The organism is Zunongwangia sp. L-65, from assembly GCF_056859415.1.
Map to the genome: position 1 here is coordinate 57,672 of NZ_JBSXOK010000071.1, position 57,671 is coordinate 115,342.

Annotated in this window: 28 protein-coding genes, 1 pseudogene and 1 CRISPR repeat array (2 of these 30 cut by a window edge); of the genes and pseudogenes, 19 read left to right on the forward strand and 10 right to left on the reverse strand. The window is 37.1% G+C overall.

Annotation, left to right across the window (positions count from 1 at the left end; all coding sequences use genetic code 11):
• The 9 genes from AC13DP_RS15545 to AC13DP_RS15585 all read left to right on the forward strand — a co-directional run.
• A protein-coding gene (locus tag AC13DP_RS15545) for a FecR family protein (RefSeq protein WP_228249267.1) crosses the window boundary here: on the forward strand, nt 1-367 show its end. The gene continues 788 nt to the left of window position 1, outside the view; 367 of the gene's 1,155 nt are visible here — the last part of the coding sequence; its start codon lies beyond the left edge, outside the window; the stop codon is at nt 365-367.
• Between the two features lie 206 nt (nt 368-573).
• Nucleotides 574-4,119 (forward strand): SusC/RagA family TonB-linked outer membrane protein, encoded by a 3,546-nt coding sequence (locus AC13DP_RS15550; RefSeq protein ID WP_347407469.1) that lies wholly within the window; start codon nt 574-576, stop codon nt 4,117-4,119.
• Between the two features lie 12 nt (nt 4,120-4,131).
• Nucleotides 4,132-5,613, forward strand: a complete 1,482-nt coding sequence (locus AC13DP_RS15555) for a RagB/SusD family nutrient uptake outer membrane protein (RefSeq protein WP_281681994.1) — start codon at nt 4,132-4,134, stop codon at nt 5,611-5,613.
• 55 nt (nt 5,614-5,668) lie between these two features.
• The gene (locus tag AC13DP_RS15560) at nt 5,669-6,646 is read left to right on the forward strand and encodes a hypothetical protein (RefSeq protein WP_228249270.1); all 978 of its coding nucleotides are present in this window, start codon (nt 5,669-5,671) and stop codon (nt 6,644-6,646) included.
• 576 nt (nt 6,647-7,222) lie between these two features.
• Nucleotides 7,223-9,613, forward strand: coding sequence for a zinc-dependent metalloprotease (locus AC13DP_RS15565; protein WP_347407468.1), 2,391 nt, complete (start codon nt 7,223-7,225; stop codon nt 9,611-9,613).
• A gap of 26 nt (nt 9,614-9,639) precedes the next feature.
• Nucleotides 9,640-11,964: a DUF5117 and DUF5118 domain-containing protein gene (locus AC13DP_RS15570; RefSeq protein ID WP_483068074.1), complete on the forward strand. Its 2,325-nt coding sequence runs from the start codon at nt 9,640-9,642 to the stop codon at nt 11,962-11,964.
• Between the two features lie 10 nt (nt 11,965-11,974).
• Nucleotides 11,975-15,169 (forward strand): DPP IV N-terminal domain-containing protein, encoded by a 3,195-nt coding sequence (locus tag AC13DP_RS15575; RefSeq protein ID WP_347407466.1) that lies wholly within the window; start codon nt 11,975-11,977, stop codon nt 15,167-15,169.
• Nucleotides 15,170-15,373: 204 nt separating this feature from the next.
• Nucleotides 15,374-15,820: a protein-disulfide reductase DsbD domain-containing protein gene (locus AC13DP_RS15580; RefSeq protein ID WP_281681989.1), complete on the forward strand. Its 447-nt coding sequence runs from the start codon at nt 15,374-15,376 to the stop codon at nt 15,818-15,820.
• Nucleotides 15,821-15,825: 5 nt separating this feature from the next.
• A complete protein-coding gene (locus AC13DP_RS15585; RefSeq protein ID WP_281681988.1) occupies nt 15,826-17,802 on the forward strand; it encodes a protein-disulfide reductase DsbD family protein in 1,977 nt (658 codons plus the stop codon).
• Nucleotides 17,803-18,145: 343 nt separating this feature from the next.
• Nucleotides 18,146-20,332: a CRISPR direct-repeat array (repeat unit 47 nt; unit sequence GTTGTGAATTGCTTTCAGAATTGTACTTTTAGTGCAGGATTCACAGG).
• A 115-nt stretch (nt 20,333-20,447) separates the two neighbouring features.
• Here AC13DP_RS15585 and cas2 read toward each other — a convergent pair.
• From cas2 to AC13DP_RS15610, 5 genes and pseudogenes are all read right to left on the reverse strand, one after another.
• Nucleotides 20,448-20,795 (reverse strand): CRISPR-associated endonuclease Cas2, encoded by a 348-nt coding sequence (gene cas2 / locus AC13DP_RS15590; RefSeq protein ID WP_228249276.1) that lies wholly within the window; start codon nt 20,793-20,795, stop codon nt 20,448-20,450.
• Nucleotides 20,796-21,030: 235 nt separating this feature from the next.
• The gene (locus tag AC13DP_RS15595) at nt 21,031-21,330 is read right to left on the reverse strand and encodes a GIY-YIG nuclease family protein (RefSeq protein WP_228249277.1); all 300 of its coding nucleotides are present in this window, start codon (nt 21,328-21,330) and stop codon (nt 21,031-21,033) included.
• Between the two features lie 405 nt (nt 21,331-21,735).
• A complete protein-coding gene (gene cas1 / locus AC13DP_RS15600; RefSeq protein WP_150315901.1) occupies nt 21,736-22,632 on the reverse strand; it encodes a type II CRISPR-associated endonuclease Cas1 in 897 nt (298 codons plus the stop codon).
• 6 nt (nt 22,633-22,638) lie between these two features.
• Nucleotides 22,639-26,803 (reverse strand): annotated as a pseudogene (cas9, locus tag AC13DP_RS15605) (type II CRISPR RNA-guided endonuclease Cas9).
• A 301-nt stretch (nt 26,804-27,104) separates the two neighbouring features.
• Nucleotides 27,105-27,344, reverse strand: coding sequence for a helix-turn-helix domain-containing protein (locus AC13DP_RS15610; RefSeq protein ID WP_013073783.1), 240 nt, complete (start codon nt 27,342-27,344; stop codon nt 27,105-27,107).
• A gap of 433 nt (nt 27,345-27,777) precedes the next feature.
• On the opposite strand from AC13DP_RS15610, the gene AC13DP_RS15615 reads away from it, so the two are divergent.
• The 9 genes from AC13DP_RS15615 (at nt 27,778) to AC13DP_RS15655 (ending at nt 41,719) form a co-directional block, all read left to right on the forward strand.
• Nucleotides 27,778-28,557, forward strand: coding sequence for an RNA polymerase sigma factor (locus AC13DP_RS15615; protein ID WP_483068075.1), 780 nt, complete (start codon nt 27,778-27,780; stop codon nt 28,555-28,557).
• Between the two features lie 2 nt (nt 28,558-28,559).
• Complete coding sequence (locus AC13DP_RS15620; protein WP_483068076.1) at nt 28,560-29,660, forward strand: nuclease/transposase family protein; 1,101 nt, start codon at nt 28,560-28,562, stop codon at nt 29,658-29,660.
• Between the two features lie 552 nt (nt 29,661-30,212).
• Nucleotides 30,213-30,989 (forward strand): LytR/AlgR family response regulator transcription factor, encoded by a 777-nt coding sequence (locus tag AC13DP_RS15625; RefSeq protein WP_347407737.1) that lies wholly within the window; start codon nt 30,213-30,215, stop codon nt 30,987-30,989.
• Between the two features lies 1 nt (nt 30,990).
• A complete protein-coding gene (locus AC13DP_RS15630) occupies nt 30,991-32,592 on the forward strand; it encodes a sensor histidine kinase (protein ID WP_347407738.1) in 1,602 nt (533 codons plus the stop codon).
• 95 nt (nt 32,593-32,687) lie between these two features.
• Nucleotides 32,688-35,252: a zinc-dependent metalloprotease gene (locus AC13DP_RS15635; RefSeq protein ID WP_347407739.1), complete on the forward strand. Its 2,565-nt coding sequence runs from the start codon at nt 32,688-32,690 to the stop codon at nt 35,250-35,252.
• Between the two features lie 3 nt (nt 35,253-35,255).
• Complete coding sequence (locus AC13DP_RS15640) at nt 35,256-38,549, forward strand: SusC/RagA family TonB-linked outer membrane protein (RefSeq protein WP_347407740.1); 3,294 nt, start codon at nt 35,256-35,258, stop codon at nt 38,547-38,549.
• Between the two features lie 21 nt (nt 38,550-38,570).
• Complete coding sequence (locus AC13DP_RS15645) at nt 38,571-39,887, forward strand: RagB/SusD family nutrient uptake outer membrane protein (RefSeq protein ID WP_347407741.1); 1,317 nt, start codon at nt 38,571-38,573, stop codon at nt 39,885-39,887.
• A 91-nt stretch (nt 39,888-39,978) separates the two neighbouring features.
• Nucleotides 39,979-40,995: a hypothetical protein gene (locus AC13DP_RS15650; RefSeq protein WP_483068077.1), complete on the forward strand. Its 1,017-nt coding sequence runs from the start codon at nt 39,979-39,981 to the stop codon at nt 40,993-40,995.
• A 70-nt stretch (nt 40,996-41,065) separates the two neighbouring features.
• Nucleotides 41,066-41,719 carry a hypothetical protein gene (locus tag AC13DP_RS15655; protein WP_483068078.1) on the forward strand — a complete coding sequence of 218 codons (654 nt, stop codon included), beginning with the start codon at nt 41,066-41,068 and terminating at the stop codon, nt 41,717-41,719.
• 91 nt (nt 41,720-41,810) lie between these two features.
• Here AC13DP_RS15655 and AC13DP_RS15660 read toward each other — a convergent pair whose 3' ends face one another.
• The 5 genes from AC13DP_RS15660 to AC13DP_RS15680 all read right to left on the reverse strand — a co-directional run bounded on the left by AC13DP_RS15660 (nt 41,811) and on the right by AC13DP_RS15680 (nt 54,341).
• The gene (locus AC13DP_RS15660) at nt 41,811-42,656 is read right to left on the reverse strand and encodes a 3-keto-disaccharide hydrolase (protein WP_228252019.1); all 846 of its coding nucleotides are present in this window, start codon (nt 42,654-42,656) and stop codon (nt 41,811-41,813) included.
• Nucleotides 42,657-42,683: 27 nt separating this feature from the next.
• On the reverse strand, nt 42,684-44,159 hold the full coding sequence (locus tag AC13DP_RS15665) for a Gfo/Idh/MocA family protein (RefSeq protein WP_013074017.1): 1,476 nt from the start codon (nt 44,157-44,159) through the stop codon (nt 42,684-42,686).
• A 160-nt stretch (nt 44,160-44,319) separates the two neighbouring features.
• Nucleotides 44,320-46,167 (reverse strand): RagB/SusD family nutrient uptake outer membrane protein, encoded by a 1,848-nt coding sequence (locus AC13DP_RS15670; RefSeq protein WP_347407745.1) that lies wholly within the window; start codon nt 46,165-46,167, stop codon nt 44,320-44,322.
• 15 nt (nt 46,168-46,182) lie between these two features.
• Nucleotides 46,183-49,218 (reverse strand): SusC/RagA family TonB-linked outer membrane protein, encoded by a 3,036-nt coding sequence (locus tag AC13DP_RS15675; protein ID WP_272957158.1) that lies wholly within the window; start codon nt 49,216-49,218, stop codon nt 46,183-46,185.
• Nucleotides 49,219-50,264: 1,046 nt separating this feature from the next.
• Nucleotides 50,265-54,341 (reverse strand): hybrid sensor histidine kinase/response regulator transcription factor, encoded by a 4,077-nt coding sequence (locus AC13DP_RS15680; RefSeq protein ID WP_347407746.1) that lies wholly within the window; start codon nt 54,339-54,341, stop codon nt 50,265-50,267.
• 545 nt (nt 54,342-54,886) lie between these two features.
• On the opposite strand from AC13DP_RS15680, the gene AC13DP_RS15685 reads away from it, so the two are divergent.
• A protein-coding gene (locus tag AC13DP_RS15685; protein ID WP_347407747.1) for a SusC/RagA family TonB-linked outer membrane protein crosses the window boundary here: on the forward strand, nt 54,887-57,671 show its 5' portion. Its footprint extends 374 nt past the window's final position; the window shows 2,785 of its 3,159 coding nt (coding positions 1-2,785); its start codon is at nt 54,887-54,889; its stop codon lies beyond the right edge, outside the window.

Genomic DNA, 57,671 nt, shown 5'->3' on the forward strand with positions numbered 1-57,671 from the left:
CACGCTGGTGGAAGGAAAAGTTCAGATCAATACACCAAGGGAACAGCAAATTCTTCTGCCAGAACAGCAAGCGATACTCGATGATGATACCTACACACTATCAATTCATAAGGTGAATTTGAGAGAAGAAACGGGTTGGGTAAATGGCGAATTTATTGTTAGGCGAAAAAATCTTAAACAAATTATGGAGGTGCTGAGCCGCTGGTACGATATGGATGTGATTTTTGAGAGAAGCGAGCTGGAAGAGGTCAAATTTATAGGTAGAATTCAGAAGGATCAGGAGATCACCAAAATACTAAATAGGATTAAAAGCTTCGGTATTATAAAAAACTACGAAATCAATGAAAAGCAGTTACGCTTAAGGTAGAAAAAATCAATTTTAAAAATACTCAATTTATAAAAGAAAAAGGGAGCGAAGTTCAAATTTTCGCAGGTTCAAACTTCGTCCCTTCTAATTTGATCAGTTAAAGCAATTACTAACTAATACCATTCAAATTTATGAAAATTAAGTTGTTTAATGTCTGTAGCCCTAAAATAGTTTTCAGGGTAAGGAAGCAATTCTTGTTGATAATCATGAGGACATTCTTACTTTTATTTTTTACCACGGCTTTAGGATTTAATGCAGACATGGGTTATTCACAGGCTCAAGTAAACATTGAATCATCCGGTGAAATTACAGTAGACGAGGTCTTTCAGTTAATCACAGAGCAAACCAGTTACAATTTTCTTTATCCAGATGGACTTTTCGCGGGTTTGCCAAAAGTAAAGCTGGTTAAGGGGGTAATAAAAATAAATAAACTTATTGCGCAGAGTATACCAGGATCCAGGTTTAATGTAGTCTTGTCAGATGGTAATAACATCATTATTGAAGAAAGTAGATCGGTAAACCAAATAGCCGTTTCCGGGACAGTTACCGATGCCAATGGGATCCCTATCCCTGATGTTTATATCCGAATTAAGGGGACTTCTGTAGGTGTAGTGACAAATTTTGACGGCGAGTATGAAATTGTGGTTATGTCTACCAATAACGTTTTGATATTTAATTCCTTGGGCTTTAAAAAGAAAGAAGTTCTGGTAGGCGACAGGCTGGTTCTTGATGTCGTGCTTGATCTCGATGTAACAGAGCTGGATGCAGTAGAAGTAGTATCTACAGGTTATCAAAATATTCAAGAGCAACGAGTTGCTGGTGCGGTGACCAGTATATCTAACAAAGAATTACATATAAACGGGGTTAGTACTGTTGAGCAAATGCTGCAAGGAAAGGTAGCAGGTTTAAATGTTACCAACCTTACAGGAGAGGTAGGTGTTCGTCAAAAATCAAGAGTTCGGGGTACTTCTACTTTTTTAGGAAATCAGGAACCTATTTGGGTTGTTGACGGAATTGTTCAGGAAGATCCGCTACCTTTTAATACACAAACTTTTGATAATAACGGAGGGATTACTCAAGATAATTTTGATTTTATTAGAAATTATGTAGGAAATTCCATTGCCTGGTTGAACCCAAATGATATTCAGGATATTACGGTATTAAAAGATGCTTCGGCAACAGCTATCTACGGAGTGAGAGCGGCAAACGGTGTTATTGTGATCAGAACAAAGCAGGGAAGAGAAGGACCTTTATCTGTCACCTATTCCACAAATTTTAATTTTGGGGAAAAAGTTACCTATGACAAGTTGGAGTTGATGAACTCCAGAGAACGGGTAGCTGTTTCTAGGGAAATTTTTGAGAGAGGCTTAATTGCCACCCGTACCAATAATGATGTCGGTTTTGCAGGAGCATTAAACAACTATTTATTTGGGGAGATATCCTATGATGAATTTAATGGCAGGGTAGCAAAAATGGAAAGTGCAAATACTGATTGGTTTGATATTCTTTATCGTAATCCTTTTAGTCAATCACATCATATAGGTTTTAGTGGGGGTAGCAGTAAAGTAAGGTTTTACTCATCAATAGGCTACGCTGATAATCAAGGAACTGCCATAGGTAATGAAAGCAAGTCATTAAATGCCTCGGTAGGTATTAATAGTCAATTAAATGAGAAATTATCAATTAGTTTCCGTTTAAGCGGCAGCAAGGCGGAAACGGATGGTTTTTATTTGGTTAGCCCTTATGATTATGCAACCAAAATAAACCGTGTAATTCCTGCATACGATGAGGATGGTAGCTTGTTTTATTACAAAGATGAATCCAATGGGTATCTATACAATTATATAAATGAACGAAATGAATCGGCCAACTCCAATACCGTTCAATCGCTCAATTCTAATGTAAATGTTGTCTATACTATTTTACCTGAGTTGAACCTGAATGTGCTAGGCAGTTATAATATTTCCTCAACAATGGGAAATTCTTATGCCACGGAAACCACAAATTTAATAACCGCAATCAGAGGCTATGAGTATGCAACTTTAAGCTCTAGAGATCCATTATATGCGAGGTCTAAATTGCCTATAGGGGGAGTTCTTAATACAGATAATAACCAATCTGCTAACTGGAACTTGCGCGCTAATTTGAATTATAATAAGATTTTTAATAATGTTCATTATTTTTCAACTTTGCTAGGGGTTGAATCCCAGAGCCTAAAATATGATGGATTTAATTCAACCACATATGGTTATTTGCATAGTAGGGGAAGATCATTTGCATTGGTGCCTCCTACCATTACTTCTGGTACAACCGTCCTTGCAAATTCGCTATATACAGGTACTGCCGATAGAAATAAATTCTCGAACGCTGTTACAGATCGAAAAACCAATACATTAGGCTACTACTTAACCCTTAATTACACTTATGATAATCGTTATGTGTTAAACTTTAGTGTTAGGGGAGATGCTTCAAATCGCTTTGGCCAATTTCCAAATGAGAAGTTCAATCCTGTTTGGGCAGGTGGTCTAAGATGGAATGCCGGTAATGAGGGATTTATACGGGATATTGATTGGATAAGTAATTTAAGCTTAAGAGGTACTTTTGGATATCAGCGTAATATGGCCGTTAACTTTAGTCCCAGTTTGATCGTTCAAATTCCAAGTACAACGGCTTCAGCTCGCATTTATGATGCAAACACAGGGGATTACCTGCTTCAAATTAAAAATCTGCCCTATGAAGATTTACGATGGGAACAAACCACAACTTATAATTTAGGTTTTGACCTGAGTTTGTTCAAAAATAAAATTTTCTTTAGCGGGAACTATTATGAGAAAAATGGTAAAGATATCATCACACCACTTAGTTTACCTGCGGAATACGGTATAGAAACAATGCCGGTAAACGGGGGTAGTTTAAGAAATAGAGGTTATGAACTGACGGCAGGTTTTACTCCGGTGCGTACTCAAAATTTCAACTGGTCTGTAAACATGAATACGGCCAAAAATTTTAATGAAGTCACTAAAGTCGGAACTCAAAATAATGGCTGGCAATCAGCTATTCAAGGTACTTTGTTGAAAGAAGGCTATCCGCTCTCCTCTTTTTGGGCATTTAAATTTGATGGGGTGGATCCAGAAACCGGAAGACCCATTATTGATCTTTCAGTAGAGGAGGGAACATTTCCAAGTGAGGATCCTACAGCTTACCTGGAATATGTAGGAAAGGGCGATCCTGATTTTACAGCTGGCTTCGGTAATACCTTTAGATATAAACAATTTAGCTTATCTGCCAGCTTTTATCTTCAGTTAGGAGGAAAGAAATTCTTGAAATCGGCATATCCTACGGCTATTTTACCTAATGAATATGACAATTTATCATCAGAATTGAATGGCAGATGGACGCCTGAAAATCCTTCGGCCCAACTACCGGGTTTACCGGATCAGGATGCTGCAATGAACCCTATTCTTCTGCCAGGGGAAACTTTAACCTATGTGCCTTTATATCAAATGTATAATTATAGTACAGACCGGGTTGTGGATGCATCAAGCCTAAGATTGAACACATTGAATACGAGTTATAATTTTCCCAGTAGTTTTTGTGAAAATTTAAAATGTAAATCGTTGAATGTGGGCTTGAGTGCTTCAAATGTTTTTTCCATTGTAAGTAAAGATTTTCAGGGCCGGGATCCCGAGGTGGCCAGAGGTAATCAACCCCGTACACGCTCCTATACTTTTAATGTTAATGTTACATTCTAAATTTTAAAAAAAATGAGATTCTTAAAATTAAATATAATCGCATTATTTGGTATTTCAGTTTTGTTTTTATCCTCTTGTTCAGATTTTTTGGAGGAGACCAGCCAGGATGAAATTATTCCTGAAACGCTCGAAGATCTCGCTGCAGTCATGTACAGTGAGGCCTATCCTTATTTGTTTTCTGGTGATGTTTATCTCAATCTATTAACAGATAATATAGAGTCTAATGGGCTTACGGCAGATAATTACCTCACAAATTTTGAAAATGGCATGTATATATTTACCTATACTAATACCATGTTTGATGGAGCCTTCCAAATTCCAAACGACGCGAACTCTTGGGTATCGTACTATAGTAAAATTAAAGGTTGTAATGTAGTATTAGATCATTTGGAAAAAATTACCGACACACAAGAGGAAGTTAATGCATTAAAAGGACAGGTTTTGTTTTTACGGGGCTATTATTATTTTAAACTAGCCTTAGTCTATTGCCAGCCTTATTCTGGGAATCAAATAAATCCTGATGAAGCTTTAGGCTTACCATTAGTGCTAAGCATGAACGTTAAGGATGTCTATCCCAAACGTAATACCTTAAAAGAAACCTTCGATCAAATAGAAGCTGATTTAACGACATCAGTAACTCTACTAAAAGAAAATTATACTGCTCCTAGTCTATTTAGGGTAGGTTACCTTGCCGCAGAAGCCATGTTAACCCGCTTTTATATTTATAAAAACAGCAATGAGGACTTGCAGCGTATTATTGATTATAGTACAGATGTTTTATCAAAAAAACCTTCGCTTGCCTATTTAGGTTCATCTACATCAACATTCCTTGCTAAAGGGGTTTATGATATTGATGTTAGTACTGAGCCTTTATGGGTGTACGGTGTCTCTACAGGTGGAACTTCAAATTACTGGCCCCTCAGTCCAATATTCAATAGTAAACCACCTTATACGGTATCTTCGACGTTGACGTCTTTGTACGATACTGAAGATCTAAGGCCCGAAACGTATTTTAGAACTTCTACAAATAATGGCTCAACCTATTATTTTGTGAGTAAGAAAATAAGTGTAAGTAACGCGAATTATGGTGATAGAGGGATTAGAAATGCAGAAGTGTATCTAAACAGGGCAGAAGCCTACTGCCGCATGTTTCTTGAAACAGGAATGAGCGATTATAGGGTAAAAGCATTGGCAGACTTAAATGAACTGCGTGAAGCACGTTATGAAACGGGTACTTATAGCCCCGTGGATATTACCAATGGCCAAGTATTATTAGATTTTTGTTTGGAAGAGCGGAGGCGGGAATTATCTTTAGAAGAGGGGCTAAGATGGGGGGATATAAAGCGTTTAAATCTGGGGGTAGACCATACTTTTATCGATGCAGACGGTAATGCAACTACATACAGGCTTGCGCCAGGTGATTTACTATATGCTTTGCCGATCCCTTATAATGTTATGGAAAGAAATCCTGAATTGTCACAAAACCCAAGATAAGTTCTATATCGCTATGTCGATAAAACAGAATTATGAATTAATAAAAACGAATACCATGAGAACTAGTTATTTATATATTTTTTTAAGCATTTTTGCTTTATCTTCTTGTTCTGATACCGATGATAATGTACTGGAACCTTCAGGAATTGAAACTGGTTATACAGTACCCCAGGGCAACAATGATTTTGATAACGACATTGTATCGTTTTACGAGGATTACGGCACATATTTGCTGTATGAATTTACTGATAAGGATGCGTATTGGACTCCCTCTAAGTGGGTAAACGGTGAACCCGCTACAGATACTACTGATGGAAGGTTCGGGTTTATATATCTAGCACCCAATGAAAACTATATCAAGCCACAATTGGATTTATTGCAACAAACCTGGTTTAGTCACTATTCCCCCGGGTTTTTAGATGAGTTTTTACCTGTTAAAATTTTATTATGTTCACAAGTTCAAGACTGTAAATTTGATTTTACTCCTCCTCTAACTTTTCCTTTAAAAATAAAGGGAGTAGACATTCCTGCTTATTATAACTATGATAATATTTGTGTCTCCTATGCTAAAGAAGAGGTACTGGACTTAACAAAAGCCCAGGAATCAGAATTTGAGAAAGGGCTTAATCGTGTTTTCATAGATTGTATGTATGGCCAGGGTAAGTTGCATCCTACAGAGACCTTTAGGGCATCAGCTAATTATTCCCTTGCCTCAGCCCAAAGAACAAATACCGCATTATGGGGCATAGGTATTTTACAACCCTATTATGGAGCATCTCCAGAGAATGACTGGAAACAATTTGTGACTATGATGATCCTTTATTCTGAAGACTATTTGAATAAAGAGGCGACCATGGTTAACGAATATGACACCGGAGAAACTTCATGGGAGGGGATATTTTCACCTTTAAAAGATACCAATGGGCTACTGAAAACACGTTATGATATGGTGCGTCAATATTATATTGATAATTATGACATTGATTTGCAAAGCGTGGGGAATGACATAAATCCGATAAACCAAGGATTATAGTTAAGTAATTAACTGCGTGTTAAAAATTATCAGTTTTTTAGGGATCATAAATGAGTTGAAAACTGGACTAGTAGTTCGCTTAGTTTCTAAAATACGTGCCATTGTAAGGGTGAATATACCTTACCTGAAGGACTATGCAGGTTTAAGGTACAATGTATTTATTACTCTATAAGGGAGCATTGCCTTTTGTGTTAGAAATGCAGCAAGTTGTGGTTTACAAAATCACGTACCTATCCATATAGAAAACCGCCTTAAACCCCTGCAACGAGGTGGTAGTATAAGAAGATGGGCTGTGGTTCATGTAATGTAGTGTTGGAAAGGAATCCCCTTAATAAAGAACAATTACACTACGCCAGTACTTTGCAATCTATGCTTTGGAGGATAACGGGCATGATAAAGGATGAAATAGATAATGATTGAGAGGTCATCAGGATCCAAAATGGCCACCTTGACACCACTGATTGAGAAAAAATCATGAAAATACTTTAAGTAGTTTATTAATACACTATGAATAGGAATCGCAATCGCAATACGGATTACACGGCTTATGCCAAATTACAGTTGATAATTAGATATATGAGAGTCGTACTGGTTCTTACTAGCTTGTTTGTAAGCATACACGGGTTAGCAAAAGATTTTAGTGAAGCTAAAAGAGATACAATTCCTTCTATCTCTAACTATTTAGAGGGTGATGATGTACTAAAAACAAGCTCTGGATTTATAAATGTTTATGAAAGGAGAAACCAATTTTTACTCGAGATTCCAGATACCATCCTGGGTAGGGACATACTGGTTACCCTAACTATTCTAAAAGGGGTACAAAAGAATGATCGAAAACTCAATAAAAGATTTGGGTATGGTGATGATGCCTTGCCTGAAAATATGGTTCGTTTCGAGAAGAAAGACGAGGTGATAAGTTTACTTAGTCCTGTTGTGTATCATATAGAAGACACTAGTTTTAGATATGCTCCTTATTATAATAGTTTGATTAATCCAACGATTAAGAATTTTTCCATAGTTGCCAGCTCAGACCATAAATACCTGATAGATATGACAGATTATTATTTGGGAGATAGCGAGTTGTTTGCGTTACAAGGTTCAAAAAGCGAATTGGACTTAGGAAACTACATCAAAGAAAGTTCTTATCCTACAGAAATAGTTAGCTACCCCACTAATATTAGCTTTCGTTCGGTAAGAACCTACGCAGATTCTAAACCAGGGGAAAGCACGTATTCCAATAGTATTTGGGAAGTAGGCGCATTATGGATTTTACTTCCGAAAAAGCCATTAAAAATTAGACCATTTGATGAACGGATTGGCTATTTTTCCAGCCACATCAGGGGGCAATTAGGAAGGGAAAATGAAGTCTTTGAAATAACAAAACGCTGGCGCCTTGAGCCGAAACCAGAAGATGTAGAACGCTATTTTAACGGGGAACTCGTGGAACCTCAAAAGCCAATTGTGTTTTATATAGATAAAGATATGCCAGACTATCTGGTTCCCTACGTGATTGAGGGGGTTGCGCGTTGGGAAAAGGCTTTTGAAAAAGCGGGTTTTAAAAATGCAATATATGCATTGCCAGAACCTACAAAAGAAGAAGATCCCGACTACGCTTCAGATGATGCGCGATATTCAGTTATTTCCTATAAAGCTTCGCCCATTGCAAATGCCTATGGTTCTGAAATTGTAGATCCGCGTTCTGGAGAAATTATTAATGCACAAGTTGCTATTTTTCATACGGTGACCGATTTGATCCAAATGAATTATTTTGTGATGTCCAGCGCTACAGATCCTATGGCCAGGGAATATCCTTTAAATCCAGAGTTAATGGGGAAGTTATTTGGCACCGTAATCACTCATGAAGTAGGACATACCTTAGGCTTACGTCACAATTTCATGGGAAGTTCCTTTTTTCCGGTAGATAGTTTAAGGAATAATGATTTTTTAGATAAAAATGGACTTGGTACTTCTGTAATGGATTATCAACGCTTCAATTTTATAGCGCAACCAGAAGACCATGTTGAACAAGAAAACTTAATTCCAAAGCTTGGAGCCTATGATTTTTTTTCCATTGAATGGGGATATAAGTATTATCCAGACACCATAAAAACTTCTATTCTTAAAGAAAAGCTAAATGACTTTGTTAAGGAAGAAATGAAAAAAGGGGGAATTGGTTTTTTAGATGAAAAATCACCTGATCCCAGAGTACAATCGGAAGATAGTGGGGATGATATCGTTTATGCTAGCGGGCTCGCCATTAAAAACGTGAGGTATATCATGGATCATATGGAACAATGGACTGCAAACCAAAATCAGGATGATTATATATTGTTAAAGCGAAGGTATTTATATCTGGCAAGACAATACCATAGGTATGTAAAGCATGTGATGAATTTTATAGGAGCCTACTATAGAGACACGGTTTTTAGTGAGCATCAAAACTATGCTGTGCAGTATACCCCGGTCACTTATGAAGACCAAATATATGCACTTGAATTTCTAAAAGAGTATGCCCTGAAGGAACCTGTATGGCTGACTCAGGTCTCATTTCTAGATAAAATTGATTTAGAAGAAGATAAATACGCCTATTTTGAAAATTACGTTTATCAGTTGGTTATAAGTGGATTAGGGTTTAATAATTCTGAAATCAAAAATAAGAACCCTTTAACTACAGAGGAGCTTCTCGACTTTGCATTCGAGAGCTTGTTCTTAAGTAAAGCCAAAAACAAACGACTTTCGGAATTTGAAAAACGACTGCAGAGCAGTTATTTATCTCAATTGAATATCAATATCGAGAATCAAAATAACGTATCTTATAACAATACGCTTACCATACAATCTCAAATCTACAAGATTAAAGCTTTTGCCGAAAATCAAATTTTAAATACCGAATCGTTGACCAAAGCCCATTATTTAGGAATACTCAATTTTATAAAGATTTGGGAACAAGGCAATCAACAATTTTAAATCCTTTTCAAGAAAAAATAAATTAAATGCGTACAAAAATAATTCTAGTAGAGCTGCTTTTAATTCTTTTCAATGGAGTTTTAGTAAGGGGGCAGAATACGAATAAACCAAAATCTTTTGATGATTTTTACAAGCCTGCAGAAATGAAAGTTGAAAAGGGCTACTTCAATATATATGCGGGCAACGATCGTTATTTTATTGAAATTCCCGAGCAAATCTTCGAAGAAGATGTGTTTATCTCTGCACAAATAATCAATGGTAATTCAGCCTATGTTTCTGCAGAAAGTGGTATTTATCATTTTCAAAAAGGTAGAAAAAATGAACTTGATCTTTATCAAAACAGGTCCCGGGTTTTTTCTAAAGATAGTCTGGATTATGGCATGATCCAGTCTATTGAAAAATCAGGACTCGTCCCGGTATATAAAAGCTATCCAATACAAGCTATGGGCAAAAATGAAACCTCGTTTATTATAGAGCTAACCCAGGATTTGAATGCAACGAGAGGTATTTTTAGCCTTAATAAGCCGGGACCTATAAATACGCCAGATCCCTCACGTTCGGGTATAGACTCTTATAGGGCTACAGATGATGCCGCTATTTTTAAGGGCTATGCCACAGAAAGTACATTCAGACGCTCTATTGGTGGAAAAGACGCTAATTATATTTCTGCGTATGAGTTTGAAATGATAATTCAAAAGGTGCCTTATCACCTTCATGAACAAAAGGAAGATCATTTGGCCTATGGCTTTAATACCGTAGATCATATAGAGTATGATACTAAAAGCTATAAAGCAACTAATAAAAAATATATTAAAAGATGGAATTTAATCCCAAACCCTAAAGAAGCTAGTCTGTATGAAAAAAGAGTGCCGGTAGCTCCCGAAGTTCCAATTAAAGTATGGATAAGCCCACTCACCCCGGCTCCCTTTGTTGAAAGTGTAAAGCAAGCTTTAGCACAATGGGAGCAGGTATTGGAAGAAGCCGGCTGGAAATCTGTTTTTGAGCTGGTTGATGATGAGACTCAAGGCTATAAAAAAATCAATTTCTATTGGGGAAATGGGACCTCAGAGCGCGAAATGGAATCTAGTATTGTAGAAAATCAGGTTACCGGAGAACTGATAGCTGCCCGTGTTAATTTTATGGATACCCCTGCCAAACTAAACTTGAAGCAATATTTGCTTCTTTGTGGAGGGAATGACCCTAAAATACTAAAAGACCCGAATAGTTTAGAAAGAAGAAAAGACATATTAACCCAGCGATTAGCAAGTGTTGTTGGGGAACTGTTGGGGATAAAAAAAAATTACCCTGCGGTAACCGCCTTTTCTATAGAGCAATTGCAAGACCGGGAATGGTTAGAAAAATGGGGGACGTCTGCAACCATTGTGGGGGCCAGCATGCCCGATTATGTTACTTTAAAAGAAAATAACATTGCGCCAGAATACCTTTTTCCCAAGGTTTCTCTGTATGACCGTGACGCGATAGCTTATCTCTATGGTAAGCGCGAAGGCCCTCCGTCAATGAAAGCTACTTTTTATGCTGAAGAGAATATGCTGGACCCAACCGCGCAGGCCACTTTTATTTCTAATGATTTATTAAGGGCAAGCGAAATTGGAATTCAAAAATTAAAAGCCATTTATCCAAAAATCCCAGGCATCCTTAACGAGTATAAACATGATGCAGATTTAACCAAGGATTTTATGGAGTTTATATCTGAAAGCTTTTCCTTATATCAATATTTTGTAAATCAGGAAGCGGTATACATTGGCGGTCAAATGCAGCGTGCTGTAATTAAAGGGGAAAATGAAGACATGATTGTTTATGTAAGCAAAAAAAGGCAATTAGAAGCATTAAAAAGTCTTGAAGAAGATGTCTTTTTTGCAAATCTGGATTGGCTTACCAATCCGGATTTGTTGAAGTATAACCCTATTAATATGGATAAGTTTTGCGTTGACATGTCCAAAAATATTTTACAACGCCTGTTTAAAAAAGAAGTGTTATTATCTCTAATTGATGCAGAGCAAAAGAACGGTGTAAAGGCATTTACATGTGATGATTTATTTTCGTTTACAAACAGGGTTGTTTTTCTAAATTTTGATGCTTCAAATGAGCCAACTGGTAGGCAATTAAGTACCCAGATCGAGATGGCCAATATACTTATAGAATTGGCCAATGCCAATAACATTGACCATAAAGTACACGATTTAAACGCGGTTATACAACTCTACCTGTTGCACGTGCGGGATGCGGTAGCGGAACTTATGAACGATGACCGCGCCTCAGCTCAGGTTAAAAGCAATTGCATTTTGATTTTATTGCGCTTTAATAAAGAATACTTCAATAAATCTTCATAATACCCTTTTTATGTTAAAAATAGTAAGTACACTTATAATAGGTTGCCTGTTACTTAGTTGTACAGCATTTGCTCAAAATAGAAAAATCGAATTTCAAGATGTTTCTTTTGAAGAATTAAAAGAAAAAGCCCAGGAAACTAAAAAGAACATCTTTATCGATTGTTATACTACCTGGTGCGGACCGTGTAAATTTATGAGTAAAAATATCTTTACTCAGGATGCAGTTGCAGATTTTATCAACGAGTCTTTTGTTTCTGCTGAAATAGATATGGAGACCGAAGCGGGGATTGTGTTAGGCAAGCAGTATCAGGTAGGCGCTTACCCAACCTATTTATTCCTGGATAGTGCGGGTAAGGTGATTTATAAATTCGTTGGGGCCAAAGAAAAGGCCTCTGATTTTATCGAGGAAGCTAGAAAAGGTCTTAATTCAGATAATATTTATTATTCTATGAATTTGAAGTATGAGAGCGGAAATAGATCTGCTTCTTTTATGGAAGAATACATTAAACTTAAATTTACACGTAAGGAAAATACTCAAGCCATCAAAATTGCAAATGAGTATCTAAACTCGTTAACAGCCGAACAAAAAAAATTACCAGAAAATTGGTTTTTATTTGGAGATCATAAAAACAGTGCTTACCTCTCGTTATATGATAGCCCTAATAGTAATTACCTTATAAATAATTGGTCAGCGTTTGTAAAGCATATTCCAGACTCCATTGTTTATAAAAGAATAGCCCAAAATTATCAGGGAATTGCTTCTGCTGTTTTTAGAAAGGATTTTTTTAAAAAAGATAGTGTTGATATTCAGGTTTTTGATGGATTTAAAAAAACGATAAATACCATACCTGACCTACCTTCAAAAAATGAATTACTCATATTGATGGATGTCTGTAAAGCGCTTTGTAAAAAAAATAAGCCGTTAGTCATTCAGCTTTTATCAGAGAATGTAAGCGACTTTTCTAGGGAGACCCAGAACCTTTTGTTTGATTTGTTTGCAAAGAACTTCAATTCTAGGGAATTACGTACTGCAGCAGTTTATGAAGTGATGCGAAAAGTAATTCTAAGTAATAAAAATCAAAACCTAATCAACTATTTCAGACCTTTTTTGGATGGAAATGATCCCCATTATGAGAAGTTTGATGCCAAAAATCTTATCAATAGGTTTGATCAGCCTGAACTGGTTCCTGTTTTTCATCCTGAGCTGCCTATGTTTTATTTTAAGTATAAAAAAGCAAATCAAAAGGCAAACTATTATGTGTTTGATAGTAAAAGGGGGACACGTCCTTTATATAACAAAATGCAGTTAGATTCTGTTATGCTGTCCATGAAATTAGATACCACCCGGATTGCTTTTATTCCCACTTTTACCCGTGGAGGCATTGGAGTTGATTTTAGCATTGACCGAACTGATTATACATACCTCCCAGAAAGTAAGACCATTATTAAGGATGAGCAGACCGAGGAACCTATTGAGTTTGGGGTCTCACCAGATAAGAAATATCGGGTTATTTATAAAGATTACAACATCTACCTCAAAGACTTGAGCGATTCTACCCAGGTGCAATTAACATTTGATGGAGATCAAAATAGTTTGTATTCGTTACCGGGTATTAAATGGTTAGGTGATGGAAACCGGTTTATAATATCCCGTAATAATGATACGGATGTTCGCGATTTTACAGTTGTCAATTCAACAGCCAAGGTACCCATTGTAAGAACCTATAAATATGCAATTCCAGGAGATACCCTTCTGGCAACACACGAACTGTTTTTGGGGGATGTTAAAAGCAAGTCCCTGCGAAAAATCGATGTTGAAAAATGGGAAGGGCAGCAGCTCCTGGAAATCAAAAGCGATAATCCCGATTTGTTTTATTTTACCCGTACAAAGAGAACCCACGATGAACTGGAGTTATGTTCCATAGATAAGGAGGGGAGTGTTGAAGTTATCATTGCTGAGAAATTCACTCCGAATATTAATGGGGTTTTATTCAATTGCAAAATCTTAAACAAGGGAAAAAACATCCTTTTTTGGTCAGATAGGACCGGTTGGGGGCATTATTACCATTACAATAAAAAAGGAAAGCTCCTCAATGCATTAACAAAAGGAGCATGGACAGCAGGCGAAATCTTAACGGTAGATACAGAAAAACAAGAAGTTTATTTTCAGGGATATGGCAAGGATAAAAAGATCAATCCCAATTACGCCTTTTTGTATAAGGTTAAATTAGATGGTTCAAACCTAAAATTGTTAACCCCGGAAAATGCAGATCATCATGCTTATGTGGATACGAAAGGGAATTTTATAGTTGATAATTACTCTCGAATAGACAGTAAACCACTCATCATCGCCCGGGAGAGCAATGGCAAACTAATTGATACGGTTATGGTACCTAATATTCAGCCTTTACTGGATTACGGATGGAACTTTCCAGAACAGTTCAAAATCAAAGCAGCTGATGACGAAACAGATTTGTACGGTATTATGTGGAAGCCAGACAATTTTGACCCCAATAAGAACTATCCGGTTATTTCGCAAGTCTATCCGGGTCCGTTTACAGAAACGGTTTGGACAGACTTCACCGTATTGGATAAATATCAAAATACCGCATTAGCTCAACGAGGCTTTATTGTAGTCTGTTTTGGGCATAGGGGCAGCTCACCTATACGAGACAAAGCCTATTTTTCATATGGTTATGGAAATTTAAGAGATTATCCTTTGGCTGATGATAAGTATGGTTTAGAGCAGTTAGCCCGCGATTATTCATTCATAGACCTTTCTAAAGTGGGGATCCTGGGACATTCAGGAGGAGCACTTATGGCAGTTACCGCAATTAGTACGTATCCTGGTTTTTATAAAGTAGCCGTAGCTTCTTCCGGTAATTATGATAATGCCATTTATCATAGAAATTGGGGAGAACAGTATCAGGGGATAGGAGAAGATTTAGGGTTTAATGTCAAAACTCCGATGGAATTGGTTTCAAATTTAAAAGGTAACCTGCTCCTGGTGACAGGAGAGAGCGATCAGAATGTAAGTCCGTCACATACCTATAAACTAATAAATGCCCTGATTAAAGCAGATAAAGATTTTGAATTACTGGTCATTCCTGGTCAGGGGCATCACTTTACCGGGATTTATGAGGATTACTTTGAGAGACGAAAGCGAGATTATTTTACAGATTATCTTTTAAATAGGGAGTATTAGCTCGCTACTAAATGAGAAAGTTACTAGGGCAATCTTAAATCATAAAATAGCGAACGTACATTCAAATCAAAAATATAAAACAATCAATATTAAACTTATTAGCCTTTTTTTTGAATTAGCCATTTAGTAAGAAAGGAGTCAATCAGGGCTGCTTTGAGGTAGCCCTCTATATTTGATTGAATATTAATAATAACGCATACTACTATGAAAACTAAACTCTTCTTGATCCTTTTTCTATGTGTTGGTTATATGCAAGCACAAATCTTTGAACCGGTTATCTGGAAAACCTCAGTTGAAAAAATATCAGATACTGAATACGATTTAATCGTTACCGCTAAGATTGAAAAAGGCTGGCACCTGTACTCCCAGTCTGTACCCGAAGGAGGCCCTGTGGCGACCAGCTTTTCGTTTGAAGGAAATACTAATTACCTGAAAAAGGGAAATACAATCGAAGAAAAGGGGCATACGGTTAACGATCCCATATTTGAAATGGAAATCAAATATTTTTCAGATGCAGCAAGGTTTACGCAGCGTATTAAACTGCGTAATGATCAGGCTTTTCAAATAAACGGCATTGTGACATTTATGGTGTGCGATGACAGCCGTTGCTTACCTCCCACCAGTGAAGATTTAACTTTCACCATAAAATAAAGTCGATGGGCAATACGGTAAAATCTTTTTTTCTTTTCCTAATACTTTTCTGTAGGGCTGTGGTTGAAGCACAGGTAGCAGATCCGATAAAATGGACTACTGAAACCGAAAAAATATCAGATACTGAATACCTACTTATAGCAAAAGCAGCTTTGGATACAGGTTGGCATTTATACGCGCAGCAGGTACCGGATGAGGGACCCGTACCTACAAGTTTTATCTACGATGACAGCAGTGGCAACTTTAGAATTGTGGGAAATACACAAGAGGAGGAAGGAAAGATAATATACGATCCCGTTTTCGAAATGGAAGTTAAGTATTTTGAAAACAGTGCGATCTTTAAACAGAAGATTGAAGTTACCAAAGAACTAGGGGACATCCTCGCACTTGTAGAGTATATGGTGTGCGATGATACCCGCTGTTTACCTCCCGAAGAAGAAGAATTAACCTTCAATCTTACCGAAGAGACTATTGCAGAAACTTCCAAGGGTTCTGTTAGAGCGGTGGATTCAACATCACCTGAAGCCAAAGATTTAGGCTCAGAATCCCGCGGACTAATCACTATTTTCTTTTTAAGTTTTTTAGGTGGTTTTGCAGCTTTGCTCACGCCTTGCGTCTTCCCGATGATACCTATGACGGTAAGTTTTTTTACCAAACAAAGTAAAACCCGTGCCAGCGGAATTAAAAATGCCTTACTCTACGGGCTTTTTATCATTGTGATCTATGTAGTTCTGGGTTCTGTGGTGACTGCGATCTTTGGTGCCGATTCGCTCAATGCCCTTTCCACCAATGTGGTTTTTAACCTTATCTTTTTTGCCCTGTTGATCTTTTTTGCATGTTCTTTTCTGGGTGCTTTTGAACTGGTGCTCCCCAGTTCGTGGGCTACCAAGATTGATTCACAGACAGACCGTGGTGGGCTAATAGGCATCTTTTTTATGGCGCTTGCTCTGGCTATTGTTTCGTTTTCGTGTACCGGTCCCATTGTGGGTACTTTGCTTGTAGAAGCAGCATCAAAAGGTGGTCTCGCTCCTATTATTGGGATGCTGGGCTTTTCGCTGGCAATTGCACTACCCTTTGCCTTGTTTGCCTCTTTTCCGGGTTGGTTAAATTCCCTGCCCAAATCAGGTGGCTGGCTCAATACAGTGAAGGTAGTACTGGGATTTCTGGAGCTTGCCTTTGCCTTTAAATTCTTAAGCAATGCAGACCTTGTCCTGCAGCTACACCTGCTGGAGCGGGAAACCTTTTTGGCGATCTGGATTGCTAATTTTGGAGCTTTAGCGTTTTATCTCTTCGGAAAAATCACGCTACCCCACGATAGTCCTTTACCGCATATTTCGGTAGGAAGGCTGGGTCTGGGTCTTTTTGTTTTGGCTTTTGTAGTGTATATGATTCCGGGGCTTTGGGGAGCGCCCCTGCAATGGATTAGTGGTTTCCCTCCACCCACACAGTATAGCGAGTCTCCTTACGGTGTAGGCAATAGCAAAGGTGTGGCAGGCACTTCGATAGAGCTTCCTGATCATGCAGAATTGGGGCCTTTAGATCTTATAACCTTTAAAGATTATGAAGCTGGGATGGCCTATGCCAAAAAGGTGAACAAGCCGGTGATGCTAGATTTTACAGGCTATGCCTGTGTAAACTGCCGTAAGATGGAAGAACGCGTATGGCCAGAGCCTCAAATTCAGCAGATTCTTCGAGAGGAACTGGTGCTGATATCGCTTTATATAGACGATAAAAAAGAGCTTCCTAAAGCAGCGCAATACGTGTCTGAAACCACTGGTAAGAAAATCAGGACCATTGGGAATAAGTGGAGCGATTTTCAAATTAGGGAATACCGGGCCAATGCCCAGCCTTATTATGTATTGGTAGATCCAGAAGGTAATAAACTCGGTGAACCCAAGGCTTACGATCCCGATGTCGAATCGTATCTGGCCTGGTTGCAGAATGGAGTTGAATACTACAACCAAGGATATAACACATTATAAAATGTAGAATTTAATTGGTGTTAAATTTGAATTGAGGGAGGGCTTAAATTGTTTGTGTTTAAGTCCTCCTAATTTTTAGAAAGCATTTCTTTTTTTAAGTAGATAAGCAACTAAGCAAATTGTAGAACAGGTTTCTGCATCTTAAAGATAGAATAGCAATATACATCATTGGCTTAAACGTGTTTAGGCATTCATAATCAATGGTAGGCCACAGGTTGCCCAGCAGTGGGCATCATCGAACATGAATCGAGAAATGCTTTATCTTCGCTGAACCTTAGACTTAGGTGGTTGTATTCCATTTTTTGAGTTACAAGCGATGTGAGTTTTTAATCTGTGATTTATTGTTGTGAATTGCTTTCAGAATTGTACTTTTAGTGCAGGATTCACAGGATCTCGCATTTCATCAACAGTATGGAAGGTGTTGTGAATTGCTTTCAGAATTGTACTTTTAGTACTGGATTCACAGGTCCAGATGCTCAAGGAGTGGTTTATGCTGTGTTGTGAATTGCTTTCAGAATTCTACTTTTAGTGCAGGATTCACAGGATGTCGCCTTTCATCAACAGTATGGAAGGTGTTCTGAATTGCTTTCAGAATTGTCCTTTTAGTACTGGATTCACAGGTCGAGATGCTCAAGGAGTGGTTTATGGTGTGTTGTGAATTGCTTTCAGAATTGTACTTTTAGTGCAGGATTCACAGGCGATTTTTTGCGTTTCTGTGTACTCAACAAGTTGTGAATTGCTTTCAGAATTGTACTTTTAGTGCAGGATTCACAGGGGAGATTATTTCAGATCATTCTTTGGTTATGTTGTGAATTGCTTTCAGAATTGTACTTTTAGTGCAGGATTCACAGGTGCATTCTTATAACTGGACCTATACACCCCGTTGTGAATTGCTTTCAGAATTGTACTTTTAGTGCAGGATTCACAGGTTGCTTTTCAATGGGTATTTGAGTTCGGTGTTGTGAATTGCTTTCAGAATTGTACTTTTAGTGCAGGATTCACAGGGATTACTACTTTTAATAATTAAACATCATGTTGTGAATTGCTTTCAGAATTGTACTTTTAGTGCATTGTCTTGTGATTTTTTGTGACGCCCGTAAGTTGTGAATTGCTTTCAGAATTGTACTTTTAGTGCAGGATTCACAGGAAAAAGGTTTGCCAATATCATGGCCTGAAGTTGTGAATTGCTTTCAGAATTGTACTTTTAGTGCAGGATTCACAGGAGGAAATAAATTTCCAAAATCATCATACTAGTTGTGAATTGCTTTCAGAATTGTACTTTTAGTGCAGGATTCACAGGCAAAGGTGGGAAGCTCTCAAATCTATCATGGTTGTGAATTGCTTTCAGAATTGTACTTTTAGTGCAGGATTCACAGGCTCAAACCTCGATTCATTAATTTTAATGATGTTGTGAATTGCTTTCAGAATTGTACTTTTAGTGCAGGATTCACAGGCTATCGGTAATTGACAAATCACTTTGTGGGTTGTGAATTGCTTTCAGAATTGTACTTTTAGTGCAGGATTCACAGGAAACAAAGAAGTAAGAATACACCCCACACAGTTGTGAATTGCTTTCAGAATTGTACTTTTAGTGCAGGATTCACAGGACCGATGATAGTAATTTCACCACACCAAATGTTGTGAATTGCTTTCAGAATTGTACTTTTAGTGCAGGATTCACAGGAACTCGCTAATGCAAGTGCGGCTTATGCGAGTTGTGAATTGCTTTCAGAATTGTACTTTTAGTGCAGGATTCACAGGAGATTCTTTTGATTTATCATCATCACTCGAGTTGTGAATTGCTTTCAGAATTGTACTTTTAGTGCAGGATTCACAGGAATGGCGCGGTTAATCCCCGTACATTATTGGTTGTGAATTGCTTTCAGAATTGTACTTTTAGTGCAGGATTCACAGGGTAATCGTAATTCATTCTTTTCCAAGTTATGTTGTGAATTGCTTTCAGAATTGTACTTTTAGTGCAGGATTCACAGGGAAATTAGAAAGGATCTGTTTACGCAATCTGTTGTGAATTGCTTTCAGAATTGTACTTTTAGTGCAGGATTCACAGGATCATCTTTTTTATCCCCTCCTTGATAAGAGTTGTGAATTGCTTTCAGAATTGTACTTTTAGTGCAGGATTCACAGGGATGATCGTATTTTTTATACTCCCTATCTAGTTGTGAATTGCTTTCAGAATTGTACTTTTAGTGCAGGATTCACAGGCGGCACGGGTAGCACCTTCTTCGATACCTTGTTGTGAATTGCTTTCAGAATTGTACTTTTAGTGCAGGATTCACAGGTGTTGTTTTAAAGTAGATGAAAAAGGATTAGTTGTGAATTGCTTTCAGAATTGTACTTTTAGTGCAGGATTCACAGGCCCTATTTTTACAATATGAATGCAATGTTGGTTGTGAATTGCTTTCAGAATTGTACTTTTAGTGCAGGATTCACAGGTTATTTTGTTTAAGCAAATATAAGTCAATGTTGTGAATTGCTTTCAGAATTGTACTTTTAGTGCAGGATTCACAGGATACCCGGTTTAAAAACCTGGTATTCTGTGTTTTAAATGCTTTTTTAGAATTAAAAAAAGCAGGTCTTTTATCTTTTTAAATAAGGTTAAATTCTAGCAATATGAATCCTAACAATTAAAAAAGTTCTAATTGCTGGTCCGGAATATCTGGAAGAGTTTCTTTCTGGCCATGAAAAAGTTCTATCATTCCAAACTGCTTATCAGTGATCTGCATTACTGCGACTTTACCTTTTTTGGGGAGATTGTTTTTTGTTCTTTTTATATGTACAGCCGCATTTTCCCGACTGGCGCAGAATCTGGAATAAATAGAAAATTGGAACATACCGAAACCATCGTCCAGTAATTGTTTTCTAAAACGTGTAGCTGCTTTACGTTCACTACGAGTTTCAGTTGGTAGATCAAAAAAAACAAGAACCCACATACATCGATATTGGTTTAATCTGGAAAAACGGCTTTCAAGCATCGTTTTTAGTTTATTTATTTAATCCGCTTTGGCTTCGATACAATTGTTCCTTCGTCACAATCACTCAGCCATCGCTGTATTTAGGTCACTGAGTGATTTTGGAAAAATCGTACCGAAGTGTCCGGTTTCGCTTTGGCTTCGATACAATTGTTCCTTCGTCACAATCACTCAGCCACCGCTTTACTTAGGTCACTGAGTGTTTGCATTGAGCAAACGTATCGAAGTGTCCGGCCGGTTAACTATTTTTCTTTATGTAAATCTTTTTTGCTAATCCCGGTAACAATTCGCTTGCTCCACTCATTAAGGCTTCCTTTTTCTTTCTGCTCCAACCTTGTAGTTGTTTCTCTCTGTAAAATGCCTGATCAATTCTGCCATATTCTTCGTAATAAAGTAAGCTAACTGGTAATCGTTTAGCCGTATAACTGGCTCCTGTTCCATTATTATGGTCACTTAATCTTTTTTCAAGATTTTTAGTACTACCCGTGTAGTAACTTCCATCATTGCACAATAAAATATAGGTATATCCTTTTATCATTAACTTCGTTTTTTCATCTGCTATGGCTTCGATACAATTGTTCCTTCGTCACAATCACTCAGCCACCACTCTATCATAGGTCACTGAGTGATTTTGGAAAAATCGTACCGAAGTGTTCGATTGCGCTTTGGCTTCGATACAATTGTTCCTTCGTCACAATCACTCAGCCACCGCTGTATTTAGGTCACTGAGTGATTTTGAAAAAATCGTACCGAAGTGTCCGGTTTCGCTTTGGCTTCGATACAATTGTTCCATCGTCACAATCACTCAGCCATCGCTATACTTAGGTCACTGAGTGATTTTGGAAATCGTACCGAAGTGCCGGTTTCGCTTTGGCTTCGATACATTTCGACAAGCTCAATGCGACGCAAAATTCTATCGAATATCACTCAGCCACCGTTACGGCTAACCGAACTCCGGATATAAAATTTTTCGGCTACTTCCATAAAAACATTCGTATAAACTATTAGTAGTACGGCTCATCGCATTCATTAACGGACTTTTTTTGCCATCGATACTCACATCCATAGCAGGTATTGTTAAAAGCTCAGATTTAATATTCGTATTTAATTCTTCAAGATTTGCTCCGGTGTTTACGATCTGATTGACCATAAGATCTACGTAAGGGCGATAAGGTTCCATAACATCATCAGCTAAAGAAAACGGATTGTATTTGTTATGATGAAAAATTCCAACCGATGGGAGCATACCACTAGCCACCAAAGCTCTTGCAGCCACAGCTCTTAAAATGGCATACCCATAGTTCAATAGATTGTTAGGAGGAATACCTTTTTGGTTACGGCTAAAGCCTTCGATATCAAACAGGTTCTGAAAATAATGGGCGGCAGCAATGGCTTCGTGATTTTGGGTATCGCCACTCTTTACTTCATTACTCCAGCGTTCCAATTTTAAACTGTATTTACCTAAGAGTTTTAAATGTGCCGCCTGATTGCTGATTTTTGCAGTTACCGTTTGTTGCCAAAGATTCTTCTTTAACGGGATACTGGCATCAAGTTGATGCCGGTAACGCACCGTTTGTTCGGTATGGCCTACTAAAGGTTGTAACAAAGAGCAGGGCAGGTGCTGTTTATCGCAGGTGATGACCGCTGTTTTGTTTTGAATTAGCTTCATCAGCAATCCATTGGTAATGGTAATCTGTGGATCTTCCAAGACTACATAACCCAAATCTTCAATAGGAACAGTTTTTTCTTCCCTTTCTTCTTTCGGGAAGTTAACCACTAATTGTTCATTGCGGGTACTTAAATAGGCCGGGTTACCGAAAAAGAGGGTGCGCTTGATCATTACTTTTTAATATTCTCCTATTTGTACAATTCTGCCAATATGATCTATTCTAACTTTACACAAATTTCTTAGCCATTCGGTTGCTTGGAAATGTTTATACGTAAAATCTAAATTATTGGTGACCTCTGTTTCTAGGTGATGCCTAAACATATAATTTTTTGTTGCAATTTTTTGAACCCTAAATAAGTTAGGGCTTATAATAGCAGCATTTTTTTCATCCAATAGGTCAATCTCATTCGGATTGAAATTCTCTGAAGGAATGACAAACATTTCGTTTTGCTTCAAAGAGAATAAAAATTTCCACCCTTTTGGATGCTGCTTTTTTATAATTGACTGGTCCTGATTTTTACGTATAACAGCCTCATAAAAAGAAACTACTTCTTCTTGAAGATTACCACTCTCATCTTGATAAATGGCTACATGATGATTATTACCCGTACTTACATAATCAGTAGGAATTTCTTTTCCTTTATCATCCAAAATTATATTTCCAAAATGATCTTTGGCTTGATGTAAAGGTTCTGCATTGCTAACACCTGAAATTGTAGCCCTTTTGATGGTTATGCCTTTAGATTGATTTAACCAAATAGGATTTTTATCTAAATCTGAAAAAGCTGTTTTAAAGTCACCATTGTATTCTTCTAAACGCTTTTTCATTACCTCTTTAATGCCTTTATCAATAATTTTATCTAGATGTTTTTGAGTTTTAAAATTATCTGGATTTATATCTTTACGAATCGTGAAGATCTCTTCAAAAATCTTCACTTCTCTAAGAGGACTTCCATTAACGTGGATAGGATCACTTTTAAGGGTTTTATTACTAAAGGCTATTTTTTCGTTATTATCGTATTTTTTAAGGTGGTGCAATACAGTTTCGTGCTCTTTAAAATTAATTATTAAACCTGCTTGCTTCTTGGAAAACCTACTATTTATTTTTACAGGTTTTTCTAGTGGTTGTTTTGATTTTCCATATATGGTCTCTTTGTGCAATTGACCTCTGGGAGTTTTGGCTTTTTGGTAATTAAATCCACCTTCTTTTTTAGTTTTATTTATGTTTTTGGTTACAACCTTATTTTTATTTTTAAAACTTACCAGTATAGCTTCAATTTGTTCTTTTGCATTTTCACGAAAACTACTCATAGGTGCTTTGAAAACACGTTTTCCTTTTGAATTTACCTCTGTAATAAGATTTTCAATATTTTTTATAATAGGGTGATTGTCTTGTGTAACATCCCTTCTGGCATTGAGATTATTTATATATTGAATATGATTATGTGTGGTGAAAGCAACTGCTAATGCATCCATAGCGTGATGCCTATGGTCATTACGTTTTGTCCAATCTTTTATTACTTCGTGCTTAAATAGCTCTTCTGTTCCCTTATCAAGCCGTTCTTCATATTCCGTTAGCCCCAGTGCTTTATATTTAGGCAGGTTCAACTCTTTCATTACATTGATTAAATCCCAGTCACTTCTTAGCTTATCGGTAATACTTCCAGAAGTAGCTAAAACTTCATTTGGGAATACTTCATAAAGCATCCTTTTCGCTTTGCGGTATATATTGGCTATTTCTTAGATCACGCTCTATAAATCCATCAGGAATATCTTTTAGAGACATTAATAATTTATTTCGCTTACCTTTTGAAATATGGTTATCCTTATTCAAAGTTTCCACACGTTCTTTGTATGCTTCTAAATCTGACTGATAATCTTGTGTTATAAAGTCTAAAGCAGTACGGTTTGCCTTTTTTAGGTTAACATTCCTAAAGGATAATGTTTTATTTGAAAATGAATCATCAAAAAGCAATGCTTTTGGAATGATATGCTCTATATCTATTTCGCTTGAAAATATTTTATCTGGGCTTATATATTTGTCAGTAAATATGTCTTTATACCCTCTAGATTCTAGTTCCTGCCATAGTCGATAACGTACTACATCTGACTTCGTAGGATTTGGAATTCCAAATTTTTGAGTTACGATCTTTTTGATTTCCTCATTTCTTCTTGTACCATCTGCAATCCCTTTAGTCATTTCAGCTCTTTCTTTTGCTGATTTTTTCAATTCTCTAGCTAATTCTATCCTAACGCCATCTGGTTTTCCATAGGTATCAATAACTTGATTTACGACGTTCACCATTTGGTTTAAAATCTTCTCGACAACAGGGTTGCGCAGACTATTCTTTTTAAGTAAATCGAGTTTAGCTTTTGGCTCAAAGTTATCTAACTCTTCTGCTGTCAAACTTTTAGAATGATTATAACCGGCTAGCCTACAAGCTTCAGAATATAGATGACCATCCTCTAAATAAGGGAGAATTTTTTTAATGGCCTTAGCAGATAAGTTTCCGTAGTCCGACATCAGAGATAAATTAGCCAGCATTTTTGCATATTCTGGATTGAAACCAAACTTTAGGTGAAGCTTTTTCTTTAATGAAACACTAGAATTTCCGTATATTAACTTATCATGTTCGGAAATTTTAAAATCTTCTTCAGCCGAATATAATAAATGCCACAATTCATAGCTGGATTGGTTGGTAAGTTGTTTTTTGTAAGCATCAAATTCTAAAATTGAAGCATCTATTCCTATTTCGGGAAAAGTAGCTTTTAATTCCTTTCTAATTATTTTTGCGTTTGATTTATTCCAATCAATTCCATAGCCTTCAAAATCTGATATTTTTTGATAGATATTGAAAAGTGCTGCATTTGTTCTATTTCCTTCAATCTTTTCAAAATTGCATTTCCAATTACTTAGCTTACCAATTTTGAATTGAGATCTTAAGATTTTAAGGAGATCATTTGGGTTTAAGTCTCCCCGTAGATTCAGTTCCTCGAAAAGTTCTTTTCGTATTTCTTGTTCCACTTCTTTAATTTCAATCTTTTCATCGGTTTCACTATTTGTAAATACTAAATGATTTAGATTCTGCCATATCTTGAATTCTTGAAATAGGGGTGAAGATTTAGGGATAACGCGTCTACCCACGATTCTTGTTTTAGCTTTCCCCGTTTCTTTATCAAAATATTCTTGTTCCCAACTTTCAAACTGGCAGAAGCTTATCAGTGATTTTTGAGATTTTATTTTGCGTTGATAGAAAATAATAACATCTCTTATTTCTTGTTTTAATTCATCTGTTAAATTGGCATTGAAATTTGATTGGGTTTTCCAAATTTGTTCAAATTCATCTAAATAGTCCTGGCGATAGAAAACCTGATTTTTGAGTGAGGTGTGCGGATCTTTTGCTATTTGTTTATAAAGGAATTCACCTACAGTTTCTTTATTAATGTATAGCTTTTTACTTCTATCTGAAATACCCCCTAAATAACCACTTGATTGATTTATATCGTTGTTGATTTCTTGTAAGATAATGGCTAGTTGTTCTAAATCTAACTTACCCGACAATCCTTTTACTCTCCAATGATAGTTTTCGATAGTTTTTTCTCTTCCTTTTGTAATACGCTTGATTCCCTTTATATTAAAAGGTTTTTGGCAAATCGCCCAAGTTTGAGATTTATTTTTGCCATCTAATTCTTTAAATAATTCATCCGTTAAAATTTCAGGGTAAAATGTTTTTTGATTGCTCCAAATCTTATTGAATTCTTGTTTTAAATCTGAGCGATAAAAATCCGGGATATATTTTCTATCATTTTCAAGCAATTCAAGAACGTATTGTCCTGGTGTAATGCCTCGCTCGTAGAGTTCTTTTGCAATTGCCATTCCATCAATTGCTTGTCCTTCTTCATCATTACTAGCCTTTCTACTACTTTTATACCCCCTTTTTTTATTGATGGCTAAAAGAACTTTTGCAAAATCTTCTAAATCAATTCGCTCTCTTGCTGCTTTAGCTCTTAAAGAGAGTGTTTGGTGTGTTGTGTCTTTTCCTATTTCGGTAAGTGGCGTCTCTTTAGTAATAATGTGATTCTCTATTAGAATTTCAATAAGATTTTCTCTTCTTAATTTATAGCGTTGCAAATTACGGCGAGCTCCTCGTTTTAATGTCCGGTCTGCATTGGTTGATAACGGACGACCTTTTTCAAAATTGGTTTTTTCATCAATTGTCAAGGGATTAACGCGTACCCCAAGCTTTATGATTTTTGAAATTTCTTTTTCGTTTTCTGCTTCATTTACCAATGCCCAGCCAATGGAGTTTGTACCCAAATCCAATCCTAGAATTCTTTTCATTCTCTTAATTTTTTAACATTTTAAAGTTAACAATAAAAATTTTAGTTGGATTACGGTTTCCCATAAATGCCATTAGAAAAGTTTTGTATATTTGTATTATAATTCTGAAAGCAATTCACAATAAGGATTATTCCGTTGTGAAAACATTCAAGGTGGCAGATTCATTTTTGTCACCTTTTTTATAGCAGTTATATTTTAAGAACGAGAAGAAGATTTTAATTTTTAGATGAAGGGGTAGGCCGGATTTTAAAATTGTTACTCAAGATTGCTTTAATATTATTCAATAATTTTTATGCCATAATTAAGGCGTGAAATCAAAATCGAATAATTCTTTAGGATGTACATTGAGTCCCCTTGCTAGTTCAGCTATAGTAGTAAGAGTAATATTCCTTTTTCCTTTCTCAATTTTATTAAGATCAGCGTAGTCTAAATCACATTTTTGGGAAAGAGCCCTAAAACTTAAGTTTTTCATTTTTCTAATTTTACCAAAATTAGAACCAAATTGGATTAAAAAATCAACTTTATCTTTCTCGTTTTGCATCTTAGCCCTTTCTACACCTAAGATGAGTAAAAAAATCAAAAATATTGTTGGTGTATATTACAACAAAAAAGAAATTATTTATATCTTTATCCAACAACTACAAGTACAGCCTTTTACGTTAAACCATAATTTCATCATTGAATTTATCATGTAAAATTCTTTGAGATTTAAAACTAAACCTATAAGAAGAAACAAACCACTATTTAATGAATTAGCCAATACGGCTAGGTTAGAAGCCAGAAAGCCTTCCCTCGAGCTACGTAGTCTTCCCTAAAGTTTAACGGCTGTTTGGGAAAGCCTATGGTTTCAAATTAGTTAAAGACAAACAAACCACAGCAAATTATGAAAATTATACTCCATACCGCTAGACTCGTATTAGTTATAAATGCAGTATCTATTCGAAGATCCGATCCAACATTAAAAACTGTTGGCTATGGAACGTGAGTTTAAACTTTTAAAAGAAGGGCATCCTGATGCCATGGAATTTATTTATGCCAGATATCAGCATAAGCTCTTTTGGATGGGGAAGCAGTTAATTAAGGATGAATTTGTTATTGAGAGCATTGTTCAGGATACGTTCCTAAAGTTATGGGAAAAAAGAGATCATATAGAAGATCCTAAACATATTCGCTACTTCCTTCTTCATGTGATGAAACGCCAGTGTACCTATTACTATTGCCACCCCAGGAATAAGTTTCACCGGAATATGGGCAGACTGGAGTTTTTTCCGGACTACCAGGAATATATGCACGGATTTGATCCGGAGTCAGAAGATCCACATTTACAGGATCAGGAAGCCGATCAGAAAGCTTTCGACCGGATAAGACGTGTTTTTCCGTTGTTAAGTGGAGAAAGACGTCGTCTCCTGGAACTCTGCATAACCTATGGTTTTCAATATAAAAACATTGCCCAGGTTATGGGAACCAGTACCGCTTACACCAGTTACGAGGTAAAAAGAGCGATCGAGGATATTAAAAAAATTATCCATGAAGGAAACGATTTGGAAACCAAACCAAAAGAGGTGGTTACGGTAAAACTACAGGGCAAGATGACTGCGGAACAGGAACAGGTATTACAACTGCGTAATGAAAAGCAGTACTCCTTTGCGGCTATAGCCAAAGAACTGAAACTTTCTCAAAAGGAAGTGCATAAGGAATTTATGACCGCCTATAGGTTGCTACAGCAAAAACACGAACAACAACAATCGGCATAAGCATGGCTAAAGAAACCATTCAGCTCACCCGAACCATGCAATTGAAGGTGGATGCTCCTACCAAAGAAGAAAGAAAGGAGGCACTTGTTACGCTATACCGCTGGCAAAACCGTAGCTATAGGGCGGCTAATCTTATTATAACCCATCTGTATATTCAGGAAATGATCAAGGAATTCTTTTATCTATCAGAAGGGATAAGATATAAACTGGTCGATGAAAAGAAAGATGAAGCAGGCCTCCTAAATCGTTCCCGGATGAATTCCATTTACCGCGTGTTATCCAATCGCTTTAAAGGAGAAATACCCACCCTCATTTTAAATGCACTAAACAAAAAAATCATAACGACATTTAATTATTACCGTGAGGAATACTGGAGAGGAGAACGCTCGGTGATGAATTTCAAAAGAAATATGGCCTTTCCTTTTCATAGGGATGGAGTTCATGGATTGTCCTATGATAAGGAAAAAAGTACCTTTCGTTTTCGACTATTCTCGATCCCGCTAAAGACGTATTTGGGAAGGGATCGTACCGATAAGAAAAAGTTGTTGGAACAGCTGGTAGCTGGGCAAACCAAACTGTGTACTTCCCACATCAAATTAAAAGACAATAAGATCTTTATGCTGGCTACCTTTGAAATTGAAAAAGAAAAGCATAGCCTAAAACCGGAAATCACTGCAGAAGCTTCTTTATCGCTTGAATATCCTATTATGGTGAAATCCGGTAAGGAAAAATTGAGTATTGGCAATCGTGAAGAGTTTTTATACAGGAGGTTAGCCATACAGGCTGCTCGAAGAAGAACGCAAACCGGGGCTACCTATTGCAGACCGGGAAAAGGGCGTAAACGTAAAACAAAAGCAGTAGAAAAATTCCATAACCATGAAAAAGACTATATAAGTAACCGCTTGCATGTATACAGTCGAAAGCTTATTGATTTTTGTATTAAACTTCAAGCCGGAACGCTTATTTTGCTAAACCAGGAAGATAAAATAGAAATCGCCAAAAATGAAAACGGATTTGTGTTAAGGAATTGGAATTATTATGAGCTGATGACTAAAATAAAATATAAGGCCGAAAAGGCCGGAATTGAACTTATAGTGGATTAAACCCCATTAAGAGGGTGCTTGTACACCCGTAAGGTGAGGTTTAGATTTTTAATGACACTCACTAAATGCAAATCGCATATACAACAATTAGTGCTAGGCTTAATTACTGAAATGAATTGTAATTATGATGAATTGACCTATGCATAATATACAATCCCCCTAAAGTCAGCATCGCCATAGTAGTGGTTTGAACTCCATAAAGAGGATGCTTATACACCCGCAAGCTGAGGTTTCTTAATAACACTCACTAAATGCATGTAGCCTGTACAATAGTTGGCCTTAAGCTACAATAGTATCCTGAACTTGCAGGATAAAAAGAGAGCTTGGGGTACTTTAAAGGATATCAGTTTTTTTAAACATATTTAAATAAATAGTTTTTTAAATCCTTAAAATTGAGATAAATGAAAAGTAAACGAGTAAAATAAGATATATTCTTAAAACTCTAAAGATTAGCAATCAAAATGAATTTATCCTTCTTGGTTTTTAGTAATATTGCCTAGTTTTTTTAAAATAGAGTACTAAAAATCAACATTTAAGACTGTTATCCCTACAATGAAAGTCGTAATTATTGAAGATGAAGATTTAGCGGCAGAATCCTTAGAAAGCTTATTGTTAAAATCGAAATACGAGATTACAATAGTGGCCAGGTTAGAGAATATTAAACAGGCAAAGGAATGGTTTACAAGTAATTCCTGTGATCTCATTTTTAGCGATATAAGCCTGGGAGATGGGGAAAGCTTTGAAATTTTTAATGCCTTAAACATTCAAATTCCCATTATTTTTACCACCGCTTTTGATCATTTTGCGGTACAGTCGTTTCAGTTTTTTGCCATTGATTACCTACTTAAGCCTTATAATAAGCAGAAACTCGACAAAGCCCTGGAAAAATACATCAACTTTGTGGGTAGTAAAAAGGACGCTGATCATGTAGAGAATTTACTGGAACGGCTTAAAACAACATTACCGGATCTACAAACACCACAAATTCAAAATCGTTTCCTTGTCTCTCAGGGAGAAGAATTAATATCGATTAAAAGTGAAGAAATCGCCTATTTTATGGCAGAGAATAAATCTTTATTCCTGTTTACCAGGGATAACCAGGTGTATCTGTATGATAGTACGATTCTAAATTTAGAAGATAAACTGGCTCCAAAAGAGTTTTTTAAGATCAACAGGAAATTTATTATTAGTCATAATGCCATAAAATCTATTGTAAAATATAGCCAAAATCGCCTAAAAATAGAATTAAGTCCGTCTCCCGGCAGTGGCGGCCCCATATTAATAAGTTCAATGACGATCAACGCTTTTAAAGAGTGGCTAAATCATTAAAATGGAACTTATTAACTATTTAAGACGGTTTAGAAAACATCAGAAATATTTCTATTTAAGTCTTCTGATCATTATTGGCTTTTTTATAGGAAGCTCTTTAATTACCCCAAAAATAACTTCTGTGTCTTCAGGCCTGATGGAAGATGTAAGAGAGACAGACCTTTATTCTAAAAAGAATACTATAGCTTCTGAATTTCTAGAATTGAACAGTTTTTTAAACTATGCTAAAAATAGTATTGAAGACGCTTCAGATGTTCCCCTAAGCACCGTAATCAACAAACTGAATTTTGTAAGTGATTTAGCTTTATCGAACGCGGTAAATTCCAGTAGTTATGTATATACCATCACGCCTGGCGGTGTTCAGGAAACGGAGCATTTAAGACCGAAAGCCAAATTTGGTGAACCTTCCATTCCAGAAAAAAAAATGCTGCTGGACGCTGCAAAGGGAACTTTGGATACCATAATCATTTCTAAAGATAAAGTACTTAACCGGAAGGCTTATGTTTTTCAAAAAAATAAAGACACTACTGTGATTGTGGGGTATGACGTTGATTTAAAAGCATTTTGGAAATACTACTCAGAAAAATATAAGGAACGAAATTCCTATACCACCGTTTTCAACAAAAATGGCATATGCCTGCTACATCCCGAAGTTGACAATATTGGAAAAAAAATACCCTCGTATTTTGATTTCTTTGCTATTTCAGATATCCTAAACCAATCTGATAACGAGGTGCTGAAAAACAACGGAATTTCGCAATATCTGGGATTGGACATTGTGCGCTATTTTGACAAGGTGATGATAGGAGATCAGGAACTTATCGTGGTGGCTAATTTCGTGAAGTTTGATCTCCAGGATACCACTGTAGAAGTTCAGCGCTATTTTTCCTGGATTAGTTTACTGGCCTTTATCACATTTATGTCATTGCTGCTTATCGCAAGATTTCAGCTGAAAAAAGAATATAACGAGAATTTAAGCGTACAGAAAGAAAAGGAACAACTGGCTATAGCCAACGAAAATTACCAAAGAGAAAATGCCGTACTGCAGCTAAATCAACTTAAAAAGAAAATGAATCCCCATTTTCTTTTTAATACGCTTAATTCGCTACACTATCTTATTGAATCCAAACCCAACCTGTCCCAAAAATTTGTGTTACAACTTGCAGATGTATATCGCTATTTACTGGAAAACAGGGATGATAATCTAACGAGCCTTAAAAAAGAACTGGACTTCCTGGAGCAATATATTTTTCTGCATAAAATCCGATTTAAAAACAGTTTAAATATTACGATTGTAAACCAAAGTGATGATGAATTGATTTTCTATAAAAAAATTCCCGTACTGTCCCTGGAAACCCTGGTGGAAAATGCCATAAAGCATAATGAAATCACAAAAAGCAATCCTTTAAACATTGAAGTAGAAATAAATAATACCCATGTTACGGTTACCAATAATTATTCTCCCAAAAAGAAAGAACATATTGAAGGTCATAAAATAGGCTTAACTTATTTAAAGAATATTTATAATTATTACGAAGTTGATAGCTTTAAAACGAAAATAGTAGAAGATAAATTTATTTGTATACTACCTCTGTTATCCTAATACTAAACTTCACTCCTTTTTTTAAAGAGTTCACTCCATTTGGTTTTTATTAACACTTAAGCAAATAGATATTTAAACTTTAAATAATCTATTTCATGAAAAAATTCTTATTGAATTTAACTATTCACCACTGGGCCCTAATGATGCTGGTAGCTTTTCTAAGTACCGGAATAACGGCTAATGCCCAGGAAGAAAAAAAGGATAATAAGAAAAAGGAGGAAAATAAAGAGAGTGCAGAGGATTCTACAAGCGTGGACAGTGACGAACTGAGCTATGAAAAATTCTTAAAGGATGGTGAGGTAAGAAAGGGCTTGTTTAATGTGTATACCATTGAAGACGATTATTATTTTGAAATACCAGACACTTTAATGTCTCAGGATTTACTCATCGTAAATAAGATCTCCAGTGTTCCCTATGCTTTAAACGGGCATGGCCTAAATAAAGGGATGGCATTTGAGACCAAACTTGTTCGATTCTATAAAGATACTGTACGTAAAAAAGTATGGGCAAAAACCATAAATCCCAGAGTGCAATCTCCGGGAGATGCCGCCATTACCTTATCGGTAAAAGATAATTTTAGCGAGTCGATTATCGAGGAATTCGATATCACTACCCAAAATACCGATTCTACGTCGACTGTTTTTAAAGTAAATAAAATTTTTAGCGGAAAAGAAAAAAGCTTTAGTGATGTTCTGGCCAATATCGGCCTTGGAGGGAGTATTAAAACCAATTTATCCCTTATCGAAGAGATAAAGGCATTTCCCGAAAATATCGTTGCCAAATCCCTGCTTACCACTTCGGTTAGTGAAGGTGGGAGTGCTGCCTTACCACTTTCTATAGGAGTAACGACAAACATTGTGCTGCTGCCTAAAAAGGTAATGAAACCTAGATTTGGAGATCAACGAATCGGGTACTTTTCAACCCCGATGGAATATTTTACCGATGCCCAACAAGAGGTGGAATCCAGAAAGCTTATTACCCGATGGAGGCTGGAACCTAAAGAAGAAGATATCGATAAATATCAGCAGGGCGTACTTGTAGAGCCAAAGGAACCTATAGTTTATTATATAGATCCTTCTACACCAAAACAGTGGGTGCCCTTTATAAAACAGGGCGTATTAGACTGGAATGTGGCCTTTGAAGAGGCCGGCTTTAAAAATGCCGTACAGGTGAAAATCCCTTCAGCAGAGGATAAAGACTTTGATATTGATGATGTGCGGTATTCTGTGATTACCTATGCCGCTTCAGAGCAACAAAATGCCATGGGACCCTCTGTAGTTGATCCCAGAAGTGGAGAAATTTTAGAGTCGGATATTATTTGGTGGCATAACTTGATGAAAGGACTACACTCCTGGATTCGCGTGCAAACCGGAGTGATCGATGCGAATGCCAGAGCGAATACATTTTCAGAAAAACATATGGGAGAAGCCATACGCTTTGTTTCTTCTCATGAGGTAGGACATACTTTTGGCCTTAAACACAATATGGGGGCTTCTTATAGTTACCCCGTAGATTCGTTACGATCTAAAAGTTTTACCTCAAGAATGGGAGGGACGGCTCCTTCGATCATGGATTATGCCCGTTTTAATTATGTAGCCCAGCCCGAGGATAGCGTGGTTGATATTACGCCTAAAATTGGGGTTTATGACAAATATGCGATCGACTGGGGATATCGATGGACGGGAGCTGAAACAGCACATAAGGAGTTACCACTTACCAATCAATGGATCCGTAAACATGAAAACGATCCATTGTATTTCTATGGTCCGCAGCAGATGGATATTGTGGATCCCAGGTCGCAAAGTGAAGATCTTGGGGATAATGCCGTAAAAGCTAGTGAATATGGACTAAAAAACCTTAAACGAATAATGCCCAATATCCTGGAATGGACCAGTGAAGAAGGGCAGGATTATTATAAAGCTTCAAAATTATATAAGTCGGTTATCGATCAATGGGAGCTGTATAATAAACATGTAATGGCGAATATTGGAGGTCTTTATCTTAATAATACCGTTTATGGAGATGGCAAGGAAAGCTACCAACCGGTTCCTGCAAACCTGCAAAAACAAGCGCTGGAGTATGTGATCCAAAATGCAATACTTCCGCAGCAATGGTTATTTACGCCAGCTATGATTGATAAGGTCTTTGCCGTTAGGGATGCACCCGATGGGGAACGCTATTACTCACCGGTTTCTATGCAGCGAATCTATCAGACCAATATGATCTATGCTTTATTGAAAACCGACCGATTAATGCGAATCACGGAAAATGAAATTCTTGCAAAGAATGAAAAAGAAGTGTTTACCGAAGAATACCTTTTTGATCGGCTTTTTGAAGCCATTTTCAAAAACACAAAAAAGAATAAGCATCTGAACAGGTTCGATAGAATTACCCAGAAAAATTATGTAGACGTACTTACAGTAGATCGAAATGAGCTGTTGAAGAAAACCAAAGAACATACGCTTTCTGATAACGACAGGAATTTTAAAAATGTTCATTTCTCTTATATCCCAAGGGTTTCTGATGCCAGTACCAGTAAAAGATATGCGCTGGAAAAAATACTAAAGCTTCTTAAGAAGAAGAAAAACAAAGGAGACGAATTAACTAAAGCACACTATAGAGATCTAATATCTCGTATAGAATACAATCTCAATAATTAGATAATGAAAAGATTAATCTACTTTTTAATATTTATGCCACTGGCACTTATTGCCCAGGATCAGGTTCTGGTAACCGGTACGGTGGTTGGGGGAAAACCAGAAATGCCCATTGCCGGGGCTTCTGTTTACGTATCCTCTTCAATGGTTGGAAATCAAACCGACGAGAAAGGCATCCTGCAGGGAGCTATGCTGGGGACAACCACCGATTTTGATGGAAATTTTGAACTAAGGGTCGATCCTAATATTAAATCCCTGGTGATTTCGTATATGGGATTTGAATCTAAAACCATTGAACTTGGGAATAACACTAAAAATTTAAGGATCACTCTAAAAGAAAGTTCAGAGAATCTTGATGAGGTTATTATCACTGGATATCAGAAAATTGAAAAAAGGAAGGCGACATCGGCTTATGCGAAGGTTGATGTAGCAGAAATTGAGCAGGCTGGTGTGGCAACGGTAGACCAGATGTTAACCGGACAGTTACCAGGGGTAATGGTACAGCCTACCACGGGTGCTCCCGGTGCTGCCTCGAAAATTTCGATTCGTGGTATCGCTACGCTAAATGGTTCTTCAGATCCGCTATGGGTACTTGATGGAATTCCGTTACAGGGCGATGATATTCCGGAAGATTTTAGAGATAAAGATAATATTGATAACCTTCAATCTTCGCCTATCGCGGGATTAAATCCCGGAGATATAGAAAGTATCACCGTGTTGAAGGATGCCTCGGCCACTTCAATTTATGGAGCCCGTGCGGCAAATGGCGTAATTGTCATTACCAGTAAAAAAGGTAAGAGAGGGGCAATGCGTATAAATACGAATGCCAATGTATTTGTGACGCAACGACCAGACTTTAGCAAACTAAATTTATTGAATGCTTCGCAAAAGGTAGATTTAGAACTTTACCTGGCTAGCAGACCAGATCTTACCTATCAGCAAAACAGGGGAGCGGTTGCCCGAATTTTAAATAATTATAATCAGTACGATATTTTTCAGAATAATGGGTTCGACGCCATTTCTTCAGTAGCTCAAAACGCCATTAATGAGCTTAGAAACGTGAATACCAACTGGGGAAAGGAGTTATACCAAATGGCCGTAAATCAGCAGTATACGCTTAGTATCTCTGGGGGTAGTGAAAATAATGATTATTATTTCTCTGCCGGCCTTTTTGATGAACAGGGAACAACTATTGGCACTGGTCAAAAGCGTTTTAATATAACCCTTAAAGATAATTTTTCGATTACCGATAAATTAAAGGTTGGAGTGGCCTTATTTGGAAGCCAAAACAGAACCTCATCTTATATATCTGGGGCTGATGCTTATACAAACCCGGCGTATTATGCCAGGCATGCCAATCCATACCTTAGATTAACCGATGCCGCCGGCAATTATGTGTATGATCCGGATCTGGTAGAACGCTCAGATCTAAATCTTAATTATAATGTTCTTGAAGAACGAAGAAATACAGCGCATGAGTATAAAGCAAATTCATTGAAATCAATTTTTAATATTGATTATGATTTTAATGAGGACTTAAAATTTTCTACGCAACTAGGGCTACAACTAGATTTTAATAGTACAGAAAAGGTAAGCGATAAAAACAGTTATTATACACGTAAATATCGTCAGCAATCAAGATACAGCGTGAGTGGTGGCTATGATTATTATATGCCGGAAGGCGGAATTATCCAAAACTGGAACGCCGATGTGTTTCAGTATAACTGGAAAACAACGGCAAATTATAACACTACTTTTAATAAAAGGCATGAGCTGGATCTGATGTTAGGAACCGAGTTCAGACAAAACAAGCATACTGAGATCCATACCAAAGGATTTGGTTTTAATTCGAATACGCTCACTACCATTCCAATTATTAATGAATTGGCTTTGAAGAATTCGTTATTCGATACCTATAAAAAGACCTATAATGAGAATGTTTTTGCATCATTCTATGGAACTGCATCCTATACCCTGGACAGGAAATATACCGTATTTGGGAGTTTAAGATATGATGGCTCTAACTTATTTGGTGTAAACCCTAAATATCGATACCTGCCAATATGGTCTTTTGCAGGTTCATGGAATTTAGATAAGGAGGATTTTATGGCAAATATTGATGCTATAGATATGCTTAAACTTAGAGCTTCGTACGGGGTGCAGGGAAATATCGACAAATCCACTTCTCCTTTTGTTGTGGGTCAATATGATAATGTCTCGATACTTCCGGGAACCAATGAAGAAGCTATACGAGCAACCAATGCACCTAACCCTAACCTGAGATGGGAAAAAACGACATCTTCTAACATCGGTTTTGATTTGAGCCTGTTTAATAATCGTGTTTTTCTAACCGGAGATTATTATTCCAGAAAGAGTACAGATCTAATAGGTTTACGATCGATTCCCCTGGAGAACGGTTATAACTTTATAAGTACAAACTGGGCTACGGTAAGTAATAAGGGATATGAGTTATCGATTAATACCACCAATATCAACACCCCGAATTTTAGATGGACAAGCGGACTGAATATCGCGCATAATAAAAGTGTGGTTGAAGATATTGAAATACCGGAAAACAACCTGAAGCCTTCTTTAAAGGGCCATAGTGTTAGGGCTATTTTTGCGCTAAAAACAGCCGGGCTGGATAGTAATGGCCTACCATTATTCTGGAAAAACGGAAGAAAAGTAACTGCGGTAGAGTTTTATAATCTGGAAGAAGGAGTAGATGGAAGTCAGTTATCACGAGAGGATCACAGAAACTTATATACCTATGCGGGCGATGGGATGCCAAAGTTTACCGGTGGTTTTAGAAACACCTTTTCGTATAAACAATTTGATCTTCGGGTTTTAACCAATTTCAATATTAAACAAACCGTAAGAGCTGAGCCTACTTACAACCCTACTCAGGCTCAGCCGGGTTCTAATTATAATACGGATATTTTAAAAGCGGGTACAGGAAAATATCCTGCATTGATTGGAGCAAATTCGCCAGGATTCAATACCAATCTGCTGTACAGTTGGTACAATACCTACGATGCCGGGAATACCTATAAAGACCTGGATATATGGCTTAAAGATATTTCCTATATACGAATTAGTAGTATTCGGTTAAGCTATGCACTCCCTAAGAAGCAACTGGAAAAACTGAGAATTTCAGGTTTAAATTTTAATCTGGAAGCCCGAAACATGTTTGTGATCGGAACCGATTACGACGGGTACTTTGATCCTGAAACTTATGGCAGCTTATACGCACAACCTATTCCGAAAATTATCTCGGCAGGATTTAATCTCTCTTTATAATACTGATTATAACACCGTACTATGAAAAAGCTACTTTACTTTTTTACATTAATAATTGGCCTTACTTCCTGTGATGATTATTTGGAAGTACAACCGGTAGGTCAGGTCATTCCAAAAAGCGTAGAAGATTATAGAAGTTTTCTAACTTCTGCATATTCGATCACTAATCTTGGTAAGATTCTAACCAGCTATCGCAGTGATGAGCTTCGATTAAATCCAAATGCTTCCGGAATTGAGCAATATGAAGACATTTTTATATGGAATGATCGCAATGCGAGTCCGCTTACCAGATCTTTTCCATATGGCAGTTTTTATACTATTATTTTCTACTGTAATCATATTATAGAAAATCAGAATAACATCGAAGGCGATCAACACAGTATCGACCAGTTAGTGGGTGAGGCCTATGCACTTAGAGCCATGCAATATTTTGAACTGGTTAATTTATACGCAAAACCTTATGATAAGAATGCTACAAACGAAGAACCGGCAGTACCTATAGTTACCGAGTATGATGCCGAAAAAGCCTATCCAAAAAAATCTTTGGAAGACGTCTATACACAAATTTTGACTGATCTTGAACAAGCACAAGCTTTAGTGAAGGTGAGCCAACAGGAGGAAGGACTAAATTACAGATTTTCAAAAATAGCAGTACTGGCATTTCGGGCCCGGGTAGCCTTGTATCAACAAGACTGGGAAGAAGCCATAGCCTTTTCGAAAGAAGCATTAAGCATAAAAGCTGATATTCAAAATCTTAATGATAATGCATCCATAATGCCGTCAGAATATAACTCAGTGGAATCCATTTTAGCCCTGGAAAAGATAGCTGATCTGGAGCTTGTAGCAAAAGCAAGTATATCTGATGATTTGATAGCAGCCTATGATCCGGAATCAGATTTGAGGTTTTCGCTTTATTTTGAACAGTATAATGATGGCCGATATCACTCTAAGAAAAGTGCACAAAATAAATTTAAAGTGAGTTACAGGACATCGGAGTTATACTTTATTATAGCTGAATCTCTCGCTCATTTAAATCAAACGGATAGTGCCAAAGAGACACTACTTGATTTTGCGGAGAACAGGTATACCCCATCTGGATTTTCAGCATACCAAGATTTTATAAATACGCTGGATAATGAAAGCCTGTTGACCGAAATTTTAAAAGAACGTAGAAGAGAATTTGCCATTGAGGGACATCGATGGAATGACCTAAGAAGAACCACACAACCGGAAATACGAAAAACCTATAATGGTAATAGCTATACGTTAGAAGAAGGAGATGAGCGGTATACGCTTTTGCTCCCCAACGATGCCATTATTAATAATCCTGATTTATAATCTGAAAAACTTTTGGGTGGGGCTGATTTTATCTTGCAGCTTACCTAAGTATATAAACCTAAGATAACCTAAACACCTTAAACATTTAATCATGAAAAAAACATTTTCAATTATTTTTGCTTTTATCGCCATAGCCTTGACCTCCTGCTCAAGTGATGATGATAATGCTGTACAGCCTTCTTCATTGGCTGAAATTACAGATTTCAGTCTTACGTTTAATAATGTTAATGAAAGCGATATTAACTATGATCTTGGTACCAATATCACTGTAAGCGTTCCTTTTGGAACATCCTTAGAAGATATCATTCCGAATATTGCGATTTCTGAAGGAGCAACGATTACTCCTGCATCTGGAGAACAGGTAGATTTTGTGGATGGTGAAGCCAAAACTTTTACCGTTACTGCAGAAGATGGTACAGAAAAAGAATATACGGTAACCGTAAACGTACGCGGAGAAGTAGGTAGTGGTACAAAACTAAAAACTTATACCGTTGTTGATTTATTTTTCGGAACTTCAGTGAAAACTTATTCATATAACGAGGCAAACTTTGTTTCTGAAATTTCTGAAGAAATTGATGGTACAGAAACAACAGTTTCTTCTTTTGTTTACGATGATAAAAATCAAGTCATTGCACTTCAGGTAGAAGCCAAAAATGAAGAAACTACCTATACTTATGAGGATGGTAAGATCGTAGGTGCTGAAACCACCATTGATGACAATCTCGTTTATACTTATGAGTATATTTATAATGAAAATGGTGATTTAGCCATAGAGAAAAGAATTGATCATACTGATGATGATGATTTGAGTGAAAATAAATTCGTTTACGAAAATGGGAATGTAATTGAAGAAAACCAATATGGATTAGTTTCTACTGCTGAGTATGATGATAAAAACAATCCTTTTATTGAGTTATATCCATCTGCATATGCTGCAATAAATGTAGGTATCCAATCAGTAAATCAGAATAACCCAATTAGTGGAACATTGGCTGATGATACAATCCCTTATGAGTACAATGAAGATGGTTATCCTGTTAGTGCTTCATATTCTTATTATGATGGCGCAGCTACAGTAGATAAAACCTTCACTTACTACGCAGAATAATAAAGATTAGCCATAGCAAAAAAAGCAAGTATTCCTCTGGAATGCTTGCTTTTTTTATAAAATAATAAGAATGAATAAATACTTTTTGCTTCTTCTTCTCGGAATTTTATGGGCTTGTGATGAGCATCATTCCGAAAATCAGAGCAATGATGAGGATTCATCCAATCCGGAGTCCCAATCGGAAACCAAAGAAGAAAAGCTGATAAGCTTATATAAAGATTCGGTCATTCCGCTGTTTAAGGATATTCCTGATGTGAATCCTCCACAAGAAATTCATATTAATGCTGAAGATGTAAATATTGATGCGGGTGCTGCTTCGGATTATTTAGAAGTGAGTCAGGGATTGATTGATTTAGAAAATGAAGCCATTCAGCTCTTTGCTCTTACTCATGAAGTAGCTCATATGGCAACGCTCCCTCAGGCGAAGATTTTTAATCTTGCAGCGACTATTCCAAAGGGAAATAGCACCAACGATTATCAAAAAGCCGAGTATCTGGCAGATCTGATCGCAATTCATTTGATTCATCTTAAAAAGCCGGAAAAATTCAAATTGATTCAAGGTGATTTTGAAATACTTCAGGAGATATTTGGAGGAGAAGTGTTCTCACATCCCAGTGGACAAAAAAGAATCTTATCCATGAAGCTATATATTGAAGATGGTCATTCTAAAGATGAAGCATTAGCGTTTAAAGAACGTTTTTTAGCTATTTGGAATATGGATTGATTATTTTTCTACTTCATTGAAATGCAAAAGCCTTACATTTTCTGTAAGGCTTTTGTGTTGCTATTTTATGATAATAAACGGTTTATGATTCTTATAGCTCTTTTATTTTTATATTTCTAAACCATACATCATCGCCATGATCCTGAAGTCCGATATAGCCTTTTTTATCATCCCCTCCGGCATTTAGAAAACTCTTCCAGTCTTTAAACTTACTGTCTTTAATCATTTCTTTCCATTCATCGGTCCATAAGTGATATTCCACAACATTTTCGCCGTTTTGGGTATGTACAACAGTTCCCCGGTATACAAGAATAGACACTTTATTCCATTCTCCTACAGGTTTAGCATTTTGTGGCCTGGCAGGTATTAAATCGTATAAAGAGCCCGCCTGCCTGTTGCCATCCTTACCTAATTTGGCATCCGGATGCCTGTCGTTATCAAGAATCTGCATTTCAGGAGCCGAAGTGAAAATAGGCTCTCCTTCTATCTCTTCTGCTAAATAGAAAATTCCGCTGTTTCCTCCTTCCGAAATTTTCCATTCCAGGGAAAGTTCAAAATCTTTAAACTCCTCATCAAAGATGATATCTCCTCCATTACCGGCTTCTCCGGTACCTGCACCCTGAACTTTTAAGGCTCCGTCTTCAATGATCCATCCTTTTTCAGGGAAAGAATCTTTAAGGTAGCCTCGCCAACCATCGGTGCTTTTACCGTCAAACAATAATCTCCAACCCTCTTCTTTCTCTTTTTCGGATAGTTGATTGGGAGAGGTAGCCGCAACTGTTTCTTCAGTATTTGCTGCCGTATCGACCGTCTCTTCGTCTGATGATTTCTTTTTGCTTTCTCCACAGCCTATCAGCACAGTACCTGATATAAAAAGCGCTGCCAACTGCAAATTGATCGTTTTTGTAATTCCTGATGAGCTTATTTTTCTTTTCATTCTTCTATATTTATATACAACCTGTTATTATGATAATTTCCAACCTTCTCTGTAATTATGTTTGATATACTCTTGTGATGCCTGTTTTGCATTAATTGTAGCATACTGGGTATCGAATTTAGGATCCCCTTCTACCACGGTAAACTTATCAGAAGTTACCACCCTAATTTCTTCGTTATCATTGATATTGGTGATTTCCATTTTTTCGGCATCCCATTCCAGTTTTTTCTTTAAATCCTGTAAACGCACGGCCAGATCTCCCATCACCACCACTTCATTAAATGGTCCTGAATACATAAAATTAGAACTGGCTTCCGTACGGCTTCCCTTAGGTTCTTTACAGGCTCTAACCCAATCCATTTCGTGACTGGTGGAAACACGTGGGATGGTTTTTTTAACCTTTGGAGGATCGTTTTCCCTGCCTACGATATAGGGATCGCGACCGTAAGTACTACAAATAATGGTTCCTTTAGTTCCTACAACCATAGCTCCGCCGCCGTCGTCTCCCATAATTTTTCCCGGGATCATACCTTCAGGTCGTTCTGGTAATAAACCGCCGTCATACCAGGTAAATTTGAGTTCGGGCATTTTTATGTTTTTCAGTTTTTTTCTTTCCGGGAAATAGTAGGTCACCTTTTCGGCTATCGGGGCACTTTCAGTATTGACCTGTGAAGAACTTCCCTCGAAGGCGATAGGCTGTCCCAGGTTTAGGGCAAAATACACCGGATCTATCAGGTGGCATCCCATATCGCCTAAAGCGCCGGTTCCAAAATCCCACCATGCTCTCCAGTTCCATGGGGTATACGAAGGATGATAAGGTCTGTAGTTAGCAGGACCGATAAAAAGATCCCAATCCAGGGTAGCGGGAACAGGAGGTTGCTCTTTTGGTCGTTCCAGTCCCTGGGGCCATATAGGACGATTTGTCCAGGAATGGGCTTCTATCGGGTCGCCAATTTCGCCATTTTGTATCCATTCGGCGAATAATCGAGTGCCTTCACCAGAATGTCCCTGATTTCCCATTTGCGTGGCTACTCCAGTTTCTTTTGCTAATTGGGTTAAATAACGTGATTCATAAATAGAATGGGTAAGTGGCTTTTGAAGATACACATGCTTGCCTAATTTCATACTATCTGCAGCTGTTATCGCGTGAGTATGATCCGGAGTGGCAATCACAACAGCATCAATATCTTTGCTCATATCATCGAACATCTTTCGATAATCTTTATACTTCTTAGCTTTGGGATACCTGTTAAAGGTTCCGGCTGCATATTTCCAGTCTACATCTGCAAGGGCTACAATATTTTGCCCAGTTATATTTCCCAGGTTAGCAGCTCCCATTCCGCCTACGCCAATACCTGCAATATTTAGCGCATCACTGGGAGCCGTATATCCAACTCCTCCAAGAACATGCCTTGGAACAATGCTTATCCCGGCAGCAACAGTGGCGGTTCGGGATATAAACTTCCTTCTTGAGAAGGTTTTTTTCTCTTTTTTGTCGTCCATGATTTTAGTTTTAATTAGGGTATTCGGATTTCGTTTTATTTTTAAATAGCGGATCAACCTGGAAATCGGTTGATCCTGAACTATAAAAATATAAAAATTAGCTAAAACGATTTACTTTACTTGATTATTTATAATTTTTTAGTTGTTAATTGTTTTTTAATTACCAGAACGGATTTTGAACTAAATCGGGATTGATATCAATTTCCGTTTGATGGATAGGAACCCAGTAGTTCTTTTTAGAGAACCTACGTGTTTGATAAACGGTTCTTTGAAAGAAGCAATCGGGGTTATTTTCTTCGTCACAATATTCGGTACCAAAGAAATTCATCCCATAAAAATCCCTGTCTAGTGTTTCTTCACCAATTTTCCATCTTCGTATATCTCTATATCGTATACCCGATTCACAGTTTAATTCCACCCTGCGTTCCCTTCGTATGGCTTCTTTCATTTGGGCTTGAGTCATTCCAGCCGGAAGATCAGGAATTCCTGCTCGCTCTCGTATAAGGTTAACATATTCCAGAATTTGCGGATTTCCAGGATCAGATTCGTTTAAAGCTTCTGCATAATTTAGATAGGCTTCCCCTAAACGATATAAAATTCCTGGTCGATATGGATTGATTCCTGCCCTTGGATCATGATCTGGATGTACTTTTTTTCTAACCAAATACCCATTTTGTGGTGCATCGTGGGTTGGACCACCATCCCATTCCCCCAGCATAAATCGCGTAGTACGGTTCTCTCTTCTATACCAGGCCCTGTTATATAACACTGAGATATAGAAACGAGGCTCACGATGGGTATACATATTATAGGTATCGGGCAAGGTCACCTGTCCTTCTTTTCCCTCCTGATTTCCCTGAACTTCTATCCAGTTGGTATTGCGATATTCGGCCTCTTCTGAAAATCCTTTTTCCTTATAACCAGAGTTAGGATCATCAATAGGTAATCCATTCTCCATAAAGAAGGCATCTACCAGTGATTGAGTGATACCAAGGCCGCCATTTCCTCCCGTACCTCGTGGTTGTGCATGCTTGTCGTATTCCCAGTGATTATTATCCGGACGGGCAAATAGTATTTCTTTATTGCCATCTGTTGTCTTTCTAAACATCATATTTTGATATGAAAGAAATGGGTCTATTGATCCGTCTTCATTATACTCATAATAGAGGTCATGACCGGCAGTATGGGCTACGTCAATTAATTCTTTGCATGCGTCTGCAGCTTTAACCCATTTTTGAGGATCATACGTTGTATTAAATAAAGGTTCACCAAGGCTATTTACAAAACCATCATAGTCTTTATTTCCATTAACCAGAGGACTGGCAGCAAATAATAACATTCTTGCTCTTACTGCCAGGGCCATTACAGAGGTCGCTCTACCAAATTTTGAACCATCGGAATAGCTATCGGGTAATTCGTTGGAAACCTCTTTGAGCTCGTTGTCAATCCAGGCTACGATTTCGTCAAATGGTCTTCGCTCTTTTAATAAGTTCTCATCGGCCGTAACGATCTTATCAGTAAATGGAACGGGGCCATAAGCTTCTATCAACAGCCAGTAATAATAGGCGACAAGGAAGCGGGCTTCATTTCTCATATTTTCAACATCTTCTTCTGTAACCTTTTGGGAGGGTAGCGGCCTAACATTTTCTATAAAAATAAAAGCAGACCTGATACGTTTGGGTAGGATGTCCCAGTAATTACTATCCCAGGAAGAGGAGGGGCTCCAATTGCCTGTTTGCTTGGCTATCACGTTCCAGCCAAACTGTTCCCATCCCGTAGAGGGTGCCATATCATCGCCCAAAGCATCATATCCAATATCTTTAAGCATGGCAAAATATGGATCTGGCACACTGGAATAAATTCCCGCCAGCCAATCTTCGGTCCTGGTTTTATCATTAAAAACCTTCTCAAGGGTTAGCTGATCTTCCGGGGCCTTGTCTAAATAATCGGTACAAGAAAAAGATAGTACGCAGATGATGAGGATTATCGTATATGTTATATTTTTCATTTTATCGTTTTTTAATTAAAAATTGATATCGATTCCAGCGGTGAAAGCCTGAATTGGCGGATACCTGAAACCTGTAGAAGTATCTATTTCCGGATCCCAAAGATCGAATGAGGAGAAAGTCAGGAGGTTATTACCCCTTATATAAAAACGGGCCGTTTTCATATTTACTTTTTCGATAAACTTTTGAGGGAGTAGATATCCTATTTCGGCATTTTTTAAACGTAACATGCTCATATTCCTTAACCACCACGTAGAAGCCATGCCATTATTTGCATTGGTTTGATTGGATAGTCTGGGCCAGAAGACATCCTGGCTGGGATTTTCAACCGTCCATCTATCATCTACATTTGAATAAATGTTACCCAAAGCAGCGGCTCCCGTACCCGGTATAAAATACTGGCCTCCGATCATACGATCTGTTCTGGCATTCCCCTGGAAAAATAACCCGATATCAAAATTTTTATACTGGGTATTGATTCCAAATCCATATACGATTTCAGGAGTGTAAGTTCCTCCTATAGCCGTTTCGTCCAGGCCGGTTATCCTGCCGTCCCCGTTTAAATCTTTATATTTAATGTCTCCGGGGCGTACCGGGCCAAACGTATGCTCGGGAACTCCGTCCTTTAAGATTCCTTCGTCAATATTCTCAAAGTCCTCATTTGTGAAAAGTCCGTCGTCCACCAGTCCAAAAATTTGTCCGACAGGTTTGCCGGTCGAAGATCTGCTGGTACCAATTAAAGCTTTTGGTTCGTCCTGTTCGATGATTTCATTATGGGCATAACTGAAGTTTCCCCAGGCTTTAATAAACAAGTCTTGAGAAAACTGTTTGTTAACATCAAGCGATAATTCGAATCCCTGATTGTCTACTTTACCGTAATTGGCCCAGGGATTGTTTACAAAGCCTGAAGAACCCGGTACTGTTCGTCGTTGTTGGAAAATATCCCTTCTTTGTTCTTTAAAGATATCAGCTCTTAAGTTGATGCTATTCCATAAGCCAAGTTCGATACCTAAATTTGCTTTGGCTACTGTTTCCCAGGTTAAGTCTGGAACACCATAATCGCCTTCCCATCTTCCAGATCTATAATAATCATTATTAACACCCCATCTATACCCGTTGGTCTCGTTAATAGTCGTTATATATGGGAAGCGTCGGCCGCTTAACTGGTCATTTCCTACCAGACCATATGAGGCTCTTATTTTTAAATTAGAAATGCTCTCGTTTAATTTGTCCATAAAGGGCTCCTCTGAAATAATCCATCCAGCCGCTACCGATGGGAAAAAGCCAAAACGTTTTCCTTTAGCAAAGTTTTCAGATCCATTGTATCCAAAGTTAAACTCGGCGATATACCTTCTTTTTTTGGAATATGATAAACGACCGGCAAACCCCTGGTTTCGATAGGGTAACCTATCGCCATTGTCATAATTACGCTGATTATATAATAATAGGCCATCTACCTGGTTTTCATCTCCAAAATTATTGGAGTATTCCAGTCGGCCCTCTATATAAACCGCTTTGTCTCCCCAATCAGATCCCGTTTCATATCCAAGGAAATCCTGCCCGTAGCTGTAAATGGTAAGATCTAAAGAACCGTCATCAAGCCTACCCGTAGCCGGGTTGAAATAATCTGGATTTTTTCTTCGGGTCACACTATTCGCATTATAACGGTCAAACGAGAACTTAAAGGTTGTTTTTAAACCTTTTAATAGAAAATCTAACTTTTGTTCTACGGAAAATAGAGACTCCAGTTTACTCGCACTTTGGCGTTCATATCCGGTTTGTGTGGCCAGTGCCCAGGGATTTGATCTTTCTGGTTGCACCGGTATTTCTCCTGATGAGTATTGGATAGGGTGTTGGTATGGCGGTGTTTCAAAAGCGAGATTGAATAAGTCGTCTACAGATTGCGGAGCTCTTTTGAGGTCCTGAAGATATCCTCCTATACTAACCCTGAAAAGTGTGGTTGGAGTAACATTTAAGTCAACATTCGACCTTAAATTGTAACGATCAAGATTAGGAGAAGAATCCCATTCCTGTGATGGATCTCTTTCAATGATACCCTGTTCATTATAATAGGAAGCGACAAAGGCATAACGAAGCAGTTCGCTTCCGCCAGAGATCGTAAGATTTACCCTGTCGTTTGAAGCAAAGTCTTTGGTGATCTCATCTAACCAGTTTACATCTGGATACAGATCCGGATCATTGCCCGCTCTTATGTTTTCAATTCTTTCTTCTGAAAACGGGGGTGTGGTACCTTCTTCACGCGCAATAGTATTGAATAACTCCAAATAATCTACGGCACCAACAAATTCTGGAAGGTGTACCGGCTGGGTAATACTGTGCTCATATCTTACATTTAGTTGAGGTTTACCAATTTTTCCTCTTTTAGTTGTAATCAAAATAACACCATTGGCACCTCTAACCCCATATACGGCGCTGGCCGCAGCATCTTTTAATATCGAAAATGTTGCTATTTCAGCCGGATCGATATTATTAAGCGATCTTTCAATGCCATCTACCAGTACCAGTGGTGCAGAATTACCGGCAAAAGATGAAATTCCCCGTATCCAAAATTGGGCGTTATCATAGCCCAGTTCTCCAGAGCGCTGTACGGCGATAACCCCTGCAAGTCGTCCAGCAAGATTATTACTAACAGAGCGCGAAGAACTGTTTTGTAATTCTTCGGGCTCTATTGTTGAAACCGAACTAATAACCGAATATTTTTTCTGGGTTCCATAACCTACGACCACCACATCATCCAGAGACTCTGCATTTACCTCTAGTAAAATTTCATCTATCTCCTTATTCGCAGGGACACTTTTGGTTAGGTATCCTATATAGCTTATTTCTAATGTTGAAGTAGGGGAAACCTCAATTTCAAAATTACCGTCAAAATCGGTTATCGCGCCGTTATTCTTTCCGACTTCTATAATGTTTGCTCCCGGTATGGGCATTCGGGTTTCGGCATCCAGCACTTTTCCCGTTATGGTAATGGCATCTTGCGATGATGCCACTATACTAAAAAGGCAGCATAGTAAAAGTAAAAATTTTCTCATATTTTAAGCTTTGGTTAATTTTGATTGTTTTGCGTGATCATTCTGATATACTTACTTATAATGGATTAGTTTATATGTAGGTTTTATTAGATTTCAATCGATTTCGGTAGCTTTTAGGATTCAGGAAATAGAGCAAGTTTGGCTGGTATATTATTGAATTTTTCCTGGGGTAGTTTACTGCGATTTCCCTTTTACCGTTTGTTATACCAGAGTGATGCTACGGGAGTAGTCTTACCCGTGCTCTGGTGAAATTGGATCGAATAGATTATCATATTCCGATATTTATTTCCATTCCGCTTGCCTGTTAGTCGTTTGATTGATTTGTAATTATTTTACGTGTTGTTAGTACATTTAATAATTTATAGGTTTAAATACTGATAAATCATTAATCTTTCGTCCAAATTATAATTTTAGCTCCGTTTGAAATGTTCAAATTGTGTCATTCTATCACTAATACCGTTCAAACTTTAAAAAAATCTTAATTTTTGGGCTTTTTGATACATTATGAGAAATACTGATACGATATATTGAATTTTTTTATACTTGTATAGGATATCGGCCAAGCTTATTAAGGAGGTGAAGTAGCTTATGGGAGGTATAAAAAAATGATTTAGCGCTTAAAATTTGATTTTACTTGGCATATAAAAAAGTCTTTTTCTAAATGATATGCCTAATCTCTAATTTTTTTGTTAAGGGTATAATATTGATTTTAGAAGGTTTTAATAGGCTCGTATTATCGTAATATGAGTGCAGTTATCTTCACCTTAAAAGAATCTCTTCTTGAATGGATGCTGGCAAAACTCCTGAGTGTGGTTTTTAGAATCTATATCATTTTTAGGTTGAAATTCATATAGAGGTTTATATGTAGCTACAACAAGGCGCTCCTGAAATTACCAAAAACTCGTTTAGAATCGGGTTGGGGTATAAAGGCTTAATTCGGGCTCACGACAATGAACTTTTTAGATCGCCTTATTTTGAATTAATCCAGCGCAAATTTTCTATCGATTTTTAACAATCTTAAGCTTTTATCGCGTCATGTGAAATGTTTATAGCTGTGCAGCACCAGATTTGAATTCAGACGGGTTATACCCGTATTTTTCTTTAAATACCTTCCTGAAATATTTTATGCTACTAAAACCTACTTCGAAAGAGGCTTCAGTGACCAGGTAATCTTCCTGATAAATAAGTTTGGCTGCTTTTTTTAGTTTGGTATCACGAATAAATTCATTGATACTTTGTCCTGTAATCGCTTTAATTTTGCGATATAAAGAAGTTCTGCTCATCCCAAGTTCTTTAACCAGGTAATCGGTATTCACTTTTGTTTCAGGACAGCCGGTTAGAATAAGCTCTTCTATGTTAAATAGAAATTGCTTTTCAGCATCAATAATTCCGGATGTTTTCTCAGAGAATGAATGTTGTTGTACGCCTGAATTTCCGTTCAATAAAAAATCCTGTAATTTTTTACGGTTTTCAAGTAAGGCTTTTATTCTTGTTTTTAGCAAGTTGGGATGAAATGGCTTGGTAACATAATCATCTGCCCCTTCTGAAAACCCGGAAGAAATACTTTCGGTATTGCTTTTTGCCGTTAATAAGATAATAGGAACATGGCTGGTGATATGATGTTTTTTTAATTGATTGCATAATTGAATACCGTCTAGTTTTGGCATCATCACATCAGACAGGATTAAATCGGGCACATGTTTTATGGCTTTTTTAATGCCATCCTCTCCATCGTGCGAATGAATCAGGTCAAAGTCATCTTTAAGGATATTATCCAGATACATTAGAATTTCAGGATTATCGTCTATTATTAAAATAATTTCTTTGTCTTTCTTACCGGCCAGTTGTTTTTCTTTCTTATCAAGAATCACCGGTTGTTGGAAACTTTCTTTAGCCAGTTTATTTTCGGGATCTTTTTCTTCAATCTGCGTATGTTGTTTATTGATTTGCAGGTTAGCAGGGATACTTAATGTAAATTGAGTGATGCCCTTGCTTTCACTTTTTACCTGAATCCTTCCCTGATGCAGTTCAGCAAAACGTTTTGACAGTGCTAATCCAATACCCGAACCCTTTTTTCTAAGACTATTATCGGCCCGGTAATACCAATCAAAAATTTGATTAATATCTTCTTCCTTAATACCGATTCCCTGGTTGCTTACTTTTATTTTAAGTTTCTCGTTTTCGATAAAAACATCAATAGCTACTTTTCCCTGCCATTTAGAGTATTTAATGGCGTTGGATAGCAGGTTATTATATATGATTTCTAGTTTGTTTAAATCGCATTTAAACTTTTTAAGCGGAGTTAATATGTTTAGCAAAAGCTTTATTTTTTTGTCCTTAGCAAGGGGCTTATAATTTTTTGTCCATTGCTCAATATGTTTTTCAAGATTGTGCTGCCCGATAATTAATTGACTAAGTCCTTCTTCTGTTTTTCTAAATTCTAACAGGCGATCTATGCGGCCATACAAATTTTGGGCGTTGCGCTTTATAAAATGGAGATGCTCAATAGTTTCCTGTTTATTTACTTTTCCCAGTAAACTTTCTACGGGCGCCATAATTAATGTAAGTGGCGTTTTAAGCTCATGGGAAAATGCGGTAAAAAACCGTAGTCGCTCTTCGTTAAGATCGTGTTCTAATTTTCGTTGTTTTTTCTCAAAAATTAAGGAGTTGTTCAGTTTTAAGCGGTCTGAATAGTACTTTCCAATGACAAAAATAATTAAGCCAAAAGCAAGAATATAAAGGATATAAGCAGGGAATGTTGCCCAAAATGGGGGCAGTATAGTAATTGATAATATTTTTGAGGTGTTAGTACTATATGGTGAATCGGTTTTAATTTCTAACTCATATGTTCCCGGCGGGACATTGGTAAAATTAGCCGATCCTACTCCCTGAGTTTTAATCCAAAATTCGTTATGACCCTTTAGTTTATAGAGATACTCGATATTATTGGCCTCTGGAAATTTTAAAGCGGCAAAGTCTATCGAAAATGTATTTTCGTTGTGATCTAAAGTAATGGAAGACTGGTAGGGGAGCGAAGTCTTTAAAATAGCGTCTTTGTCATCGTTTGCAAAAACCTTTTTATTTAAGACGATAAGATCTTTAAGGATAAGAGGATAAGATTTGGTTTTTTTAGAGAACTCTTTGGGTTTGAAATAATTCACCCCATTGGTGCCGCCGGCATAAATAGTTCCTGTGTTAGAGATTAAAAGACATCCAACACCAAAACCTCCTTTTTGGATATTATTGAGGCTTGATATATCCAGTATTTCTTCATTTTCAAGATTAAATCTATTAATCCCCCTGTAGGTAGAAAGCCAGATGTAATCTTTATTTTCCTGAACAATATCAGTAATCGTATTATTACTAAGTCCATCTTCTTCAGTATAGACGGTAATTTTTTTAGATTCAGGATTTAATAAAATTAAGCCGCCATACCTTGTACCGGCCATGATCTTATTTTTGGAAACCGGATGAATAGCGAATACAATGTTACTTGTCATCCCTTTAGTATTGGAAGAATTAAAAGATTCTGCAATACTGGTTTCAGGATCAAATTTAATGATCCCTGTACCAAAGGTTCCTAACCAAAGGTTTCCGGTTTCATCTTCTTCGATATCTCTAATATCAATCTTACCAAGAATTTCGATATAGTCAAATTCATCTTCCCGGTTGTTGTAAAGGTATAAGCCGCCTTGATTGGTGCCTACCCAAATATTATCATTATGATCCTGAAAGATAGCCCGTACATCACTGCCATTACTGGGTTTACCTAATAAGTAGTGCTTAAAGTATCCAGTATTCTTATCTAACTTATTTAACCCCCCAAGATAGGTGCCAATCCAAACCCTTTCCTGCTTATCTTCCAGTATGGACAAAATATAATTGTTGCTTAAACTTTTAGGATTGTCTTCAAGATGTGTATAGTGAGTGAATTTTTTTGAATCGGGATTGTACAGGTCTAAACCCCCACCATCTGTTCCAATCCAGATATTGTTGTTAGATGCGTTAGCCAAAGTTCCAATGCGGTTATGGATTAAGGAGTTATCATTTTTTTCTTTTTGCTGAATATTATGAACGATCTCTCCGTCAGGGTCTACATAATTAAGACCGGTTGAAGTGGCAATCCAAACTTTGCCGTCCTTATCGGTCTTCATTTTATAGATAGAGCGGTTATATACACTGGAGCCATCATTTGCCGGTAAGAATTTTTTGATGATTGGTTGATTGGGGTTTTGAAAAAATAAAGATTTGTTTAAAATATTTAGCCCTCCATTTCGTGTTCCGATCCAAATATTACCTTTTCTATCTTCCTGAAAGGATAGAATATCATTATCACTTAAATTTTCTTGTAGATTAATTTTTTTACCGGTACTGGTGATTATTGAAATACCATTTCGTGTTCCGATCCAAAGGTTATGCTGATCATCTTCGTATAAGCAGTTAATGATCGAGGAGTTTAAAAAACTGTTTTCCGACTGATATTTTTTAAGGACTTTCCCCGATTTGAAATCGATTTTATTTAGCCCGCTATTAAAAGTGCCTACCCAAAGTATGGAATCCTGCTGTAAAAGTGATGAAGATATTTCTGTGGAAGTCATCGATCTATAATCGATGTGTTTTTTCTGTAATTTATAATGTTTATCGAATAGTTGGATTCCGCCGCGATAGGTACCCACAATAATAGTTCCCGAAGAGGTTAAAGAAATAGAACTAATACTATTATTAAGTAATCCGTCTTTTTGGTTGATCAATTTCATTTGGCCTGTACGGGTATTGTATACGTTAAGGCCTTTATCAGTACCAATTAGAAGTTCCTCGGGATCTTTAAACGCTAAGCGCTGTGCCGAATTATTTGCAATTTGATATTGATCGGATCCGGTATTTTCTCTGAATTTCAAAAATTCAGATCCGTCGTACCTGTTCAGTCCGTCCTCTGTAGCGATCCATATAAAGCCTAAAGAATCCTGAACAATATCATTTATAGAATTACTCGAAAGTCCATTTTCAACATTTAGGAGATGAAAATTTAATGCTTGCCGGGGTACGTTATCAATTGCTTCTTGGGAGTATAGGGGCTCTACTATGTTTAAAAAACAAAAAGTAATAGTAATTATCATCTTCATAGTCCTGGTTTTAGAATATTGCGAAATCGTTTTCTTATTGATGTATAAGAGATTGGATTTTAGCAAAATTTTTATAAATGTAAAAAAAACACTTATGATTTTTATAGAAATTCTGACTTAATCGATGCTAAATGCATTTACCATTTCTTATAGCATTTCACTTTAAAAGCGTTAGAAAAAGACATGAATTCAGGAATGTATAGCTAAATAGAAGTATTCTATTCCGTATAAGAAGTTTATTGCCCAGGTTTTAAAAATGAATTTAGAAAATTGCAGGAAATGGATTCTGCTTCCATTTTATAGTTCAGTTTTTATTAAATGTTAATTTTCTCCTTCATTTATTTTGAGAATGCCGAAAATACCCCCTTGAGATTGGTGAATTAATAAAATTTGCTAGAAAACACCCTTTTTCTGGACAAATCTTATCCTTTATAAAAGGTTAAAAATGGAGAATATTGTAAATGATAATCATCGAAATCGATTTCTTTCTTTCGATGATGTTGTTAAAAAAATAACGAGTCATTTTCAATTAAATTTTTAACTATATGTATAAAATTTTACTACAATCGCAAAAGCTAAAAGTAGTTTGCTTTTTATTTTTTGCGCTTTTATCGCAAATTATTATCGCCCAGGAACGAGAAATTTCTGGTGTGGTAATGGACAACTCAGGTTTACCTTTACCGGGAGCATCGGTGTTATTAAAAGGTACTTCTAACGGAGTAGTTACTAATTTTGATGGGGAATTTGAAATTAGTATTCAAGAGGGAAAAGATCAGATCCTTTTAGTGTCTTATATAGGATATTTAGAAAAGGAAATTGAATTAACAACCGAATCTTATTACGAGATTAGCCTTCAACCTAATGAAGAGGCATTGGATGAGGTTGTGGTAGTAGGATATGGTACCAAAAGAGAAAAGGATGTAACGGGTGCCATTAGCACCATTAAATCTGATGATATTTCTCGTACAACTTCAACGACTACCGCTGGGGCGTTGGCCGGTAAAATTCAGGGGGTTTCTGTAAGAGCTCAGGATGCACGTCCGGGTCGCGGTGCTTCCTTGGAAATTCGAAATATGGGAAATCCTCTTTATGTAATCGATGGGATCCCTTATGGTGGCGATAATGGTCGCGACTGGTTGCAGTCTACCGGAAATTCAGGGAACGACATGTTTAATTCTTTAAACCCGGAAGATATAGAAAGTATTACTATTCTTAAGGATGCTTCTGCTGCGGTGTATGGAATGAGAGCTTCAAACGGTGTTGTACTGGTAACCACTAAAAAAGGAAGAAAGACAGATCAGCCAAAGATTAGTATTAATGGGTATACCGGTTGGCAAAATCTTACCAGATTTCCAGATCTTGCTAATGCAGCACAATATACCAGAGGTCTTGTAGAAGCGGCACAAAACGAAGGCCGTGACCCCAATACCGTTTTTACTCCAGAGGAATTGCAAAAATGGCAGGAGGGAAACTTACCTGGTTATCAAAGTTATGATTATTATGATTTTGTTATGAGAGATAATGTTCCACAGTATCATATCAATGCCAGTGTATCTGGTGGAACAGATAAAACTAATTATTATCTATCGTTAGCCAATACAAATCAGGAAGCTTTATTAGATGATTTCGCGTATGAGCGAACAAATTTACAGGCTAATATCGAATCGCAGATCGCAGAAAGGTTAAAAATAGGGACCCAAATTAGTGGTAGGATTGAAGAAACAAATGATGTTGGTTTGCCGGGAGGTGATGGCTATTTTTCTGCAATATTAGGCTTGTTTAGTAACCTACCAACCACACCACCGTATGCTAATAATAATCCGGAATATCCTAATCATACCAGGGACTTTTCAAGAAATCCGGCGTTATTTGAAAGGGACATTGTAGGATATAAAGATAACTTTGCCAGAAACCTGAATGTAAACTTATATGCTGAATATGAATTTTCTTTCGGCTTAAAAGCAAGAGGAACCTATTCTTACAACTTCAGTAATAATAAATTTGATGGCTTTCAATACAGATATGATGTGTTTACTTACGACGAAGCCAACGATACTTATAATGCTACAGGAGGATCTGACGCTGGTTGGAGATATCAGGCAGAGCGAGAAGATATTAGTACATTCTCTCAAATAAAATTAGATTACGCCAAGAAGATCGATAAACATTCATTTTCTGCGATGGCTGCTTACGAACGCTCTGATTTTGAGCAGGATTATCAACAAATGGGAACTAACCCATCTAATGATTATTTACCGCTATTAGAATTTGATCAATTAAACTCTTTCGCAGATGGTTGGAACTATCAGGCACGAGTAGGCTATATTGGTAAATTTAATTATAGTTACGACGATAAATACATAATTGAGTTATTAGGAAGATATGATGCATCCTATTTATATCCCAAAGGAGATCGTTGGGGATTCTTTCCAGGTGTTTCTTTAGGTTGGAGAATTTCAGATGAAAAGTTTTTTAAACCGCTTACCGGCGTCATCGACGATCTTAAAATCAGAGCTTCTACCGGAGAAACTGGACAGGAACAAGGAGTGGGAATGTTTGATTATTTAGGCGGTTATACCTGGAATAACGGGAGTGCCGTATTAGACGGTACTTATACGACTGGACTGCGACCAAGAGGCTTACCAATTAGAAATTTATCATGGGTAACCAATACCAATTCTAACATAGGGATCGATCTAACGATGTTTAATAACAAACTAAGTGTTACGGCAGATGTATTTAGAATTCGAAGAACGGGTGTTCCTGCCCCAAGGTATGATGTGTTATTACCCAGTGAGGTAGGCTATACTTTACCCAATGAGAACCTAAATGAGAATGGTTATAATGGAGCTGAAGGAATAATTACCTATAAAAGTTCTATAAATGACTTTAATTATTCGGTTAGTGGAAACTTTACTTATTCAAGATATAAAAGTATTTCAACCTATAAACCACGTTTTGGGAATTCCTGGGCAGAATATAGAAACTCTGCAGAAGGCCGTTGGGGAGGCATCTGGTGGGGCTATCAGGTTGTGGGAAGGTTTGAAAATGAAGAAGAGATTAGAAACTATCCTATAAATATTGATGGCCAAAATAACCGTACGTTACTACCTGGAGACTTTATTTACAAAGATGTGAACGAAGACGGAGTGATTAACTGGATGGACGAGCGCCCTATTGGTTACCCTGATAGTTGGTCTCCAATGATATCTTACGGGGGAACGATTGCAATGAACTGGAAGAATATAGATCTTACCATAGACCTTGCGGGAGCTACCATGCAATCCTGGTATCAGAACTATGAGCTAAGAAATCCATTTCATGCCGGAG

Coding starts and splice junctions, on each gene's coding strand:
- AC13DP_RS15550 (WP_347407469.1), top strand. CDS start 574: ATGAGGACATTCTTACTTTTATTTTTTACCACGGCTTTAGGATTTAAT.
- AC13DP_RS15555 (WP_281681994.1), top strand. CDS start 4,132: ATGAGATTCTTAAAATTAAATATAATCGCATTATTTGGTATTTCAGTT.
- AC13DP_RS15560 (WP_228249270.1), top strand. CDS start 5,669: ATGAGAACTAGTTATTTATATATTTTTTTAAGCATTTTTGCTTTATCT.
- AC13DP_RS15565 (WP_347407468.1), top strand. CDS start 7,223: ATGAGAGTCGTACTGGTTCTTACTAGCTTGTTTGTAAGCATACACGGG.
- AC13DP_RS15570 (WP_483068074.1), top strand. CDS start 9,640: ATGCGTACAAAAATAATTCTAGTAGAGCTGCTTTTAATTCTTTTCAAT.
- AC13DP_RS15575 (WP_347407466.1), top strand. CDS start 11,975: ATGTTAAAAATAGTAAGTACACTTATAATAGGTTGCCTGTTACTTAGT.
- AC13DP_RS15580 (WP_281681989.1), top strand. CDS start 15,374: ATGAAAACTAAACTCTTCTTGATCCTTTTTCTATGTGTTGGTTATATG.
- AC13DP_RS15585 (WP_281681988.1), top strand. CDS start 15,826: ATGGGCAATACGGTAAAATCTTTTTTTCTTTTCCTAATACTTTTCTGT.
- cas2 (WP_228249276.1), bottom strand. CDS start 20,795: ATGCTTGAAAGCCGTTTTTCCAGATTAAACCAATATCGATGTATGTGG.
- AC13DP_RS15595 (WP_228249277.1), bottom strand. CDS start 21,330: ATGATAAAAGGATATACCTATATTTTATTGTGCAATGATGGAAGTTAC.
- cas1 (WP_150315901.1), bottom strand. CDS start 22,632: ATGATCAAGCGCACCCTCTTTTTCGGTAACCCGGCCTATTTAAGTACC.
- AC13DP_RS15610 (WP_013073783.1), bottom strand. CDS start 27,344: ATGCAAAACGAGAAAGATAAAGTTGATTTTTTAATCCAATTTGGTTCT.
- AC13DP_RS15615 (WP_483068075.1), top strand. CDS start 27,778: ATGGAACGTGAGTTTAAACTTTTAAAAGAAGGGCATCCTGATGCCATG.
- AC13DP_RS15620 (WP_483068076.1), top strand. CDS start 28,560: ATGGCTAAAGAAACCATTCAGCTCACCCGAACCATGCAATTGAAGGTG.
- AC13DP_RS15625 (WP_347407737.1), top strand. CDS start 30,213: ATGAAAGTCGTAATTATTGAAGATGAAGATTTAGCGGCAGAATCCTTA.
- AC13DP_RS15630 (WP_347407738.1), top strand. CDS start 30,991: ATGGAACTTATTAACTATTTAAGACGGTTTAGAAAACATCAGAAATAT.
- AC13DP_RS15635 (WP_347407739.1), top strand. CDS start 32,688: ATGAAAAAATTCTTATTGAATTTAACTATTCACCACTGGGCCCTAATG.
- AC13DP_RS15640 (WP_347407740.1), top strand. CDS start 35,256: ATGAAAAGATTAATCTACTTTTTAATATTTATGCCACTGGCACTTATT.
- AC13DP_RS15645 (WP_347407741.1), top strand. CDS start 38,571: ATGAAAAAGCTACTTTACTTTTTTACATTAATAATTGGCCTTACTTCC.
- AC13DP_RS15650 (WP_483068077.1), top strand. CDS start 39,979: ATGAAAAAAACATTTTCAATTATTTTTGCTTTTATCGCCATAGCCTTG.
- AC13DP_RS15655 (WP_483068078.1), top strand. CDS start 41,066: ATGAATAAATACTTTTTGCTTCTTCTTCTCGGAATTTTATGGGCTTGT.
- AC13DP_RS15660 (WP_228252019.1), bottom strand. CDS start 42,656: ATGAAAAGAAAAATAAGCTCATCAGGAATTACAAAAACGATCAATTTG.
- AC13DP_RS15665 (WP_013074017.1), bottom strand. CDS start 44,159: ATGGACGACAAAAAAGAGAAAAAAACCTTCTCAAGAAGGAAGTTTATA.
- AC13DP_RS15670 (WP_347407745.1), bottom strand. CDS start 46,167: ATGAAAAATATAACATATACGATAATCCTCATCATCTGCGTACTATCT.
- AC13DP_RS15675 (WP_272957158.1), bottom strand. CDS start 49,218: ATGAGAAAATTTTTACTTTTACTATGCTGCCTTTTTAGTATAGTGGCA.
- AC13DP_RS15680 (WP_347407746.1), bottom strand. CDS start 54,341: ATGAAGATGATAATTACTATTACTTTTTGTTTTTTAAACATAGTAGAG.